The 55,835-nt window shown below is 71.1% G+C and carries 52 protein-coding genes and 2 pseudogenes (2 of these 54 running past the window's edge); 29 read left to right on the top strand and 25 right to left on the bottom strand.

What is annotated here, in order from left to right; all coding sequences use genetic code 11:
• From ABZ725_RS22925 to ABZ725_RS22915, 3 genes are all read left to right on the top strand, one after another.
• Positions 1 to 79 carry the end of a response regulator gene (locus tag ABZ725_RS22925; protein ID WP_358804438.1) on the top strand. 638 nt of this gene lie to the left of the window's left edge, so 79 of the gene's 717 nt are visible here — the last part of the coding sequence; its start codon lies beyond the left edge, outside the window; the stop codon is at positions 77 to 79.
• 81 nt (positions 80 to 160) lie between these two features.
• Positions 161 to 559: an OB-fold nucleic acid binding domain-containing protein gene (locus ABZ725_RS22920; RefSeq protein WP_351909645.1), complete on the top strand. Its 399-nt coding sequence runs from the start codon at positions 161 to 163 to the stop codon at positions 557 to 559.
• A gap of 3 nt (positions 560 to 562) precedes the next feature.
• On the top strand, positions 563 to 1,306 hold the full coding sequence (locus tag ABZ725_RS22915) for a DUF3159 domain-containing protein (RefSeq protein WP_358804437.1): 744 nt from the start codon (positions 563 to 565) through the stop codon (positions 1,304 to 1,306).
• A gap of 100 nt (positions 1,307 to 1,406) precedes the next feature.
• Here the strand turns inward: ABZ725_RS22915 and ABZ725_RS22910 are convergent, their stop codons facing one another.
• The gene (locus ABZ725_RS22910; RefSeq protein WP_351909649.1) at positions 1,407 to 2,075 is read right to left on the bottom strand and encodes a TrkA family potassium uptake protein; all 669 of its coding nucleotides are present in this window, start codon (positions 2,073 to 2,075) and stop codon (positions 1,407 to 1,409) included.
• Entirely contained in the window at positions 2,075 to 2,743 is a 669-nt protein-coding gene (locus ABZ725_RS22905) for a TrkA family potassium uptake protein (RefSeq protein WP_351909651.1), read from the bottom strand. The genes ABZ725_RS22910 and ABZ725_RS22905 overlap by 1 nt, the downstream gene beginning before the upstream one ends.
• A gap of 415 nt (positions 2,744 to 3,158) precedes the next feature.
• Between ABZ725_RS22905 and ABZ725_RS22900 the strand changes: the two genes are divergently transcribed.
• Both ABZ725_RS22900 and ABZ725_RS22895 read left to right on the top strand, forming a co-directional pair.
• Entirely contained in the window at positions 3,159 to 5,219 is a 2,061-nt protein-coding gene (locus tag ABZ725_RS22900; protein ID WP_358804436.1) for an APC family permease, read from the top strand.
• Positions 5,220 to 5,347: 128 nt separating this feature from the next.
• Positions 5,348 to 6,700: a TRAM domain-containing protein gene (locus ABZ725_RS22895; RefSeq protein WP_351909655.1), complete on the top strand. Its 1,353-nt coding sequence runs from the start codon at positions 5,348 to 5,350 to the stop codon at positions 6,698 to 6,700.
• Positions 6,701 to 7,004: 304 nt separating this feature from the next.
• Here ABZ725_RS22895 and ABZ725_RS22890 read toward each other — a convergent pair whose 3' ends face one another.
• The 6 genes and pseudogenes from ABZ725_RS22890 to ABZ725_RS22865 form a co-directional block, all read right to left on the bottom strand.
• Positions 7,005 to 8,591 carry an AMP-binding protein gene (locus ABZ725_RS22890; protein WP_358804435.1) on the bottom strand — a complete coding sequence of 529 codons (1,587 nt, stop codon included), beginning with the start codon at positions 8,589 to 8,591 and terminating at the stop codon, positions 7,005 to 7,007.
• A 63-nt stretch (positions 8,592 to 8,654) separates the two neighbouring features.
• Complete coding sequence (locus tag ABZ725_RS22885) at positions 8,655 to 10,379, bottom strand: aldehyde dehydrogenase family protein (protein ID WP_358804434.1); 1,725 nt, start codon at positions 10,377 to 10,379, stop codon at positions 8,655 to 8,657.
• 128 nt (positions 10,380 to 10,507) lie between these two features.
• Complete coding sequence (locus ABZ725_RS22880) at positions 10,508 to 10,807, bottom strand: EthD family reductase (RefSeq protein WP_358804433.1); 300 nt, start codon at positions 10,805 to 10,807, stop codon at positions 10,508 to 10,510.
• A gap of 38 nt (positions 10,808 to 10,845) precedes the next feature.
• The gene (locus ABZ725_RS22875; RefSeq protein WP_358804432.1) at positions 10,846 to 11,859 is read right to left on the bottom strand and encodes an alcohol dehydrogenase catalytic domain-containing protein; all 1,014 of its coding nucleotides are present in this window, start codon (positions 11,857 to 11,859) and stop codon (positions 10,846 to 10,848) included.
• Between the two features lie 34 nt (positions 11,860 to 11,893).
• A pseudogene (locus ABZ725_RS22870) lies at positions 11,894 to 11,980 on the bottom strand (enoyl-CoA hydratase/isomerase family protein); the annotation flags it as partial.
• Between the two features lie 113 nt (positions 11,981 to 12,093).
• Positions 12,094 to 12,720, bottom strand: coding sequence for a TetR/AcrR family transcriptional regulator (locus ABZ725_RS22865; protein WP_358804431.1), 627 nt, complete (start codon positions 12,718 to 12,720; stop codon positions 12,094 to 12,096).
• 765 nt (positions 12,721 to 13,485) lie between these two features.
• On the opposite strand from ABZ725_RS22865, the gene ABZ725_RS22860 reads away from it, so the two are divergent.
• Complete coding sequence (locus ABZ725_RS22860; protein WP_358804430.1) at positions 13,486 to 14,313, top strand: MBL fold metallo-hydrolase; 828 nt, start codon at positions 13,486 to 13,488, stop codon at positions 14,311 to 14,313.
• Positions 14,314 to 14,417: 104 nt separating this feature from the next.
• On the opposite strand, the gene ABZ725_RS22855 is transcribed toward ABZ725_RS22860, so the two are convergent.
• From ABZ725_RS22855 to nac, 5 genes are all read right to left on the bottom strand, one after another.
• A complete protein-coding gene (locus ABZ725_RS22855) occupies positions 14,418 to 15,305 on the bottom strand; it encodes a glycoside hydrolase family 19 protein (protein WP_358804429.1) in 888 nt (295 codons plus the stop codon).
• 271 nt (positions 15,306 to 15,576) lie between these two features.
• The gene (locus tag ABZ725_RS22850) at positions 15,577 to 16,605 is read right to left on the bottom strand and encodes an L-idonate 5-dehydrogenase (RefSeq protein WP_358804428.1); all 1,029 of its coding nucleotides are present in this window, start codon (positions 16,603 to 16,605) and stop codon (positions 15,577 to 15,579) included.
• A 26-nt stretch (positions 16,606 to 16,631) separates the two neighbouring features.
• Positions 16,632 to 17,402, bottom strand: coding sequence for an SDR family oxidoreductase (locus ABZ725_RS22845; RefSeq protein ID WP_358804427.1), 771 nt, complete (start codon positions 17,400 to 17,402; stop codon positions 16,632 to 16,634).
• Positions 17,399 to 18,436 carry a D-glycerate dehydrogenase gene (locus ABZ725_RS22840; protein WP_358804426.1) on the bottom strand — a complete coding sequence of 346 codons (1,038 nt, stop codon included), beginning with the start codon at positions 18,434 to 18,436 and terminating at the stop codon, positions 17,399 to 17,401. Before ABZ725_RS22840 ends, ABZ725_RS22845 begins: the two co-directional genes overlap by 4 nt.
• 101 nt (positions 18,437 to 18,537) lie before the next feature.
• Positions 18,538 to 19,443, bottom strand: coding sequence for a nitrogen assimilation transcriptional regulator NAC (nac, locus tag ABZ725_RS22835; protein WP_358804425.1), 906 nt, complete (start codon positions 19,441 to 19,443; stop codon positions 18,538 to 18,540).
• A gap of 253 nt (positions 19,444 to 19,696) precedes the next feature.
• Here nac and ABZ725_RS22830 point away from each other — a divergent pair, with 253 nt between their 5' ends.
• From ABZ725_RS22830 to ABZ725_RS22800, 7 genes are all read left to right on the top strand, one after another.
• On the top strand, positions 19,697 to 20,479 hold the full coding sequence (locus ABZ725_RS22830) for a 5-oxoprolinase subunit PxpA (RefSeq protein WP_358804424.1): 783 nt from the start codon (positions 19,697 to 19,699) through the stop codon (positions 20,477 to 20,479).
• A 1-nt stretch (position 20,480) separates the two neighbouring features.
• Positions 20,481 to 21,194, top strand: a complete 714-nt coding sequence (locus ABZ725_RS22825) for an allophanate hydrolase subunit 1 (protein WP_358804423.1) — start codon at positions 20,481 to 20,483, stop codon at positions 21,192 to 21,194.
• Positions 21,187 to 22,173: an allophanate hydrolase gene (locus ABZ725_RS22820; protein WP_358804422.1), complete on the top strand. Its 987-nt coding sequence runs from the start codon at positions 21,187 to 21,189 to the stop codon at positions 22,171 to 22,173. The genes ABZ725_RS22825 and ABZ725_RS22820 overlap by 8 nt, the downstream gene beginning before the upstream one ends.
• A gap of 98 nt (positions 22,174 to 22,271) precedes the next feature.
• Positions 22,272 to 23,582, top strand: a complete 1,311-nt coding sequence (locus ABZ725_RS22815) for an MFS transporter (RefSeq protein ID WP_358804421.1) — start codon at positions 22,272 to 22,274, stop codon at positions 23,580 to 23,582.
• Positions 23,583 to 23,651: 69 nt separating this feature from the next.
• Complete coding sequence (locus tag ABZ725_RS22810) at positions 23,652 to 24,395, top strand: SDR family oxidoreductase (protein ID WP_358804420.1); 744 nt, start codon at positions 23,652 to 23,654, stop codon at positions 24,393 to 24,395.
• Between the two features lie 3 nt (positions 24,396 to 24,398).
• The gene (locus tag ABZ725_RS22805; protein ID WP_358804419.1) at positions 24,399 to 25,634 is read left to right on the top strand and encodes an aspartate transaminase; all 1,236 of its coding nucleotides are present in this window, start codon (positions 24,399 to 24,401) and stop codon (positions 25,632 to 25,634) included.
• Between the two features lie 9 nt (positions 25,635 to 25,643).
• Positions 25,644 to 26,321 (top strand): 4-carboxy-4-hydroxy-2-oxoadipate aldolase/oxaloacetate decarboxylase, encoded by a 678-nt coding sequence (locus tag ABZ725_RS22800; protein WP_358804418.1) that lies wholly within the window; start codon positions 25,644 to 25,646, stop codon positions 26,319 to 26,321.
• 64 nt (positions 26,322 to 26,385) lie between these two features.
• On the opposite strand, the gene ABZ725_RS22795 is transcribed toward ABZ725_RS22800, so the two are convergent.
• Together ABZ725_RS22795 and ABZ725_RS22790 are read right to left on the bottom strand one after the other, a co-directional pair.
• On the bottom strand, positions 26,386 to 27,357 hold the full coding sequence (locus ABZ725_RS22795; protein WP_358804417.1) for an aldo/keto reductase family protein: 972 nt from the start codon (positions 27,355 to 27,357) through the stop codon (positions 26,386 to 26,388).
• A 71-nt stretch (positions 27,358 to 27,428) separates the two neighbouring features.
• Entirely contained in the window at positions 27,429 to 29,045 is a 1,617-nt protein-coding gene (locus tag ABZ725_RS22790; protein WP_358804416.1) for an MFS transporter, read from the bottom strand.
• Between the two features lie 124 nt (positions 29,046 to 29,169).
• On the opposite strand from ABZ725_RS22790, the gene ABZ725_RS22785 reads away from it, so the two are divergent.
• Entirely contained in the window at positions 29,170 to 29,844 is a 675-nt protein-coding gene (locus ABZ725_RS22785; RefSeq protein WP_358804415.1) for a TetR/AcrR family transcriptional regulator, read from the top strand.
• A gap of 96 nt (positions 29,845 to 29,940) precedes the next feature.
• A complete protein-coding gene (locus ABZ725_RS22780) occupies positions 29,941 to 30,762 on the top strand; it encodes a DUF2993 domain-containing protein (RefSeq protein WP_358804414.1) in 822 nt (273 codons plus the stop codon).
• Positions 30,763 to 30,820: 58 nt separating this feature from the next.
• On the opposite strand, the gene ABZ725_RS22775 is transcribed toward ABZ725_RS22780, so the two are convergent.
• A complete protein-coding gene (locus ABZ725_RS22775) occupies positions 30,821 to 31,456 on the bottom strand; it encodes a TetR/AcrR family transcriptional regulator (RefSeq protein ID WP_358804413.1) in 636 nt (211 codons plus the stop codon).
• 134 nt (positions 31,457 to 31,590) lie between these two features.
• Between ABZ725_RS22775 and ABZ725_RS22770 the strand changes: the two genes are divergently transcribed.
• The 4 genes from ABZ725_RS22770 to ABZ725_RS22755 are packed head-to-tail and all read left to right on the top strand — an operon-like array spanning position 31,591 to position 37,295.
• Positions 31,591 to 32,736, top strand: a complete 1,146-nt coding sequence (locus ABZ725_RS22770) for a VOC family protein (protein WP_358804412.1) — start codon at positions 31,591 to 31,593, stop codon at positions 32,734 to 32,736.
• Positions 32,733 to 33,719: a fumarylacetoacetate hydrolase family protein gene (locus ABZ725_RS22765; protein ID WP_358804411.1), complete on the top strand. Its 987-nt coding sequence runs from the start codon at positions 32,733 to 32,735 to the stop codon at positions 33,717 to 33,719. Before ABZ725_RS22770 ends, ABZ725_RS22765 begins: the two co-directional genes overlap by 4 nt.
• Positions 33,720 to 33,726: 7 nt before the next feature.
• Positions 33,727 to 35,331, top strand: a complete 1,605-nt coding sequence (locus ABZ725_RS22760; protein ID WP_358804410.1) for a bifunctional 3-(3-hydroxy-phenyl)propionate/3-hydroxycinnamic acid hydroxylase — start codon at positions 33,727 to 33,729, stop codon at positions 35,329 to 35,331.
• Positions 35,328 to 37,295: an acetoacetate--CoA ligase gene (locus tag ABZ725_RS22755; RefSeq protein WP_358804409.1), complete on the top strand. Its 1,968-nt coding sequence runs from the start codon at positions 35,328 to 35,330 to the stop codon at positions 37,293 to 37,295. The genes ABZ725_RS22760 and ABZ725_RS22755 overlap by 4 nt, the downstream gene beginning before the upstream one ends.
• 20 nt (positions 37,296 to 37,315) lie before the next feature.
• Here ABZ725_RS22755 and ABZ725_RS22750 read toward each other — a convergent pair whose 3' ends face one another.
• From ABZ725_RS22750 to ABZ725_RS22735, 4 genes are read right to left on the bottom strand one after another with little or no spacing between them, the layout of a single operon-like run.
• Positions 37,316 to 37,984 carry a response regulator transcription factor gene (locus ABZ725_RS22750; RefSeq protein WP_358804408.1) on the bottom strand — a complete coding sequence of 223 codons (669 nt, stop codon included), beginning with the start codon at positions 37,982 to 37,984 and terminating at the stop codon, positions 37,316 to 37,318.
• Complete coding sequence (locus tag ABZ725_RS22745; protein ID WP_358804407.1) at positions 37,981 to 39,447, bottom strand: sensor histidine kinase; 1,467 nt, start codon at positions 39,445 to 39,447, stop codon at positions 37,981 to 37,983. Before ABZ725_RS22745 ends, ABZ725_RS22750 begins: the two co-directional genes overlap by 4 nt.
• Before the next feature lie 25 nt (positions 39,448 to 39,472).
• Complete coding sequence (locus tag ABZ725_RS22740; RefSeq protein WP_358804406.1) at positions 39,473 to 40,327, bottom strand: ABC transporter permease; 855 nt, start codon at positions 40,325 to 40,327, stop codon at positions 39,473 to 39,475.
• Positions 40,327 to 41,259, bottom strand: coding sequence for an ATP-binding cassette domain-containing protein (locus tag ABZ725_RS22735; RefSeq protein ID WP_358804405.1), 933 nt, complete (start codon positions 41,257 to 41,259; stop codon positions 40,327 to 40,329). The genes ABZ725_RS22740 and ABZ725_RS22735 overlap by 1 nt, the downstream gene beginning before the upstream one ends.
• A 321-nt stretch (positions 41,260 to 41,580) precedes the next feature.
• Between ABZ725_RS22735 and ABZ725_RS22730 the strand changes: the two genes are divergently transcribed.
• Positions 41,581 to 42,252, top strand: a complete 672-nt coding sequence (locus ABZ725_RS22730) for a TetR family transcriptional regulator (protein WP_358804404.1) — start codon at positions 41,581 to 41,583, stop codon at positions 42,250 to 42,252.
• Between the two features lie 61 nt (positions 42,253 to 42,313).
• Here the strand turns inward: ABZ725_RS22730 and ABZ725_RS22725 are convergent, their stop codons facing one another.
• The 3 genes and pseudogenes from ABZ725_RS22725 to ABZ725_RS22715 all read right to left on the bottom strand — a co-directional run.
• Positions 42,314 to 43,360 (bottom strand): hypothetical protein, encoded by a 1,047-nt coding sequence (locus ABZ725_RS22725; RefSeq protein WP_358804403.1) that lies wholly within the window; start codon positions 43,358 to 43,360, stop codon positions 42,314 to 42,316.
• A complete protein-coding gene (locus ABZ725_RS22720; protein ID WP_351906901.1) occupies positions 43,353 to 43,958 on the bottom strand; it encodes an RNA polymerase sigma factor in 606 nt (201 codons plus the stop codon). The genes ABZ725_RS22725 and ABZ725_RS22720 overlap by 8 nt, the downstream gene beginning before the upstream one ends.
• Positions 43,959 to 44,246: 288 nt before the next feature.
• Positions 44,247 to 44,726 (bottom strand): annotated as a pseudogene (locus ABZ725_RS22715) (MarR family transcriptional regulator); the annotation flags it as partial.
• A 163-nt stretch (positions 44,727 to 44,889) separates the two neighbouring features.
• Here ABZ725_RS22715 and ABZ725_RS22710 point away from each other — a divergent pair.
• On the top strand, positions 44,890 to 45,408 hold the full coding sequence (locus tag ABZ725_RS22710) for a YceI family protein (RefSeq protein WP_358804402.1): 519 nt from the start codon (positions 44,890 to 44,892) through the stop codon (positions 45,406 to 45,408).
• A gap of 73 nt (positions 45,409 to 45,481) precedes the next feature.
• Here the strand turns inward: ABZ725_RS22710 and ABZ725_RS22705 are convergent, their stop codons facing one another.
• Positions 45,482 to 47,212 (bottom strand): hypothetical protein, encoded by a 1,731-nt coding sequence (locus ABZ725_RS22705; RefSeq protein ID WP_358804537.1) that lies wholly within the window; start codon positions 47,210 to 47,212, stop codon positions 45,482 to 45,484.
• Positions 47,213 to 47,452: 240 nt separating this feature from the next.
• Here ABZ725_RS22705 and ABZ725_RS22700 point away from each other — a divergent pair, with 240 nt between their 5' ends.
• From ABZ725_RS22700 to ABZ725_RS22685, 4 genes are all read left to right on the top strand, one after another.
• Positions 47,453 to 47,848, top strand: a complete 396-nt coding sequence (locus tag ABZ725_RS22700; protein WP_358804401.1) for a cell division protein SepF — start codon at positions 47,453 to 47,455, stop codon at positions 47,846 to 47,848.
• 425 nt (positions 47,849 to 48,273) lie between these two features.
• A complete protein-coding gene (locus tag ABZ725_RS22695) occupies positions 48,274 to 49,593 on the top strand; it encodes an ATP-binding protein (protein WP_358804400.1) in 1,320 nt (439 codons plus the stop codon).
• Complete coding sequence (locus ABZ725_RS22690; RefSeq protein ID WP_319343301.1) at positions 49,590 to 49,919, top strand: nucleotide pyrophosphohydrolase; 330 nt, start codon at positions 49,590 to 49,592, stop codon at positions 49,917 to 49,919. Before ABZ725_RS22695 ends, ABZ725_RS22690 begins: the two co-directional genes overlap by 4 nt.
• 233 nt (positions 49,920 to 50,152) lie before the next feature.
• A complete protein-coding gene (locus ABZ725_RS22685) occupies positions 50,153 to 50,632 on the top strand; it encodes a DUF6099 family protein (RefSeq protein ID WP_358804399.1) in 480 nt (159 codons plus the stop codon).
• Between the two features lie 40 nt (positions 50,633 to 50,672).
• Here ABZ725_RS22685 and ABZ725_RS22680 read toward each other — a convergent pair whose 3' ends face one another.
• Positions 50,673 to 50,858, bottom strand: coding sequence for a hypothetical protein (locus tag ABZ725_RS22680; protein ID WP_358804398.1), 186 nt, complete (start codon positions 50,856 to 50,858; stop codon positions 50,673 to 50,675).
• Between the two features lie 251 nt (positions 50,859 to 51,109).
• On the opposite strand from ABZ725_RS22680, the gene ABZ725_RS22675 reads away from it, so the two are divergent.
• The 4 genes from ABZ725_RS22675 to ABZ725_RS22660 all read left to right on the top strand — a co-directional run.
• Positions 51,110 to 52,033, top strand: coding sequence for an LLM class F420-dependent oxidoreductase (locus ABZ725_RS22675; protein ID WP_358804397.1), 924 nt, complete (start codon positions 51,110 to 51,112; stop codon positions 52,031 to 52,033).
• 200 nt (positions 52,034 to 52,233) lie between these two features.
• On the top strand, positions 52,234 to 53,247 hold the full coding sequence (locus tag ABZ725_RS22670; RefSeq protein WP_358804396.1) for a DUF4232 domain-containing protein: 1,014 nt from the start codon (positions 52,234 to 52,236) through the stop codon (positions 53,245 to 53,247).
• Positions 53,248 to 53,429: 182 nt separating this feature from the next.
• Positions 53,430 to 54,953, top strand: a complete 1,524-nt coding sequence (locus ABZ725_RS22665) for a 3' terminal RNA ribose 2'-O-methyltransferase Hen1 (protein WP_358804395.1) — start codon at positions 53,430 to 53,432, stop codon at positions 54,951 to 54,953.
• A protein-coding gene (locus ABZ725_RS22660) for a polynucleotide kinase-phosphatase (protein WP_358804394.1) crosses the window boundary here: on the top strand, positions 54,950 to 55,835 show its 5' portion. Its footprint extends 1,673 nt past the window's final position; the window shows 886 of its 2,559 coding nt (coding positions 1–886); the start codon lies at positions 54,950 to 54,952; its stop codon lies beyond the right edge, outside the window. The genes ABZ725_RS22665 and ABZ725_RS22660 overlap by 4 nt, the downstream gene beginning before the upstream one ends.

The raw sequence follows: 55,835 nt of genomic DNA, 5'->3' as shown, positions 1-55,835 counted from the left end.
ACGGAAGCTCGAGGCGGACCCCTCGCATCCCCAGCACTTCGTCACGGAGCCCGGGATGGGCTACCGGTTCGAGCGCTGATGCCATGGGTTCGGCGGCCGGTCGGACGGAGAGTTCGGCAGCGGCTACGGCTCTGTCGGTGAGCCCCGGTACGCTTCAGACATGAGTGCTGTTCCTCGTTCCGAAAAGCCGGTGGGGCGGTTCCGGCGCATGCTCGACCGGCTCTCCTCGTCGCAGGAGGACCTGGAGTCCGAGGAGCTGCGCGAGGACGCCGAGACGGCCGGTTGCACGCGGATCGGAGACTGCCAGGACCGGCAGATCGTCACGGTTACTGGTACCTTGCGCACGGTCACCCTGCGGCCGCGCGCCGGAGTACCCGCCCTGGAGGCCGAGCTGTTCGACGGCAGCGCCGCGCTGGACGTGGTGTGGCTGGGCAGGCGCTCCATAGTGGGCATAGAGCCGGGGCGCAGGCTCATCGCATCGGGCCGGATCTCCTTGAGCCGGGGCCGCCGGGTGCTGTTCAACCCCAAGTACGAACTGAGACCCCTGGGTAGGGAGTAGCCGGTGACGTCGCTCGACAAGCCGACCGAAGACACGACCGCGGAGGACACCGCCGCGGCCGACGCCCGGGCGGTGACCGAGGCCGCCCTGTTCGAGGCGTTCGGCGGCGTGCGGGGCATGGTCGAGACGGTGGTGCCAGGCCTGCTCTTCGTCACGATCTTCACGATCAACAAGGACCTGCACATGTCCGCGATCGCCGCGCTCGCGGTGTCGCTGGTCCTGGTCGTGGTCCGCCTGGCGATGAGGGACACGGTCAAGCACGCCTTCAGCGGAGTCTTCGGCGTCGCCTTCGGCGTCGTCTTCGCGATGATGACCGGCAACGCCAAGGACTTCTATCTGCCGGGCATGCTCTACACGCTCGGGCTGGCGCTGGCGTACATCATCACCACGCTGTGCGGGGTGCCGCTGATCGGTCTGATCCTCGGCCCGGTCTTCAAGGAGAACCTCTCCTGGCGGACCCGCAACCCGGGGCGCAAGGCGGCGTACGCCAAGGCCAGTTGGGCGTGGGGGCTGATCCTCCTCGCCAAGTGCGCGATCCTCTTCCCGCTGTACTGGTGGGCGAACACCGCGCAGCTGGGCTGGGTGCTGGTGGCCCTGAAGATCCCGCCGTTCCTGCTCGCCGTCTGGCTGACCTGGGTCTTCCTCGCGAAGGCGCCCGCGCCGATCGACGTGTTCGCGGAGATGGAGGCGGAGGAGAAGGCGGAGAAGGCTGCCGCGGAGGCCGGGCGGCACCGCCGGGACAGCTGAGGTGCTGGGGGCTGCCGCCCCCAGACCCCCGCTGTCGGCCCTGAACGGGCCTGGTCCTCAAAGCGCCGGACGGGCTGGGATCGCCCACGCCGGGCTGGAACTACTCAGCCCGGCGCACCGACAGCAGATCCTCCAACTGCTCCTCCCGCGCCTGGGCGGCCACGAAGAGGAGTTCGTCGCCCGGCTCCAGGGAGTCCTCGGCGGACGGGGTCAGGACCCGGTTGCCTCGGATGATGGTGACCAGCGAGGTGTCCTCCGGCCACTCCACGTCGCCGACCTGGGTGCCGGCCAGCGCCGACTCCTCCGGGAGGGTCAGTTCGACGAGATTGGCGTCGCCGTGGCTGAAGCGGAGCAGCCGGACCAGGTCGCCCACGCTCACCGCCTCCTCGACCAGGGCCGACATCAGACGCGGGGTGGAGACGGCCACGTCGACGCCCCAGGACTCGTTGAAGAGCCACTCGTTCTTGGGGTTGTTGACGCGGGCGACGACGCGCGGGACGCCGTACTCCGTCTTGGCCAGCAGCGAGACGACCAGGTTGACCTTGTCGTCGCCGGTCGCGGCGATGACGACGTTGCAGCGCTGCAGGGCCGCCTCGTCCAGTGACGTGATCTCGCAGGCGTCGGCCAGCAGCCACTCCGCCTGCGGGACGCGCTCGACCGAGATGGCGGTCGGCGCCTTGTCGACGAGGAGTACCTCGTGGCCGTTCTCCAGCAGTTCGCCCGCGATCGAGCGGCCGACGGCGCCGGCTCCGGCAATGGCGACCCTCATCAGTGACCGTCCTCCTTCGGGCCCTCGGAGAACGAGGCCTCGACCTTCTCGACCTCGTCGCTGCGCAGCATCACATGGACGAGGTCGCCCTCCTGGAGGACCGTCTGCGAGGTGGGCAGCATGGCCTCGCCGAGGCGGGTCAGGAACGCCACGCGGACGCCCGTCTCCTCCTGCAGCTTGCTGATCTTGTGACCGACCCAGGACGGGGCGGCGTGCACCTCGGCGAGCTGGACGCCCCCGGTGGGGTCGCGCCACAGCGGCTCGGCGCCCGAGGGCAGCAGCCGGCGCAGCATCTGGTCGGCCGTCCAGCGCACGGTGGCGACGGTGGGGATGCCCAGGCGCTGGTAGACCTCGGCGCGCCGGGGGTCGTAGATGCGGGCGGCGACGTTCTCGATGCCGAACATCTCACGGGCGACGCGGGCGGCGATGATGTTGGAGTTGTCGCCGCTGGAGACGGCCGCGAAGGCGCCGGCCTCCTCGATGCCCGCTTCGCGCAGGGTGTCCTGGTCGAAGCCGACTCCGGTCACACGACGGCCGCCGAAACCGGAGCCCAGTCGTCGGAAGGCGGTGGGGTCCTGGTCGATCACGGCGACCGTGTGCCCCTGTTGCTCCAGGGTCTGCGCGAGAGCGGAACCCACTCTGCCGCAGCCCATGATGACGATGTGCACGACCGTCCTTCCGAGGTCAAGAAGTCAAGAGGTCAATAAAAATCTGACGTGGCTCTGAACAGGGTCTCAGACAGTCGACCAAGCTACACACGCGCGGTCGGCGCAGGGCACCCCCGTGCTGCACAGTCTTCGGGATCAGCGTCGGCTGATGCTCCAGAGACTGAGGAAGGTAAGGATGCCGAGGCCGACGAGGGTGCCGATGGCTCCGATGAGTTCCGCGGTCGTGTGCAAGGGGACCCTCCGGGGGCGGCTGCGGGCGGGGATTGTCATATAGACATGGCGATCGGCGCGGTCGCGGAATCAGCGGCACGGGCCCGACCGATTTCACCCGGGAGGCAGACGCGGGAAACCGTCACCCGGCTGAGTCCGGGGGAGGGTGGGCGGTCCCGTGTTCGAAGGCTTACGATCCTCTGTTGTGTCCAAACTGACCGACGTGCCCAAACGAATTCTGATCGGGCGCGCACTGCGCAGTGATCGGCTCGGAGAAACGCTCCTGCCGAAGCGCATCGCCCTACCCGTCTTCGCTTCCGACCCGCTGTCCTCCGTGGCCTACGCGCCCGGGGAGGTGCTGCTGGTCCTGTCCATCGCGGGCGTGTCGGCCTACCACTTCAGCCCGTGGATCGCCCTCGCGGTCGTCGTGCTGATGTTCACGGTGGTCGCCTCCTACCGGCAGAACGTCCACGCCTACCCCAGCGGCGGTGGCGACTACGAGGTGGCTACCACCAACCTCGGCCCCAAGGCCGGTCTGACGGTCGCGAGCGCGCTGCTCGTCGACTACGTCCTCACCGTCGCCGTCTCCATCTCCTCCGGCATCGAGAACCTCGGCTCCGCGATCCCGTTCGTCGTCGAGCACAAGGTGGCCTGTGCGGTCGCCGTGATCGTGCTGCTGACGCTGATGAACCTGCGCGGCGTCAAGGAGTCCGGCAAACTCTTCGCGATCCCGACGTACGTGTTCGTCGCGGGCGTCTTCATCATGATCGCGTGGGGCGCCTTCCGGGGTCTCGTGCTGGACGACCAGATGCGGGCGCCGACCGCCGAGTACACGATCAAGGCCGAGCACCAGGGCCTGGCCGGCTTCGCCCTGGTCTTCCTGCTGCTGCGCGCCTTCTCCTCCGGCTGCGCCGCGCTCACCGGCGTCGAGGCGATCTCCAACGGCGTCCCGGCGTTCCGCAAGCCCAAGTCGAAGAACGCGGCGTCCACGCTCGCGGCGATGGGACTGCTGGCCGTCACCATGTTCTGCGGGATCATCGTCCTGGCCCTGGTGACCAAGGTCCGGATGGCCGAGAACCCGGCCGTCGACCTGCTGAAGGACGGCGCCGCCGTCGGCTCCGGATACGTCCAGAACCCGGTGATCACCCAGGTCGCCGAGGCCGTCTTCGGCAAGGGCAGCTTCTTCTTCCTCGTGCTCGCCGCCGCCACGGCCCTGGTGCTGTTCCTGGCGGCCAACACCGCCTACAACGGCTTCCCGGTGCTCGGCTCGATCCTCGCCCAGGACCGCTACCTCCCCCGCCAGCTGCACACCCGCGGCGACCGCCTCGCGTTCTCCAACGGCATCGTGCTGCTCGCGGGCGCGGCCATGCTGCTGGTCGTCATCTACGGCGCCGACTCCACCCGCCTGATCCAGCTGTACATCGTCGGCGTGTTCGTGTCCTTCACGCTCAGCCAGATCGGCATGGTCCGGCACTGGAACCGCCTCCTGGCCACCGAGACCGACCAGGTCAAACGCCGTCACATGGTCCGCTCGCGCGCCATCAACACCTTCGGCGCCTTCTTCACCGGCCTGGTCCTGGTCGTCGTCCTCGTCACCAAGTTCACGCACGGCGCGTGGGTCGCCCTGCTCGGCATGGTGATCTTCTACGGGACGATGACCGCGATCCGCCGCCACTACGACGGCGTCGCCGCGGAACTCGTGGCCCCCGAGGGCCCCAGCGACGACAGCGTGCGGCCCTCGCGCGTCCACTCGGTGCTGCTGATCTCCAAGATCCACCGCCCGACGCTGCGCGCCCTCGCCTACGCCAAGCTGATGCGCTCCGACACCCTGGAGGCGCTCACCGTCAACGTCGACCCGGCCGAGACGAAGGTGCTGCGCGAGGAGTGGGAACGGCGCGGGATCGACGTACCGCTGAAGGTGCTGGACTCGCCGTACCGCGAGGTCACGCGGCCGGTCATCGAGTACGTCAAGAACCTGCGCCGGGAGTCGCCGCGCGACGCGGTGTCGGTGATCATCCCGGAGTACGTGGTCGGCCACTGGTACGAGCACCTGCTGCACAACCAGAGCGCGCTCCGCCTGAAGGGCCGGCTGCTGTTCACGCCCGGCGTCATGGTCACGTCCGTCCCCTACCAGCTGCAGTCCTCGGAGGCGGCCAAGAAGCGGGCCGGCAAGCGCCAGGAGTGGAACGCCCCGGGTGCGGTGCGGCGCGGCCCCGCGCAGCAGGGACAGCCGAAGGAGCCGTCGGGCACGGACGCCAAGAGCTGACCCGCGCTCCGAGCTCCGCTTGCCGGGCAGCGGGCTCCGGCTTGTGGTGAACGGTCGGACGACAGCCACGTAGACTGGTGGGCTGTTGTCCGGCCGTTCCTCGTTCGACGTTGTGGAGTCACCCCGCCATGCAGGCAGAACCGAAGAAGTCGCAGGCGGAAGCGCAGGCGGTATCGCTGGTGGGCGAGGAGTACGAGGTCGAGATCGGCCCCGTCGCCCATGGCGGCCACTGTGTCGCCCGTACCGAGTCCGGCCAGGTGCTGTTCGTCCGGCATGCGCTGCCCGGCGAGCGGGTGGTGGCCCGGGTGACCGACGGCGAGGAGGGCGCCCGCTTCCTGCGCGCGGACGCGGTGCGTGTGCTGGACGCCTCCAAGGACCGGGTCGAGGCGCCCTGTCCGTACGCCGGGCCCGGCCGCTGCGGAGGCTGCGACTGGCAGCACGCGAAGCCCGGCGCCCAGCGTCGGCTCAAGGGCGAGGTGATCGCCGAGCAGCTGCTGCGGCTCGCGGGCCTCACGCCCGAGCAGGCCGGCTGGGACGGCACCGTGATGCCGGCCGAGGGCGACAAGCTGCCGGCGGGTCAGGTACCGCAGTGGCGCACGCGTGTGCAGTACGCGGTGGACGCCGACGGCAACGCCGGACTGCGCCGCCACCGCTCCCACGAGGTCGAGCCGATCGAGCACTGCATGATCGCCGCGCCCGGCGTCAGCGAACTGGGCATCGAGGAGCGCGACTGGTCCGGCATGGCGTCGGTGGACGCGATCGCCGCGACCGGCTCCCAGGACCGCATGGTGATCCTGGAGCCGAAGCCCGGCGCGCGGCTGCCCCTGGTCGAGCTGAACAGGCCGGTCTCCGTCATGCGCGTCGAGGAGCACGACGGCGGCATCCACCGAGTCCACGGCCGTGGCTTCGTGCGCGAGCGCGCCGACGGCCGGACCTACCGCGTCGGCAGCGGCGGCTTCTGGCAGGTTCACCCGCAGGCCGCCGACACCCTGGTCAAGGCCGTCATGCAGGGCCTGATGCCGCGCAAGGGCGAGATGGCGCTCGACCTGTACTGCGGCGTCGGCCTCTTCGCGGGCGCTCTTGCCGACCGCCTCGGCGACAAGGGCGCGATCCTGGGCATCGAGTCCGGCAAGCGCGCGGTCGAGGACGCTCGGCACAACCTCGCGGCCTTCGACCGGGTCCGCATCGAACAGGGCAAGGTCGAGTCGGTGCTGCCGCGCACCGGCATCACCGAGGTCGACCTCATCGTCCTCGACCCGCCCCGCTCCGGCGCCGGCAAGAAGACGGTCGAGCACCTGTCGTCGCTGGGAGCACGAAGGATCGCCTACGTCGCCTGCGACCCGGCCGCACTGGCCCGGGACCTGGGGTACTTCCGGGACGGGGGGTATCGGGTGCGGACGTTGCGGGCGTTCGATCTGTTTCCCATGACCCATCACGTGGAGTGCGTGGCGATTCTGGAGCCGGCGGCGAAGGGCTCCTGAACCGGGGTTTTGTGCGTGCGCATGGTGTGCCGGCCACCGGCGCCCGAGGAACTCCCTCCATCCCTCGGTGATCCCGCCGAGCATGTCGGGTGGGCCGATCCGCGCCCTCTCCACGGGCAGCCGCAGGCGCACGTACAGGACGGCCGCGATCAGGTAGGTCCCGCGTCCCAGCCGATCGCCCATGCCGGGCAGGCGCCCGCGTCGGTGAGGGCCAGTACGCGCGTTCGGGAGACCTGGTCGGCGACCGCCCCGGTGGTCTCCAAGGGCACCCGACCCTAGGGACCCATGAGGCCGGAGGGGCGTCTCAGGTGGTTGCCGGGCGGCCCTTGAGGTCCTTGCGGAGGATCTTTCCTGACGCCGACTTCGGGATGACGTCGATGAAATCGACGATCCGGACCTTCTTGTGCGGGGCGACCCGTTCGGCGATGTACGACATGATCTCGTTCGCGGTCGGGCCGGAGCCGTCCTGGAGGACGACGAACGCACGGGGAATCTCGCCGCCTTCCTCGTCGGGATGTGCCACGACCGCCGCGTCCGCGATCGAGGGATGGGTCAGCAGCACGGCTTCGAGTTCGGCTGGCGGGACTTGGTAGCCCTTGTACTTGATGAGCTCCTTGAGCCGGTCGACCACGTAGACCTCGCCCTTGGCGCCGATCTCGATGATGTCCCCGGTGTGCAGGAACCCGTCCGGATCGATGGTGGCCGCGGTTGCTTCGGGGTTGCCGAGGTAGCCCTGCATGACGTTCGGGCCGCGCACGAGCATCTCGCCGGCGGAGCTGCGCCGACCCGGTGTCCAGGCGACGTCCTGGCCGGTCGCCGGGTCGACGGCCTTGAACTCGAGGTTGGGGACGGCCACACCGATCGAGCCGACGGACATGTCCGGGTCGTCGAGTGGGGTGAGATGCGAGACGGGGCTGAGTTCGGTCATGCCGAAGCCCTGCATCAGCCGGACGCCCAGTCGGGTCGCGAGGCGGTTGCCGAGTGCCTCGTCCAACGGCGCGGCGCCGCTGACCACCATCCGCAGGCTCGACAGGTCGTACTGATCGACCATCGGGTGCTTGGCCAGGGCGACCGCCACCGGCGGGGCGATGTAGAGGAAGGTGCAGCGGTGCTCCTGGATCCTGGTCAGGAATTCCGCCAGGTCGAACCGGGGCATGGTGACCAGCGTGCCGCGTGCTCTGAGGGTCAGGTTCAGCAGGACGTTCATGCCGTAGATGTGGAAGAACGGCAGCACCGCGAGCACCGTGTCGTGCTCGGTCACCTCCAGCATGGGCTCGCACTGGGCGATGTTGGCGACGAGGTTGGTGTGGGTGAGCATGACGCCCTTGGCCAGGCCGGTCGTGCCCGAGGAGTACGGCAGTACCGCGAGGTGGGTGGTCGGGTCGACGGTGACGTCGGGTGCGGCTGCGTCCTGGCCGAGCAGGTCGGGCAGCGACTCGTAGCCCTCGGTCGGGTCCAGCACGATGAACGCGTCCGGACCTAGACCCGCCTCTTCGGCGCCCGCGAGCGCGCCCGGCAGGAGCGAGGCGACCGTGACGTACGTCGACGCGCCGGAATCGCGCAGCTGGCCCGCGATCTCGTGCGGGGCGTACATCGCGTTGAGCGCCGTCGCGGTGGCCCCGGCGCGCAGGATCCCGTGGAAGGCGATCGCGAAACCGGCACTGTTCGGCGCGTGCAGTGCCACGACGTCGCCCGGCGCGACCCCGCGAGCGGCGAGAGCGCCCGCGAACCGGTCCACCGCCTGTCGGAGCTCGCCGTAGGTCAGTGTGCGGTCACCGTCGACGACCGCCGTCCGACCGAGGTCGGTCTCGCTCAGCGAGCCGAATATGTAGTCGTAGAGGGTGGTCGACGGGATCTCCACGTCGGGATACGTGCTCTTGATGCTGGTCACGGAGTGCTCCTTCGCCGGGTGCGGGGTGCGGGGTGCGGGGTGCGGGGGGCCGGGTGCAGGGAGTCAGCCGCGGAACGCGTCGGCGAAGATTCCGGGCAGCTTGAGCCAGCTGGGCTTCGCCGCGAACGCGGACAACTTGGCTCCGCTGCGGTGGGCCGTCCTGGCCGTCACGAACCACGGCGGTCGCGGGAACAACGAGTTCTCGCCGTGCAGAACCGAGCGCGGGAAGGTGCGGAAGGGGCCGTAGATCACCGAGCGTTCGGTGTTGTCGATGAGGTGAGCGTTGTGCACGACCCCGATGCCGGAGCCCACCTGCTCCAAGGTGTTGCCGGGAAACGCGCCCCAGGTGAAGGGGGCGCCCAGGAATGCCACCGCGCTCCACGCATTGACTCCGATGGAGCCGTAGCGGAGTCCGGCGAGGATGTCGTCGAAGTCCTTGATCGCCCGCTTGTCCTTCGGGGCCACGGCGATGCTCGCGCCGAGGGTGCCGTCCAGTTCGGTGTTGGCGAACTCCACCGCGGCCCGGAAGAACTCCGCGCCCGTTCCGGCGAGAGCGGTGTGGCCGAGCACGGGTGAGAAGTACTCGGTCGCGAAGAGGTCTCTGCTCGTGGCTTCGGACACCTCGATCAGCAGGCGGCCGGAGTGGTCCTCGGCCTGGGGGTAGGAACTGCGGGCGGCGTCCATCTTGCGGTCGGAGCCGGGGTACCACGGCTCGCGTCGGGGCAGGCGGTCGAAGACGCGGCGCAGCTCGGCGAGGAACTCCTCCTTCTGCTTCCACTCCGCGGACAGGATCAGCGTCTGGGTGGCGATGCAGTTGTGGCCGGAGTTCTGCAGTCGCTGGGTGGCGATCTGCTCGGCCTGGAACCTGAGGTCGGCCTTGCTCCATGTGCCGGGGATGATGATCGTCGGCGAGACGCCCCCGAGCTCGGAGCTGATCGGCTTGTCCAGGACCGGGGTGCCGGCTTCGCGGTTCGCCGAGGCGGTGGCGCCGGTACCCCACACGATCGCGTCGTGGGTCACGGCCGAACCGGTGATGTGCACGTGCGCGATGTCGGGGTGCTGGGTGAGATAACCGCCCACCTTCGCCGCGCCGTTGACGATCCGCAGCAGGTTCGCGTCGATCAGCGGCTTGAACGCCGCGCTGTAGGCCTCGGTGAGTCCTGCGAACGTCGGGTTCAGTTTCAGCACTGATGCCCGGTTGAAGGCGACGAGTTCGTAGAGCACGTCCAGCGGCCCGATCGAGGCGATGTTGCCGGCGCCTAGCACCAGCCCGACGCCACCGTTCTCTCCGACGCGCAGCGCGCCGAGACCGGCCTCGGCTCGGGCCTGATCCTCTGTGACGCCCGGCTTGAGCCAGACCTCGCCGGTGAAGCCGTGGAGGAGGGTGTGTTCGAGCAGGTCCGACGGCAACACCTTGAACCGGATACGGCCGCCGGGTGCCGACCGGGCCTTCACACTGCTCAACGGCGACTCGCCCTTCGCCAGCAGGGTCAGGCTGTGTGCGACGCGACCGAAGGCGGCCAACGACGCGTACGGCCCGGAGATCCACTCCTCCCCCTCCATCGGGCCTTCGTGGGTTCCCTTGGCCGCGATCGCTGCCCCGACCCAGTCGTCCGCGTGCCGCGCGATCGACGCCTGTGTTTCCGTGATCAGGATGGCCCGTCGGTCCGGGCCGAGCCTCGACCACGCGTCTGCTCCCACGGCGAGGTCCGCGATCGCCCTGTCGAGGTTCGCCCGGACTTCCTCGGTGATCTCGTCGTCGGCAGGGGGTATCCGGGTTGTGCTCATCTCTGGTTCTCCTTGGTCGCGTTGACGCGGCGGAGTCGACACATCGGGGGCTGGTCGGCGTGGCGACGGCTGTGCCGACAGGCACGTGGTGGTCTGCCCGGACCGCCCACCCCGGCTGTCGGCCGGTTTCAGTGTTGCCGTGGAGCGGCGATGTACAGGGCGGTCGAAGCGACCTCGAACCCTGCCGCGTGCTTTCCGGCCTCCGCCAACTCGGCGGACTGCAGTGCGGTGGCCACGGCGTCCTCGTCGGCGAAGGACATCTCGGCCACCAGATACGGCGTCACGCCGCTGAGCCCGCGTGGGTGGGAGAGGTGGAAGTCGACCAGGCCGGGGATGGCCCTCACCAGTGCGACGTGCTCGTCGCGGTACCGGGCGTCGAAGGCGTCGGGGTCGGCGGGGCCGAAGTACTCGGCGACGATGCGGTTCATGGGCTTCTCCTTGTTCGGTTCAGTAGCCGTAGTTCGGTCTAGTAGCCGTCGCGGACGACGAGGGGCTTGCGCAGACCCTGGGCCAGGGCGGTCGAGGCGTCGTCGAAGCTCACGACGTCGGAGAACACCGGGAGAGGGTCGACGGTGCCGTCGGCGATGAGGGCGAGTACGTCGGGGATGACCGGACCGACGTTGGGCCGGCCCATCGTGAACGTCACGCCCTGCATGTACATCGAGAGCGCGGGCACGGCGACGTCCTGCCAGTAGATGCCGAAGCTGTGACAACTGCCGTTCGGGGCGACCGCGTTGAGGGCTGAGTGAAGCCCGTCGGGACGGCCGGACGCATCGAACGTCACCTGGAACTCGCGGCCACGAGGCACTTCGTCGAGGATCTCGGCGCCCAGTCGGCGGGCGAGTTCGACGCACTCGGGGTCGAAGGCGTCGACGTAGGAGACCGAGGACGCACCGAGTGCCTTGGCGAAGGTGACAGCGAAGACTCCGACCGAGCCGGTTCCTCCGATGACGAGAACGTCGGCGTTCGGCGCATTGCGCAGCGCCTGGGCGACCGCGCCGTAGGTGTCGGAGAGGTTGTCGCCCACCGACGCCGCCGCGCGGGCGCTGACACCCTCGGGCAGCGGCGCCAACGCGTAGCCGGCAAAGGGGATACGGACCGCTTCGGAGAAGAAGCCGCCGTAGTCACCGCCGACGGGCAGGCCGAACATCGCGTTCCGCGGAACGTTCGTACAACCGGTGGGGCGACCGGAGACACACGAGGCGCAGGTGCCGCACGCGACATGCCAGGCGGGGACGACCAGTTGACCGGGCTTCACGTGCGAGACGTTGTCGCCCACCTCAAGGACCTTGGCCACGGTCTCGTGTCCGAGGGCGAACGGGCCCTTGAACGGGGCATGGCCCATGATCATGAAGCGGTCCAGGTCGCAGGTCGTCGAGACGACCGGCTGGACGATCGCGTCGTCGTCGGACTCAAGCACCGGCATCGGTGCGTCGACGTACCGCAGTTCGCCCTTCCTGACGAACTCGAATCTCTGCATGGGTAGCCCTCCTTGGGACTCGGTCAGGTCGTTACATGCCGGGTGTGAAGGGGATGTCGATGTCCACTTCGGGCAGGCACCAGTAACCGCGGTCGGCACGCATCACCCGGAAGTCGTGCGCGCGGAGACGACGTGGTCCTGCCACTGGTCGCCGAGGTCGTCGCCGAGGTCGAGGACGAAGACGTCGTCCTGGCGGTCGACCGTGGGCATGGCGGCTCCTTGAGGCGATACGCGTCAGTGGATGTGCGGCGTACGGCTGGGAGCGGGGTCGGCGTCGGGGCGGTTGCTCAGCGCATGCACCAGCAGGTCGTGGACCTCGGTGGCGACCGCCTCGATCGGGGCGCTGCTCTGCTGGGCCCGGCACATGACCACCGCGCCTTCCTCCGCGGCGACGATGAGGGCGGCAAGCCGACGGCTTCGGTCCTCGGCCAGGCCGTGACGCCGCAGCATGGCCGTCAACGCATCCTGCCAGCCGGCGAAGACCGCGCCTGCGGAGCGGGCGAGGTGGGGGGCTTCGTCGTTGGTCTCCACGGCCACCGCCACGATCGGGCAGCCGGCCCGGAAGCGGCTCTTCACGAGTTGGTCGCGCCACACCGTGAAGAACGTGTCGATGCCCGCTACCGGATCGTCGGCCTGCATGGCGGCCTCGATCACGCCGGCCATGAAGTCGCCGGCCAGCTCCACCGCCTCTTCGACCAGCTGCGTCCGCCCGCCGGGGAAGTGGTGGTAGACCGAGCCGCGCGGGGCGCCGCTGTGGGCCAGCACCCGGTCGATGCTGGTCGCGCTCGCGCCGTACTCGCGCAGCAGGGCCACGGTGCTGCTGACCATCCGCTCGCGGCTGTCGCTCTTACGAGGGCTCACGAAACCACCACCTCAGTACGCCCCGCGTAGCCGGAGATGGGCCCGGCCGCGGAGATCCAACGTTCGTCCATGCTGGTCCGTCTTCCTCGTCGTGGAGATGTGGGGCTGCCCACGTAGGCGGACTCGCTGAACTGAATCTATGGTGTATGACATAGAACATGCAAGAAGCTTGCACGCTCCCGAACCTCGGGGCCGTCGGCTTGAGCGGATCCACTGTCGACAGGTCGGCGGCCGTGGGGCGCAGGCCCGCCTGTGCCGCGATGGCGGCCGCGATGTCCCGGGCAGGGCGTTCGTCCGCGAGCCGACCTGGCCGGTGCCCGGGAAGGGCGGTGTCTTCGGCGCCTGCCACGGTCTGGACGTCCTGCTGCTGTTCGGCGCGTTCGAGGCCGACTTCGGGCACCTGCCGCTCGCCGACGCGGCGGTCACGCCCGAGGCGACGGAGCTGTCGTCCCGCTCCCGTACGGCGTGGACGGCGTTCGCGATGACGGGAGACCGGGGCCGGCCGGCGTACGACACACGACAGCGGCCGGCCGGCGTACGACACGCGACAGCGGCCGGTGCAGGAGCTCGACGCGAAGTCGGAGGTCAGGCAGTACCCGGAAGAGGTGTCGAGGGAATTGCGGCCGGTCCACGGTTTCCCGCCACTACCGCTGCTGGGTCGACGGCCCCGACCACTCCCATCCGCAGATCACCTACGTCCGCATGACCCCATATGACCCTGTATGGACATATATAGATCCGTATGACAGAGAGGAAGCGAGTCACATGCCCGCTCAGCTGAACGTCAACGTCTTCACCGCCCCGGAGAAGCCACTGGTGGCAGAACGGCCCCGGCCCTTCGGAGCGCCGATCGCCTGGGATCCGATGACCTCGACCCTGATCTACGGCGAGCGCGATGCCGTCCTGGTCGACCCGCTCACCACCGTCGCCGAGGCCGAGGCGCTGGCCGACTGGGTCGCCCTGCACCACCGCAACCTGACCACGATCTACATCACCCATGGCCACCTCGACCACTTCGGCGGCCTCGGCGTGCTGCTCAGGCGCTACCCCGAGGCCCGCGCCATCGCGACACCGGGTTCGGTCGCGCTGGCACGAGCGCACGGAAGGGCGCTGCCGGCCTTCCGCAAGTGGTTCCCGGGGCAGATGCCGACCACGCTCACGCTGCCGGAGCCCTACGAGGACGAGACCTTCACCTTGGAGGGCCACGAGCTGCGGATCATCGAGCAGGGCCACACCGACGGCAAGGACAGCACCTCCTTGTACGTCCCGTCGATCGACCTCGTTGTCGGTGGTGACGTCCTGTACAACCAGTGCCACGCGTACGTCGCCGAGACCACCCCCGAGATCCGCGAGAACTGGATCGCCGCGCTGGACCGGCTGGCGGCACTGAACCCGAAGACGGCCGTGGCCGGTCACAAGAAGCCCGGTGCCCCGGACACCTCCGAGTGCATCGAGACGACGAGGCGCTACCTCACCGACTTCGGGCGCCTCCAGGGAAAGGCGTCCACCGACCGTGAGCTGTTCGACGCCATGCACACGCTGTACCCCGACTTCGCCGCCAAGCAGGCGTGGCTGATGTTCGGCCTGGCCTGACCGGCGGTTTCGGCCGACCGAGGCGATGAAGGCCGGCCGGCCGCCCGCCACAGCAGCCGGCCCGCCTCCGGACTGATCCCGTGGGCTTGTGTCGTCGGCCCGTGTCAGCAGTAGAGGTTGCCGCCCGGTGTGGTCCCGAGGATCTGCGTGAAGCGGTTGTAGGCGTCCACGCGGCTCTGCACCTGGGCGGGGTTCTTGCCGTCGCATTCCAGGGAGCCGTTGATGCTGCGGATGGTCTGGCCGAAGCCGGCCTGGTTGACCATGGCGTTGTGCGGGGTCATGGTGCCGGGGCCGTTCTGGGTGTTCCAGTACCAGAGGCCGGTCTTCCAGGCCACGGCGGAGTCGTTCTGCACCAGCCAGGGGTTGTTGAGGAGGTCGATGCCGAGTGCGTCGCCGGCGGCCTTGTAGTTGAAGTTCCACGACAGCTGGATGGGGCCGCGCCCGTAGTAGGCGGCCTGGCCGGCCGGGCAGCCGTACCACTGGCTCCAGTCGCAGTAGGCAGGGTAGTTGGCGGTGTTCTGCTCGACGATGTGGACGAGCCCGCCGGTCTCGTGGTTGACGTTGGCGAGGAAGGCGGCGGCCTCCTGCTTCTTGACCGTGTCGCTGCCGGTGTTCGCGAAGCCCGGGTAGGCGCTCAGCGCGGCGGTGAGACCGCTGTACGTGTAGAAGGAGTTCCGGCTCGGGAACATCTGGTTGAACTGCGCCTCGCTCACCACGAAGTTGCCGACGGGCGTGCCGGAGCCGTCGCAGGCGTACGGCTCCCAGAACCAGGTGCTGATGACGGGGTCGTAGCCCGGGTTGTCGTGCTCGGCGATGTACGCCTTGCCGTCGGTGTAGCGGACGATGTTGCCGGTGACGTACGACTTGCCCGCGACCCAGCTGGGATAGCTGGAACACGCGGCTGCGGACGCGCCTGCGGCCGGAAGGACCACGGGGGTCATGCCTCCGAGGACGATTGCGGTCAGGACTGCGGAGATGCGACGCCTCGACACAGGGTCAACTCCTTTGTGGGGCACGGCCGCACCCCGACGAGGGCAGGGTGAAGCGGGGCCTCGAGCGCGCGGGCCGGTCGGACCGGTCACGGCGTGGGGGGCGGCCGTGGTGGGGGATGTGCTCCTCACTCAACCGCATTGGTATGTACCAGTCAAGGGTATAGACCAGTCAACTCGACGCCGGGGTGGTGCAGTTGAAGATCGGCCCCCGTCGGCCTCCGTCGGCCCCCATCAGTCCCCGTCGGCCCTCCCGCCGCTGCCGAGTCCCTCGTCAGACGCGGGCCAGGTCCAGGAGGACCTTGGAGGCGACGGTCCGGTCGTGGGCGATGTCGAAGGCGGCGCGGGCCTCGGCGAGCGGGAAGGTGTGCGTCACGATCGCGTCGACGGGCAGGCCCTGGGCCAGCAGGGCGATCGCCTCGTCGAACTCGGCGTCGAAGCGGAACGCGCCCCGAAGTTCCAGCTCGCGGGTGACGGCGAGGTTGCCCAGCAGGGGCACTTCGCCGGGCGGCAGCAGACCGAGGAGCACCACGGCGCCCCCGCGGCGCACCCGCTCGACGCAGCTTCGTAGGCCCGCGGGCGCTCCGGACGCCTCTATGGCGAGGTCGAACGGGTCCGTCCACGCGCCGTCACCGGGATCGTCCGCCCGTACCGTGGCGGTGGCTCCGGATGCGGCGGCGATGCCCAGGGGGGTGTCCAGGAGGTCGCTCACGACGATCTCGGCGGCGCCCTTGTGCCGCAGCACGGCGGTGACCAGGCAGCCGATCGGCCCCGCCCCGGTGACCAGCACCCGCTTGCCCGTCACATCGCCGGCCCGGTGCACGGCGTGCAGGGCCACCGACAGGGGCTCGGCCAGGACGGCCCGGCGCAGGCCGAGCTCCGGCGGCAGCGGGCGGATCTGTGCCACGGGCACGGTGACGAGCTGGGCGAAGCCGCCCTGGACATGGGGCGTGCGGGCGGCGCTGCCGAGATAGCGGGCGTCGGCGCAGATGTTGCGACGGCCGACCGCGCAGTCGGGGCAGCGGTCGCACGGTGTGGCGGGGTGGACGGCCACCGGCGTACCGACGGCCGGTCCGTCGGCGTCGGGGCCCACGGCGGCGACATGGCCGACGACCTCGTGGCCGAGCACCATCGGCTCCCGGACCGTGAAGTCGCCGACCCGGCCGTGGCGGTAGTAGTGCAGGTCGGATCCGCAGATGCCGCCGTAGACGACGGCGACCGTCACCTGACCGGGCTCGGGCCGGACGGGGGAGCGCTGCTCGATCCGGAGGCCTCCTGCCGGATGGACGACGCAGGCTTGCATGGTGGGTCCTTTCGTTGCGGCGGCCGTCAGAGGACGGAGAGCATGCCGCCGTCGACGTAGAGCAGCTGGCCGTTGACGAAGTCGGAGGCGGGGGAGGCCAGGAAGATCAGGGCGCCCACGAGGTCCTCGACCGCGCCCCAGCGGCCGGCCGGGGTGCGCTTGCGGACCCAGGCGCTGAACTCCTCGTCGGCCACCAGGGCCGAGGTGAGCTCGGTGGCGAAGTAGCCGGGGCCGATGCCGTTGACCTGGATGCCCAGCGGGCCGAGGTCGGCGCACATGCCCTTGGTGAGCATCTTCAGGCCGCCCTTGGTGGCGGAGTACGCGGCGATGCCGGGCCGGACCGCCTCGCTCTGCAGCGAGCAGATGTTGACGATCTTGCCGTGGCCGCGGGGCACCATGCGCCGTGCCACCTCGCGTCCCACGAGGAAGGCGCCGGTGAGGTTGGCGTCGAGGAGGCGGTGCCAGTCGTCGTCGGTGAACTCCAGGAACGGGCTGCGGTGTTGGACGCCCGTGTTGTTCACCAGGATGTCGATCGGTCCGATCTCGTCCTCGATGCGGGCGACGCCCGTGGTGACGGCCGCCGAGTCCGTCACGTCGAAGGCGGCCGTCCGTACCCGGTCCCCGAAGGAGGCCGCGAGTTCCCCGGCGGTCGTCCGCAGGGCCTCGATGTCGCGTCCGTTGAGGACGACCGTGCAGCCCGCCTCCAGCAGGCCCTTGGCCAGGGCTCTGCCGATGCCTCGGCTGGAGCCGGTGACCAGGGCCGTCCGGCCGGTGATGTCGAACAGGGGGTGGCTCATGCCCGTGCCCCCGTGGCGTCGGCCCGTACCGCCGTCGCGTCGGCCCGTACCGTCGCGACGCCCGGCGTAGCCGGACTGCCGGGGAGGGGGGTTCGGGCGGGGCGTTCGGCGAGGACGTCGAGGATGTTGTCCACCGCCAGGTCGACCATGGCGGCCCGGGTGGCCTCGGTGGCCGACCCGATGTGGGGCAGTGTGACCACGTGCTCCTCCGCCACGAGCGGCGACAGCTCCTTGCCCATCGGCTCCCGCTCGTAGACGTCGAGCCCGGCGGAGTGCAGCCGTCCCTCGCGTACGGCGTGCAGCAGGGCCTCCTCGTCGACGACGCCGCCGCGGGAGGTGCTGACGAGCGTGGCCGTGGGCTTCATCGCGGCCAGCTCGCGGGCCGCGATCAGGTGCCGGGTCTCCGCGGTGAGCGGCACGTGCAGGGACACGACGTCGGACTCGGCCAGCAGCACGGCCAGCCCCACCGAGGTCGACAGGTCGTCGTCGGGGGCGTAGGGGTCGTGGTGGAGCACGCGCATGCCGAATCCATGGGCCCGGCGGGCCACCGCGCGGCCGATCTGGCCGTAGCCGATCAGGCCGAGGGTGGCGCCGTGGACGTCCAGGCCCAGGTAGTCGTGCATCCGGAACAGGTCCCAGGCGCCGTCCGCGAGGCTCGCCGTGGCCGCGCCGAGCCGACGGCGGGCGGCGAGGATCAGCGCGAAGGTGAGGTCGGCGGTGGTCTCGGCGAGCACGGCGGGGGTGTGGGTGACGACGATGCCGCGTTCGGCGGCGGCGGCCCGGTCGACGTTGTCGAATCCCATGCTCGCCAGCGCTATGACGCGCAGGCCGGGGCCCGCCGCGTCCATCAGCGCGCCGTCCACCGGGTCGTTGCCCAGCGCCAGCACGCCGCTCACTCCGGGGGCGAGTGCGGCGAGGTCGGCGGGCCCGGGCTTGCCGGTCCCCGGCCAGGCCACCACGTCCGCCGCCTCGGACAGGCGGTGCAGGCCGCGGCCGGGGAGGCTTTCACGGGTGGTGAGGACACGCTTTTTCATCATTGTCTCCAGTGACGAGCGATGAACAATCGACCGGGCGGCTGGTTCTGGAAAAGCTAGCCGGGGTCGTCACCGGAAACAAATAGCGGATTCATGTGACGCTATTGGCGATCCTTATCCTCGATCAGTTCCAGGAACAGGTCGTGCACCGCCAATGCCGGCTCCGACAGCGGCTGATTGTCCGACGTGACCAGAGACAGCTTGACCTGGATCACCGGCTCCACGATCCGCCGCACGGACAGGGCGCGGACGTCGAGGATGGCGCGCGCCGCCGACCAGGGCAGGACCGTGGCCCCCAGGCCCGCGTCCACGGCGTTGACGAGCGTCAGCGCGGACTCGACCTCGCCCACCACGTTCAGCTGGAGCGACGCCTGCTGGAAGGCGGCGTCCACGACCTGCCGGATCGTGTGGATGCGGCTGGGCAGCAGCAGGGGCACGCTGGTGAGCTCCGCCAGCTTCACCTCGCCCTGTCCCGGCGGGGCCGTCTCGCCGGGCGCGCCGATCAGGAACAGGTCCTCCGTGCGCACGGGCTCGAACTGCACACCCCGCAGCGGGCCGGCCCCGTAGATGAACGCCATGTCCATCCGACCCGTCATGATCGCCTCGCTGATCACCCCGCCGAAGTTCTCGTTGATGTGCAGCAGGATGTCCGGGTAGCGCTCGCGCACGCTCTTGAGCAGCGGCAACGCGAGCGCCGCGCCCAGGCTGTACGGCGCGAGGCCCACCGACACGCTGCCCGCGGGGGCCCGGCCGGAGACCTCGACGGCGGCGTGCGCGAGGTCCACCTGCCGCAGGATCAGCTGAGCGTGCCGATACAGCGCCCGGCCGGCCTCGGTCGGGGCGACCCCACGTTTGCTGCGGATCAGCAGCTGCTGTCCGAACTGCGCCTCCAGCGCCGACAGCTGCTGGCTGAGCGCGGGCTGGGCGATGTGCAGGATGTCGGCCGCGCGCGTGATGCTCCCCGCGTCGATGATCTTGATGAACGAGTACAGGCGCTTGGTGTCCATGCGGGGCCTTCCGTGCCGAGCGGAGCCTCATCGTAGGGAGGGGCCCCTGCGAAGCACAGCCCCGGCGGGGCCCGGGTGTGAGCCGGGTCATAGCCGTTCGCGATAACGCCAGACCGAACGGATATTGGCGATCACGCGACGGGCGGAATAAGTTGAGCGGAACATCCAGGGCATCTCCATTCCGGAATTACCCTCCCCGCATAATTCCCTTTCCCGGATTTCCGCATTCCCGCATTCTCTCCCGGAGGACGTCATGACCCCCATGGTTGATCTCGTCGCCGATCTCGGCGAGGGATTCGGCGCCTACACGATGGGCGACGACGCGGCCCTTCTGGAGATGCTCACCTCCGCCAATGTGGCCTGCGGATTCCACGCCGGCGATCCGCGCATCATGGACGCCACCGTCCGGACGTGCGTGGCGCAGCAGGTGGCCGTGGGCGCCCATCCGAGCTTTCCCGACCTGGTCGGCTTCGGCCGCCGCGCGATGGACCTCACGCCGGAGGAGGTCCGCACCGACATGCTCTACCAGATCGGCGCCCTCCAGGCCTTCGCCGTCGCGCACGGCACCCGGGTCCAGCACATCGCCCCGCACGGACGCCTGGGCAACCTGGTCGCCGTACGCCCCGACTACGCCCGTGCCGTCGTGGACGCCGTGGCCGCCCTGGACGAGTCGCTGATCGTCCTCGCGCAGGACGGCGAGCTCGCCGACGCCGCCCGGGCCCGCGGACTGCGGGTCGGCATCGTCGGCATCGCCGACCGCGCGTACCGCGCCGACGGGACGCTCGTCCCCCGCTCCGAGCCCGGAGCGGTGATCCACGACCCGGACGAGGTCGCCCGGCGGACGCTGCGGATGGTCGCCGAGGGCCTCGTCCGCAGCGTCGACGGCACGGACGTCCCGGTGGCGTGCGACACCGTCCTGCTGCACGGGGACAGCTCCGGAGCGATCGCGCTGGCCGGCCGGATCCGGACGGCACTCCTCGCGTCCGGCGTCGAGATCACCTCCCTCGACAAGGTCCTGAGCGGCAAGGGCGTCTGACATGAACGACAACCTCACGATCGCGGACTGCGGCGACTCCGCGCTGGTCGCCAAGGCCGTGGGCCTGGACGCCGAAGCCGCCTGGCGACTCGTCCACGCCCTGGCCGACGCCCTGGACGCCGTACGCCTGAGCGGTGTCCACGACGTGGTGCCCACCTATGACGCCCTGCTCGTGGAGTTCGACTGCGCCGCCACCGACCACGAGACCGTCCGGCGCGTCCTGGCCCACGAAGCCGCCCGCCTCGGACCGCACCCCGCGCCGACGACTCCGCCCCGCCGGTTCGTCGTCCCCGTCGTCTACGGCGGCGAGTACGGCCCCGATCTCCCGGAGGTGGCCGCGCAACTCGACCTCACCGAGAGCGAGGTCGTCGCCCTGCACTGCGGATCCGACCTCACCGTCCGCTGCCTCGGCGCGCCCGCCGGTGCGCCGATGACCGACGGACCGCCCTTCCCGAAGCCGGTGCCGCGGCTCGCGTCGCCCCGCACCCGCGTCGACCCCGGCTCGGTCGCCGTCGCCGGCCGGCAGGCGGTCATCTGCCCGATGCCCTCGCCCGGCGGCTGGCCGCTCCTCGGCCGCACCCCCGTCCGCGTCCTCGACCTGCACCGCGACCCGATCACCGCCTACCGCCCCGGCGACACCTTCCGCTTCCGCCCCATCACGGCAGGGCAGTGGGACGAGTACGCCGACCTGCCCCTGGCGGACTGCCATGGCTGACACCCTCACGATCCGCACCGCGGGCATCGTCACCGTGCAGGACCTCGGCCGGGTCGGCCGCTCCCGCTACGGGCTGCCCGCCAACGGAGCCGCCGACCAGCACTCGGCGCGCGTCGCCAACGTCCTGTGCGGCAACGACGACCGCGCCCCGCTGCTGGAGATCACGGCCCTCGACTTCGCCTGCGTGACCTCCGGCGACATCCTCGTCGCCGTGACCGGCGCCCCCGCCGACGTCACCGTCGAAGGAGTGGCACGCCCGCAGTGGGAACCGGTTCCCGTACGGGCCGGCGAGACCCTCCGGGTCAGCGGCATCCGGCGCGGACTGCGCGTCTACCTGGCCGTACTCGGCTCCTTCGAGGCCGACCGCCTCCAGGGCAGCTGCGCCCCCGACACCATCCTGGGCTTCGGCCCCGCCCTGCGCGCCGGCGACGCACTCGTCCTGCGCGCCACCTGCCCGCCGCTGGACCACCCCTTCTCACGGATCCCGCTGTTCCGACTGCACGCCCCCGTCCCCGCGTTCCCCGCCGACTGGACCATCGACGTCACCGACGGCCCCGACCGGGCCGAGTTCGGAAACACCGGAAACCGTTTGTTCGACGCGCCCTTCACCGTCAGCCCCCGCAGCAACCACATCGGCCTACGGCTGCAGGGCGAGGTGCCCCGGCGGGTCGCCCGGGGGGAGGTCCTCTCCCGGGGCGTGCCCATCGGCGCCGTCGAAGTGCCGGCCGGGGACGAACTCCTCGTGCTGCACCGCGGCCGCGGTGTCACGGCCGGCTACCCCGTCCTCGCCGTCGTCACCGCCACCGGTCTGTCCGCCCTGGGTCAGGTGCGCCCCGGACAGACCCTCCGCTTCCGCCGTCGCACCCTCGACCAGGCGGTCACCGCCCACCGTTCGCAACGCGACGCCGTCGACGCCCTGCGCACCCGAGTCCGCACGGCCTTCGACACCCTGCGCATCCGCGCCCCCGTCGGCAGCTGAGCTCCCCGCACCGCACCGCCCCGCTCAGCAGCCCCCTTCGCCCGCCCGCACGGAGCCGAAACGTCCCTCTTCCCCCGTCTCCGCCAGACAGGAGAGCCATGAGCACCGTGGCCGCTCAGCCCGTCCCCAACACCGTCGACCCCAGAACAGCCCGCAAGGTCACCCTCGCGGGATGCGTCGGGATCTTCGCCGAGCTCTACGACAACGGCATCTTCGGCTTCATGGCCGGCACGCTCGCCGCCGTCTTCTTCCCCGGCTCCGACAACGCCATCCAGCTCGTCTTCCTCGGCTACGCCGTCTCCTTCTTCTTCCGCCCCCTCGGCGCGGTCATCTGCGGCCACCTCGGCGACCGCATCGGACGCCAGCGGATGCTGGTCTTCGTCATCCTGCTGATCAGCGCCGCCACCGCGGCCATCGGCGTGCTGCCCACCTACGCGAGCATCGGCATCGCCGCGCCCGCCCTGCTGATCCTGCTGCGCGTCGCGCAGGGCTTCTCCGTCGGCGGCGAGGCGTCCGGCGCGATGAGCTTCCTCGCCGAGCACGCCCCGGAGGGCAAGCGCGGCCTCTACACCAGCTACGCGCAGATCGCCTCGTTCCTCTCCCTGCTCACCGGCACGCTGATCGCCGCCGCCATGACCAGCGGCCTGGGCACCGAGCGCATGGAGTCCTGGGGCTGGCGCATCCCGTTCCTGCTCGCCGTCCCGCTCGGCGTCGCCGGCATCTACATCCGCAAGCGCATCAGCGACACGCCCAACTTCACGCGCCTGAAGGAAGAAGACGGCCTGTCGAAGAACCCCCTCAAGGAGGCGTTCGCCTCCGCCGAGCACCGCCGGGCCATGCTGCTGGCCCTGTTCATCCCCCTGATGAACGGCTCCGGCTACTACGTCCTGTTCGGCTACATGCCCACCTTCATGAGCAGCGAGCTGGACTTCGGCAAGGTCCAGGGCCTCCTCGTCACCGCCTCCAGCCTGGTCGCGATCTGCATCGCCATCCCCTACATGGGCCGCCTCTCCGACCGGATCGGGCGCAAGAAGGTCATCGCCGGCGCCGCGATCGGCATGGCCGTCGTCGGCATCCCCTGTTACCTCCTGATCGGCACCGGCAACGTCGCCCTCGCCGTCCTCGGCGCCTGTCTCATGGCCGTAGTGTTCGCCGGGCACACCGGCGTCATCCACATCCTGCTCGTGGAGCTCTTCCCGACCCGGGTGCGCTACTCCGCCTACGGCCTGGGCTACAACGTCTCCTCCGCCCTCTTCGGCGGCACGGCCCCCCTGCTGATGACCTACCTCATCGACCGCACGGGCAATGTCAACATGCCGGCCTTCTACGCCGTCGTCACCGCCCTCGGCACGCTCATCGCCGTGTCCAGGGTCAAGGACCGGGCCCACCTGCCCCTGCGCGACGCCTGACGGACCCCGCCCGCCGCACCCGCACGTCTGTTCTCCCCCCACCCCCAGCACCTCAAGGAGCACATCAGCATGCCCATCTCCGACTACAGGACGGCCCTCGTCACCGGAGCGTCGACCGGCATCGGAGCCGTGGTCGTCGAGCGCCTCGCCAAGCGGGGCCTGGAAGTGCACGCCGTGGCCCGCAACGCCGAACGGCTCGCCGCCCTCGCCGACGCCACCGGCTGCGTCCCGCACGCCGTCGACATCACCGACACCGAGGCGCTCACCGCCGTACTGGGCGGCCTTGAGATCGACGTCCTGGTCAACAACGCGGGCGTCTCCCGCACCGGCAACATCCTGACCGCCGACGAGTTCGCCGTCGACGAGCAGATCGCCGTCAACATCCAGGCCGTCCTGCACCTGGTGCGGCTGCTCATGCCCGGCATGGTGGAGCGCGACCTCGGCCACATCGTCAACATCAGCTCCATCGCCGGCGTCTACAACTTCGGCGGAAACACGATCTACCACGCCACCAAGGCGGCCGTGCACACCCTCTCCCGCCAGCTGCGGGTCGACGGCTACGGCCGCCGGGTCCGCGTCACCGAGATCTGCCCCGGCCGCGTGGAGACGGAGATCTTCGGCCGTCTCCTCGGCGACATGGAGGCCGCCCAGCGCGAGTACTACGACGGCTACGAGTCCCTCAAGCCCGAGGACATCGCCGACTCCATCGAGTTCGCCGTCGACGCGCCCCGGCACGTCAACATCGGCCATGTCGAGATCCTGCCCACGTTCCAGGTCCCCGGCGGCCTGAACTTCGAACGCCGCGAGGGCTGAGCCATGCCGGTGCACACCGCAGCACGCGTCCGCCGCATCAACCCCTCGCCCAGCACGGCGGCGGCGCAGCGCGTCCGCGAACTCAAGAGCCAGGGGCTCACCGTCCTCGACCTGACCGTGGGCGAACCCGACTTCGACACCCCCGCGCACGTGAAGGCCGCGGCGATCGAGGCGATCGAGGCGGGCGAGACCAAGTACACGCCGGTGAACGGCACTTCGAGGCTGCGCGCCGCGATCACGGCGAAGCTCCGCGAGCGCCACGGCCTCGACGTCACCGATGCGCGGATCACCGTCGGCGGCGGGGCCAAGCAGGTCATCTTCCTCGCCCTCATGGCGACCCTGGACGAAGGCGACGAGGTCATCGTCCCCGCCCCGTACTGGGTGTCGTACCCGGACATGGTCCGCGCCAACGACGGCGTCCCGGTCGTCGTCGACTGCCCGGAGGCGGACGGCTTCAAGCTGACCCCACAGCGGCTCGCGGCGGCGATCACCGAACGCACGAGCTGGGTCATCCTCAACACCCCCGGAAACCCGACCGGATCCGCCTACACCACCGACGAACTCCACGCGCTCGCCCAGGTGTTGCTGGCACACCCGCAGGTCCACGTCCTCACCGACGAGATCTACGACGAGATCTGGTACGGCGACCAGGACGCACCGTCCCTGGCCACCGTCGAACCCGGCCTGGCCGACCGGGTGTTCCTCACCAACGGCGTGTCCAAGACGTATGCGATGACGGGTTGGCGCATCGGGTACGGGGTCGGGCCGACGGATCTGGTGACCGCGATCAACACCCTCCAGTCCCAGACCTCCTCCTGCCCCTCCTCGGTGAGCCAGGCCGCCGCTGCCGCCGCGCTCTCGGGACCGCAGGACTTCGTCCGGGACACCGTCCGCGTCTACCGCGCCCGCCGCGACGCGACGGTGAAGCTCGTCAACGACATCCCCGGGCTCGGCTGCACCGTCCCGGACGGAGGCTTCTACCTCCTGGTCAACTGCCGAGAAGTCATAGGGCAGTTCACACCTGCGGGAGTCCGGATCGAGAACGACGAGGACTTCACCCGCTATCTGCTCGACAGCCGGCAGGTCGCGGTGATCCACGGAACCGCGTACGGCGCACCCGGCTACTTCCGCATCTCGTTCGCCACGTCGACGGACGTCCTCACGGAGGCCTGCGAGCGCCTGGCGAGCGCCTGCGCCGCACTGTCGGCCGCGCCTGCCGCCTCCGCTCCCTCTGCCTGAAAGGTCGTCATGATCCGCGTCAGCACCAAGTTCGAGCGGCCGGAGCCCGCCCTGGTCGAGCGGCTGAGCGCCTTCTCCTCGGCGACCATCCACGAGGCGCAGGGCCGACTCGGCGCGCTGGACTCGGCCATCAAGCCGGTCGACCACCGCATGTCCCTGTGCGGCCCCGCCTTCACCGTCCAGTGCGCCCCCCGCGACAACCTCATGCTGCAGACCGCCATCGCCTACGCCCGCCCCGGGGACGTCGTGGTCGTGTCCGCCGGCGCCTACGAGGAGGCGGGCTCCTTCGGCGACGTCCTCGCCAACGCCTGCCAGGCCAAGGGCCTCGCCGGCCTGATCACCGACACCGGCGTCCGCGACACCGAGGACCTGCGCGCCCTGGGCTTCCCCGTCTTCTCCCGCAGCGTGTCCATCAAGGGCACGGTCAAGGAGACCGTCGGCCCGATGTGCGAGCCGATCACCATCGGCGGCGTACTCGTCCGCCCCGGCGACGTCCTGCGCGCCGACGCGGACGGCGCGGTCGTCGTCCCCCGCGAGAACGCCGCGGAGGCGGCCGCGGCCTCCCAGGAGCGGGTGGACGCGGAGGCGGGGTACATCGCCGCGTACCGGGCGGGCAGGACGGTCGTCGAGATGTGCGGTCTTGGGCCGCTGCTCGCGGCCAAGGGGTTGGTGATCGAGGACGAGTAGCGGGCCGCTCCGGCTGGAGCGGCCCCTGTTTCGCGGAGTCCGAGGGACGTCGGACGCGGCCCGCCTAACCGGCGTCGCGCACCACGACCGGGTCGAGGACCGTGTCGATGGCCTGCATGAGGTCGGCCTCCAGCTTGACCCCTGCCGCCTTGACGTTCTCGGTGACCTGCTCGGGCCGGGAGGCGCCGATGATGGCGGCGGAGACGTTGGAGTTCTGCAGCACCCAGGCCACGGCCAGCTGGGCCAGGGACAGCCCGGCCTGCTCGGCGAGCGGCTTGAGCTGCTGGACCCGCTCCAGGACGTCGTCCCGCAGGAACCGGCCGACGAAGGTCGCGCCGCCCTTCTCGTCGGTGGCACGGCTGCCGGCCGGCAGCGGCGCGCCCGGCGCGTACTTGCCGGTCAGGACACCCTGGGCGATGGGCGACCAGACGATCTGCCCGAGCCCCAGCTCCTCGCAGGTCGGCACGACCTCGTCCTCGATCACCCGCCAGAGCATCGAGTACTGCGGCTGGCTGGAGACCAGCGGGATGCGCAGCTCCCGGGCGAGCGCGTGGGCGCTGCGGATCTGGTCGGCGGTCCACTCGGAGATGCCGATGTAGTGGGCCTTGCCGGAGTGGACCACGTCGGCGAACGCCTCCATGGTCTCCTCCAGCGGCACCGACGGGTCGTAGCGGTGCGCCTGGTACAGGTCGACGTACTCGGTCTGCAGCCGCCGGAGCGAGTTGTCGATCGACTCCATGATGTGCTTGCGGCCCAGGCCCTGGTCGTTGGGTCCCGGGCCCGTCGGGAAGAAGACCTTGGTGAAGATCTCCAGGCCCTCCCGCCGCTCGTCCTTCAGCGCCCGGCCGAGAACGGACTCGGCCCGGGTCTGCGCGTAGACGTCGGCGGTGTCGAAGGTGGTGATCCCCGCGTCGAGGGCGGCGCGCACACAGGCGAGCGCCGCGTCCTCCTCGACCTGGGAACCGTGGGTGAGCCAGTTGCCGTACGCGATCTCACTGATCGTCAGACCGCTGCGGCCGAGTTTGCGGAATTCCATGGTGCGACCCTACTTACGGTCCTGCTGTTGCGGCGATCGCCGGCTGAGAGCGATCCTCCGGGGCTGCGGGCTCAGACCGCGCCCACGGTCTCCGTCTTCTCCGAGGTCTGCGCCGTCTCCTCCTCGTCGTCGTGCTTGCCGGTGGCCTTGCGGCCGGGCAGCACGGCGATGACGATCACGGTTCCGACGGCCATGATGATCGCGCCGATCAGGCTGGTGTGGGCGATGGCGTGGGCGAAGGACTCCTGGACGGCGTCGACCAGGCTCTGGGCCTGCTGGGGGCCGCCGTTCGGATCCTTCGCGACCTGCTCGGCGACCGCCAGGCCGCCGCCCACCGAGTCCTTCGCGGTGTCCAGCGCGGCGGCCGGGAGGTGGCCGCCGACCAGGTCGGTCAGCTTGTCCTTGTAGGACGTGGCGAGAAGCGAACCGAGGATCGCGATGCCGAGGGAGGCGCCGAGTTCCAGCGCGGTGTCATTGGCGCCGCCGCCCACGCCCAGCTCGGACTCGGGGAAGGAGCCCATGATGGTGTCGGTGGCGGGGGCCAGGCTCAGGCCGATCGCGAAGCCGAGCATCAGCAGCGATGCGAGGAAGTCCGTGTACGTCGAGCCGGACTCGATCTGCGTGAGCAGGAACACGCCCGCCGTGCCGATCACCATGCCCGCGCCCACCACCGGCTTGACGCCCAGCTTCGGGGCCAGCCGCCCGGTCACCGCCGCGCCGACGAAGACCGCTCCGGCCAGCGGCAGCAGCCGTACGCCGGTCTCCAGGGCGTCGTAGCCGAGGACGAACTGCAGGAACTGGGTGGAGTAGTAGATCGAGCCGAAGGTGCCGAAGAAGAAGAACAGCACCGCGAGCATCGAGCCGCTGAAGGCGCGCTCGGTGAACTTGCGCACGTTCAGCATCGGGTTCGGGTGCTTCAACTCCCAGGCCACGAAGGCCAGCAGGCCCACGCCGGCGATCACGGCGGCGGTGATCGGGCCGGCGCCCCAGCCGAAGTGCGGGCCCTCGATGGTCGCGTAGACCAGGGAGCCGACCGAGACGATCGACAGCAGACCGCCGACGTAGTCGATGCGGCCCATGCCCTCGGCCTTGGAGGGCGGTACCAGCAGCAGCGCGCCGAGCACGCCGAGGACCGCGATGGGGGCGTTCATCAGGAAGGTGGAGCCCCAGGCGTGGTCCTGAAGCAGCCAGCCGGCGGCCAGCGGGCCGACGGCGATGGCGAGGCCGGAGGTGGCGCTCCAGGCGGTGATGGCCTTGGCGCGCTCGCCCTTCGGGAACATCGCCACCAGCAGAGACAGGGTGGCCGGCATGACCACCGCCGCGCCGACGCCCATGACCGCGCGGGCCGTGATGACCAGGGCGGTCTCGTCGACCAGGCCGCCCATCACCGAGCCGCCCGCGAAGATCAGCAGGCCCAGGACGAGCGCGCCGCGGCGGCTGTACTTGTCGCCGATCGAGCCCAGCACCAGCATCAGCGCGGCGTACGGGACGGTGTAGCCGTCGATGACCCACTGCAGGTCGCTGCTGGACAGACCCAGGTCCCGGGTCATGTCCGGCGCCGCCACGATCAGTGACGTGTTCGCCATGACGACGATCAGCAGGCTCAGGCAGAGCACCAGCAGGGCCCACCAGCGTCGCGGGTACGGCTCCGTCATCTTCTCGGCGGGTGTGTTCACAACGAGCGGCATCGCAGGACTCCTCAGGCCACGGCACTGCGGGCAGTTATTTGCCCACCGATGTGCAGGCTAGTTTATTGCCCGTCCGTGTGCAACTATCGAGCGATCCTCCCGCCCGTCGACCGGAGGCCCCGACATGACCAGCGCATACGTCACAGAAACCGCAGAAACCGCAGAGACTGCAGAGACCGCAGAGACCGCAGGACGCAGCCGGACCCGCCGCACGCGGGCCCGCATCATCGAGGCGGCCAGGCGGCAACTCGGCCGCGACCCCGACAGCAGCCTCACCGACATCGCCGAAGCCGCCGGCGTGGTGCGTCGCACTGTCTACGGCCACTTCAGCGGCAGGGCCGCGCTCGTGGAGGGGCTGGTGGAGGATGCCGCGCGGGCGCTGCGGCAAGCGGTCGCGGCCCGGGAGGATCCCGTGTCGGACGCCGTCACGGCGCTGGCGCGCTTCGTCCTCGCCGTGTGGCCCGTCGGTGATCGCTACCGCATGCTGCTCCGGCTCGCCCCTCAGGACCTGGGGCCCGAGCGGGTCGCCGAGATCCTCGCCCCCGCGCGCGACACGGCGGCGGCGATCATCGCGCAGGGGCAGCGGCAGGGCGTCTTCCAGACCGGCGTTCCGCCCGGCCCGCTGAGCCGGGCACTGGAGGGGCATCTGCTGGGGCTCCTGGAGTGCCTGAACGCCGGAACCTGGACCGACGACGGCACGCGCACCGCGACCGCCGCCCTGATCGCGATGGGCGTGGACGGCGACCTCGCCGTCACCTGTGTCCGAACGCTCGGCCGGCCCGAGCGCTTCGGCACCTAGATCTCAGACCCGCATCCCGACCCGCATCCCGACCCGCATCCCGAGCGCATCCCGAGCCCCCGAGAACGTCCCGAGCGCTTCCCGAAGAGAGCACCCATGTACGAGTCCCGGTCCCAGTCCCCGTCCTGGCCGCAGTCGTGGCCCCAGTCCGATGGCGAACTCCCCGACGAGCCGTACTACAGCGATGCCGTCCATGTGAGCCCGTCGGCCCCGAGGAGGCGGCGCCGGGTCATCGCCGCCGTGTCCCTCGCGGTGTTGCTGATCGGCGGCGGCGTCGTCGTCGACCGGGTCGCCGCGGCCCGTGCGGAAAGCCGTACGGCCGAGGCGTTCCAGGAGGGCATGGGAACCGTCGAGCGGCCTTCGGTGCACGTCAGCGGCTTCCCCGTGCTGACCCAGCTGGCCGACGGCACCCTGCGGCACGTCGACCTCACCGCCCATGACATTCCCGCCGACGGATCGACACGGCCCCTGCCGGTGACGAAGCTGACCGTCGGCCTCGACGATCTGAACACCTCGGGGAGCGCCGACGAGGCCCACGCCCGCAGCGTCGAGGCGACCGCGTTCCTTTCCTATGAGGACGTGTCCGCCGCGCTCGGCGTGGAGGTGTCGCAGGGCGACGAGCCGGGGCGGATCAATGCGACGGCCACTCTGCCGCTCGTCGGCGACGTGACCGTGAGTGCGGCCCTCTCCGCGGCGAGCGGCAACCGCATCGCCTTCGAGGGCGTCCGTGCCGTCCAGGGAGAGCTCATCCCTCCCCTGAAGGCGTTGCTGGACAAGGCTCTGGACGAGCCCGTCCCGCTGCGGAACATGCCCGAGGGGCTGGGTCTGAAGTCGGTCACGACCACGGGGGACGGGATCGACGCCGTCTTCGTCGGCCACTCGGTCACCTTCCGTCCGAGCACGCCGTCCACCGTGTAAGGGCGTGCGTCCCCGGAGGCCGGGGCTAGGCCGGGGCTAGGCCGGAGGTCAGGCGAGGTCAGGCGAGGTCGGGCAGGGGGCGCCGGGCGACCCCGTGGGCGTCGTCCGGCGGGACGCCCAGCATGCGCAGGACCATCTCGGCGAGGTTCACCGCGGCCTCGTCGCCGTCCAGGTCCGGGCGGGCGAACCGCAGTTCCACCAGGGACAGCAGGGTTCCGCCCAGGGCGGAGAGGGCGACGACCGGCTCGACGTCGGTGAAGCGGCCGGAGGCGATGCCGACCTGAAGATCGCGCAGCGCGCGGGTCGCCAGGCCGTTGTCCGAGTAGAGGTGGCCGAGGCCGCGCCGACGCAGCACCTGCATGAGCTCCGGGTGGGAGTCGGCCATGCGAGCGCTGAGCCGGAAGCCGGCCGCGACGAGTTCCGCGGGGTCGTCGATCCCGCTCAGCCGCTCGTCGAAGGTCTGGCCGAACTCCTCCAGGGCGTCCACCACCGCCGCCTCGAACAGCTCCGTCTTCGACTCGAAGTGGTTGTAGAAGGAGCCGAAGCCGACGTCGGCGCGCTCGGCGATGGCCTGGATGCTGGCGCCCGTGTCGCCGGTCTCGGCGAGGATCTGCCGGGCCGCGCGGACGAGCGCCCCGCGAGTCTCGGCGCGACGCCGTTCGAACCGGTTGCCGGGCAGGGCTGACGTAGGCATGCGCAGAGTGTAACCGCGTGACGATGGCGATAGCAGTCCTGATGAATTCATCATTTCCTGCCGCGAACATCTTGACGACGGAACTATCACACTTGATGATTCCCTCATTACGGCGATGTTGCTCGGAGGGCACCATGTCTGAAACCCGCGTCGACGGGGCCGATCCCAAGACGGCCCACCAGGACCTCCACAGCGAGCAGGGCGCCCTGCGCGGCGAGCATCCGGGCCGGTCCCGGAATCCCGTGATCAAGGTGGCGGACCTGGCCTGGCTGGAGTTCGAGAAGCCCGACCTGGACCGGGCCGAGGTCTTCGCCCGGGACTTCGGCTTCCAGATCGCCGCGCGCACCGAGCGGGAACTCTGGCTGCGGGGCACTTTCGCGGGCTCGCCGTGCATGGTGATCCGGCGCGGTCGTACGTCCCGTTTCATCGGCCCGGCGTTTCGCGCGGTCGAGCGGGCCGACCTGGACCGGCTGGCCCGCTCCACCGGTACCGACGTGCGGGACGCGGACGTGCCGGGCGGCGGCCGGGCGGTCGACCTGCTCGACCCGTCCGGCTTCCCGGTGCGCGTGGTGCACTGCGCCGCGACCCTGCCCGAACTGCCCGGACAGCGGCCGCTGCTGCTCAACTCCGGCGCCGATCACCGTCGTACGAATGCCGCCCAGCGCCCGCCCCGCGAGCCGTCCCGCATCCAGCGACTGGGTCATGTGGTGCTGGAGACACGGGTGTTCGCCCGCGCCCTGGACTGGTACCTGGACACCCTCGGGATGATCGTGTCCGACTTCCTGTTCCTCGACGGGCAGCGCGGTCGTGGTCCGACGATGGCCTTCGTCCGCTGCGACCTGGGCGGTGTGCCGGCCGACCACCACACGCTGGCCATGCACCTGGGGCCGGGCAACGGCTATGTCCACTCCGCGTACCAGGTCACCGACCTCGACTCGATCGCCGCCGGCGGCGAGTACCTGAACGAGCGCGGCTACCGGCGCAGTTGGGGCATCGGCCGGCACATCCAGGGCAGTCAGCTCTTCGACTACTGGCGCGACCCCGACCACTTCATGCTGGAGCACTTCGCCGACGGCGACCTGTTCTCCTGCGACGTCGAACCCGGCTGGGCGCCCATGTCGACCAGCGGCCTCGCCCAGTGGGGCCCGCCGGCCACCCGCGACTTCCTCGGCGCCACGCCTTCCCCCGCCCGACTCCGCGAGGTGCTGCACGCCCTGCGCGGCGACAACGAACTCGACCCCGCCCGTCTGCTGGGCCTGCTGAAAGCCGTGAACTCATGAGCATCAACGTCCTGCGCACCGGTGGGGGCACCTCCCGCTCGAGCGAAGCCGAGAGTGGGGGAGGTTGGTGGGTGGTGCGCGACGCGCGCGCCGTCCGTATAGACACCAAGGCCGTCACCACCGCCGAGCTGCTGGCCGACCGGGCCGCTGTCGGCGAGGCCGCCGGCTCCGGCGAGGCAGGCACCCCCGTCGCTGACTTGGCTGCCGTCTCCCCGGTCACCACGCCCTGCCGCGTGGTCGCCCAGATGGTCAACTACCGTAGCCACGCCCGTGATTCGGGCTTCACCGGCGACATCCCGCCCGCCTTCTTCCGCAAGGCGTCCGGCTCGGTCAGCGGCCCGGCGGAGGCCGTCGTCCGTCCCTCCCATGTGACGTTCCTCGACTACGAGATCGAGCTCGGTCTGGTCATGGGCGCGTCCCTGCCGATCGGCACCGTGGTCGAGGAGCGGGACCTGCCCTCGTACGTGGCCGGGCTGGTGATCACCAATGACGTCAGCGCCCGCGACGTCCAGCTGACGAAGACGCAGTTCTACGAGAGCAAGTCGTACCCGACCTTCACGCCCACCGGCCCGTATCTCACCCTGCTGGAGCCGGAGGAGTTCACCCGTCTCCTCGACCTGCGGCTGAAGTTGAGCGTCAACGGCGAACTGCGCCAGGACCGCACCCTCGCCGACATGATCGTCCGACCGGCCGAGGCGCTGACCCTGCTGGCCCGCTTCCAGACCCTCGCCCCCGGCGACCTGCTGCTCACCGGCACCCCGGGTGGCACGGCCCTCAAGGCCCCGCCCAAGCCGGTGGAGAAGATCGGCGCGCTGCTGCCGCCCGCCGTGAAGTGGAAGGCGTTCTTCAAGAGCCAGGCCCGCAACCCGCACTATCTGCACGCGGGAGACATGATCACGGCGACGATCTCGACCCCGGACGGTCGGATCGACCTCGGCGAGCAGTGCACACCCGTCGCGGACGCGAAGCAGGACCCGAGGTGAGCCGCACATGACCGCCGAACAGCACTCGTCGAACACATCCGAGGTACCGGTCATACCCGTCGTGATCATCGGCGCCGGGCCGGTGGGCGTGACCGCTGCCCTCCTCCTCGCCCGACGTGGAGTCCGCAGCCTCGTCCTGGAACGCCATCACGACGTCTATCCGCTCCCGCGCGCCCTCGTCGCCGACGACGAGGCGCGCAGGATCCTCCAGGCCGTCGGCGTCGGCGAGGAGTTCGCAGCGATGGCCCGCCCGGGCAACGGGCTGCGGCTGCTGGATGCCCGGCACCGGGTGATGGCCGAGTTCCGGCGCTCCGAGCACGGCCCGCACGGCTACCCGCAGACCAGCATGTTCGAGCAGCCCGCACTGGAGCGTGTGCTGCGCGACGCGCTGGCCCGGCGCCCGGAGTGCGAACTGCGCGGCGGGGCGGAGGTCACCGGCATCGAGCCGGACACCGAGGGCCCGGTGCGCGTGACCTACCGCGACGACGCCGGTGAGCATCACCTCCGGGCCGACGCGGTCCTCGGCTGCGACGGAGCGAACAGCCTCACCCGCGAGGCCATCGGAGCCGCCTGGGAGGACCTGCGCTTCGAGGAGCGCTGGACCGTCGTCGACGTGCGCACGACAGCCGACGTCCGCTGCTGGGAGGGGGTCGACCAGGTCTGCGACCCGGACCGGCCGGCGACGTTCATGCGCGTCGGAGCGGACAGCTACCGCTGGGAGTTCCGGCTGCGCGACGGGCAGGAGCAGCCGGTCCGCGAGCTGGTCGCGCCATGGCTGCCACGCTCGTACGACGGGGACTTCGAGGTCGTCCGCGAGTCGGCGTACACCTTCCGGGCGCGTATCGCCGACCGATGGCGCAGCGGACGGGTCTTCCTCCTCGGCGACGCCGCCCATCTCACCCCGCCGTTCATCGGCCAGGGGCTGTGCACCGGGCTGCGCGACGCCTACAACCTCACCTGGAAACTCGCCCGCGTACTCCGACAGGGCGGCGACGAACGGCTGTTGGACACCTACGAGAGCGAGCGCAAGCCGCACGCCCGGCATGTGATCCGGCTCGCGGTCGCCATGGGCTGGGCCATGACCGGCGGCCAGGACGGCGCCGCCGCACTGCGCCGCAGACTCCTGGCCGTGGCCTGCCGCATACCCGGACTGACCACGGCGGCCGGCGGAAACCTCAGCCCGCCCCTGACGGCAGGGCCGCTCGTACGGCGCGGTATCCGCCGCGGTCTCGTGGGCACCCACTGTCCGCAACCCTGGGTCGACGCCGACGGACGGCCCACCCGCCTCGACGAACTGCTCGGCGACGCCTTCACCGTCCTGACCGCCGCCGAACCCTCGCCCTCGCTGCGCGCGCTCGCCCACGGGCTCGGCGTCCGGGCGGTCTCCGTGAGCGGACTCGGCGACGACGGCACGCTCGCCGCCTGGCTGCGCGCCGGCCGGGCGGCCGCCGTACTGCTGCGCCCCGACCGCGTGGTCATGGACCTGGTCCCCGCCGGGGGCCGTGACTTCACGGACACCGCGGCCTGGGCGGCCCTTCTGCACACCGCGCGCAGCCCCTTTCCTTCCCCACCGACAGTCGAGAAGAGCCCGCTGAGGAGCGCCGCACGATGACGAGGCCGGACCCCTTCACGATGCCCGACGCACAGGCCGTCGAAGGCAGCCGCATCATGGACTTCGCCCGCCGTGCCGGGCTCGACGGCACCGACTACGCCGCCCTGCACCGCTGGTCGGTCACCGACCTGGAGGGCTTCTGGAGCGCGGTGTGGGAGTACTTCGGCGTCGACGCGGACGCCCCGTACGAGCGGGTGCTGGAGGAGGAACGGATGCTGGGCGCCCGGTGGTTCCCCGGCGCCACCCTCAACTACGCCCACCACGCCCTGCGGAACCTCGCGGACGACGACGCGGCGATCGTCGCCCTCGACGAGACGGGCTCCGGGTACGAGGTGACCGGGCGGCGGCTGCGCTCCCAGGTCGCCTCCGTCGCCGCCACCCTGCGCGACCTGGGCGTCGGCGAGGGCGACCGGGTCGTCGGGTACCTGCCCAACACCCCGCACGCCGTCGTCGCGTTCCTGGCCGCCGCGAGCCTGGGCGCCGTCTGGTCGGTGTGCGGGCAGGACTACGCGCCCAGGGCGGCCGCCGACCGGTTCGCCCAGCTCGAGCCGACCGTCCTGGTCGCCGCCGACGGCTACCTCTTCAACGGCGCCGCCCACGACCGCCGTGCCGCCGCCCTCGAACTGGCCCATGCGCTGCCCACCCTGAAGGCGACGCTGCTGGTCGGCCACGTGGGGCTGCCCTGGCCGTCGCGGGCGTACCCGTCGCCGGCCGTCCCCTGGGAGGACGCGGCCGGCCGCACCGAGGAACTCGTCTGCACACCGGTGCCGTTCGACCACCCCCTGTGGGTCGTCTTCTCCTCCGGGACCACCGGCCTGCCCAAAGGCATCGTCCACGGCCACGGCGGAGTCGTGCTGGAGCACCTCAAGACCCTGGGCCTGCACTCGGACCTGGGCCCCGGCGATCGTCTCCTCTGGTACACCACCACGCACTGGATGATGTGGAACCTGGTCGCCTCCACGCTGCTGACCGGCGCGACCACCTGCACCTACGACGGCAGCCCGGCGCCCCTCGCCCGCCCCGGCATCCTCTGGGAACTGGCGGCCCGCCACCGCGTCACCGTCTTCGGCACCAGCCCCCAATACCTGCTCGGCATGGCCAAGTTCGACATCGACCCGTCCGTGCACGACCTGTCGTCCGTCCGCGTCGTCGGCTGCACCGGCTCCGCCCTGCCCGCCTCCGCCTACCCCTGGGTCCGCGACCATGTCGGCGACCGCGTCCTGCTCGCCTCCATCAGCGGCGGCACCGACATCGTCTCGGGCTTCGCGGGCAGTGCGCCCAACACCCCTGTCTGGGCCGGTGAGTTGTCGGCGCCCCACCTGGGGGTGGCGCTCGCCGCGTACGACCCCGAGGGGCGCCCGGTGGTGGACAGGGTGGGCGAGCTGGTCGTCACCCGCCCCATGCCCTCCATGCCGCTGCGCTTCTGGAACGACCCCGACGGCAGCCGCTACCGCGACGCCTACTTCTCCTCCTACCCCGGCATCTGGCGCCACGGCGACTGGATCACCGTCACGGGACACGGCTCGGTCGTCGTCCACGGCCGCTCCGACAGCACGCTGAACCGCAACGGCGTCCGCCTCGGCAGCGCCGACGTCCACGAGGTCGTCGAACGCCTCCCGGAGATCGCCGAGGCCCTGGTCATCGGCGCGGAGGAGCCCGACGGCGGCTACTGGATGCCCCTGTTCGTCGTCCCCGCGGCCGGGGTGGCCCTGGACGACGCTCTCCGGGAGAAGATCCGCGACGCCGTCCGGACCGGCGCCTCGCCCCGCCACGTCCCGGACGAGATCCTCGAAGTGCCGGGGATCCCGCACACCCGCACCGGCAAGAAGCTGGAGGTCCCGGTCAAACGCCTGCTCCAGGGCGCCCCGGTCGACCAGGTCGTCGACCCGGCCGCCGTGGACGCTCCCGAGCTCGTCGACCACTACGCCCGCCTGGGCGCCGAACGCCGGGCCGGCTCGGCATGACCACCGCACAGATCACCCTGCTACTGCTTGGCCCTCACCAGCCCGGCGTCGTACGCCATGATCACCGCCTGGACGCGGTCGCGCGCCCCGATCTTGGCGAGGACCCGTCCGACGTGCTTCTTCACCGTGGACTCGGTGAGGACGAGCCGTTCGGCGATCTCCGTGTTCGTCCAGCCCTGGCCGACGGCCACCAGGACCTCGCGCTCGCGGTCGCTGAGGGCCCGCAGCCGGGGATCCTCCGGGGCGGGGGCGCCGGCCGGCGCCAGTACCTGGTGGGCGTAGGCGTCCAGCAGACGGCGGGTCAGCCGGGGGGCGACGACGGCGTCGCCGGTCGCGACCGCGTGGATGCCGGCCACGAGCTCCTCCGGACGGGCGTCCTTGAGCAGGAAGCCGCTGGCTCCGGCCCGCAGGCCGTCGTACGCGTACTCGTCCAGATCGAACGTGGTCACGATGAGCACGCGGGTGCGGCCCCCGGCGGCGATGATGCGACGGGTGGCCTCGATGCCGTCCATGCCGGGCATCCGGATGTCCATGAGGACGACGTCGGGACGCAGTTGCGCGGCCAGCCGGACGGCCTCGGCGCCGTGCTCGGCCTCGCCCACCGCCTCCAGTCCGGGCGTGCCCTCGATGAGCATGCGGACGCCCATGCGCTGCAGGGGCTGGTCGTCGGCGATCAGCACGGTGGTCATGGCAGCTGGTCTCGCTGTTCTCCCGGCGCCGACGGGGACGACGCGGTCGGGGCGGCGGGCGTGGAAGGGCCGGACGGGGCGGAGGGCGTGGCAGGGCCGGACGGGGCGAAGGGGGCGGAGGGTGCGTCGAGTGCGACGTCCACGAGCCAGCCGTGGCCGGTGTCGCGCGGGCCGACGACGACGGTGCCGCCGTACATGGCGGCGCGCTGGCGGATGCCGACGAGGCCGTGGCCGGGGCCGTCGTCGTGGTCGTCGTCGCGGTCGTCCTGCGTCGTCGGCGTCGCGCGCGAGGGCGCTCCCGGCGGGGCGCCGCTGTCGGCGACCCGGATCCGCACCTGCCCGGCCTCGACGGCGATCACGACCTCGGCGGTCGTGCCGGTCCCCGCGTGCTTGAGCGTGTTGGTCAGCGACTCCTGGACGATGCGGTACACGGTGAGCTGCACGCCGTCGCTCAGCGCGTCCAGGTCGCCCACGGTCCGGTAGGTCACCGGCAGTCCCGCCGCCCGCACCCGCGCCACCAGGGGATCCAGATCGCGGATCCCCGGCTGGGGGCTGAGCAGCCGTTCGTCCTCCGGTTCCTCGCGCAGGACGCCCAGCACCCGGCGCAGTTCGCTCATCGCCTGGCGGCCGGTGTCGCCGAGGATGCGCAGGGCCTCCGCGGACCGCTCGCCCCGGTGGGCGGCGAGGGTCGCGGCGCCGTCGGCGACGCTCACCATGACGGAGAGGTTGTGGCCGACGATGTCGTGCATCTCGCGCGCGACCCGGGACCGCTCGGCGGCGGCGGTGAGCCGGACCCGCTGCTCCTGCTCGATCTCCAGCCGCCTGGCCCGGTCCTCCAGGGCCGCCAGGTACATCCCGCGGATGCGGAGGGTCAGACCGAGGGTGACGGCCGCCGTCGCCGTGCCCAGCATGAAGAAGCTGCCGAGCAGCGGACGCTCGATCGGGACCAGGACGAACACGGCCAGCAGCAGTTCGACGGCGGTCAGCGCGGCGGCCCAGCCCAGCACCCGGAGCGAACCCTTCCGGGCCAGCGTGTACAGGGCGATGAGGGCCGAGAGACCGGTCGGCAGCCAGATGCCCAGCGACCACTGGACGACCGACACCAGCGCGATCACGAAGTACGTGACGGCCGGCGCCCTGCGCCGCCACCACAGCGGAACGACGAGCGCGGCGACGAACGCGTACAGGACGCCGGCCGGCACCTGGGCACGGGCGTCCGCGTCCCTGAAGGGAGAGTCGCCGTCGCCCCAGATCAGGTTGGGCACGGTGACGGCGACGACGAACAGCACCACCGCCGTGTCGAGCAGCCACGGATGCCGGCGGTCCAGCCGCTGCCGACGGCTCCGGTCGCGCAGCAGACGTCCCAGCAGCGGGTGCGCCCACGCGGCGTCGAACGCGGGGGACGGCCGGTCGGCCGTCCCCCGGCCGGTGTCCGCCGGGGCTCCCGCACGGTGCGCAATCATGGACGCCATTGTCCTCGCGCCCAGGTCAGACGTCGGTCCGGACGAGCCGGAAGGCCGCCCCCGCGAGGGTCAGCGCCACCCAGCCGGCGAAGACCGCCAGGCCGGCCCCGGGGGAGAGGGCGTCCGAGGACTGGTGGAGGGCGTAGACGGCCGACCCCGCGTTGCTGGGGAAATAGGGGCTGAGCGTGTCGTACCAGGAGTCCGGCAGCAGCGAGGCCAGGCCGGGGAGGATGAGCAGGACGCCGACCAGGGCCGCGATGGCTCCCGCGGAGGAGCGGATCAGCACGCCCAGGGCCACGCCGAACACCGCCACCAGACCGAGGTAGACACCGGCGCCGGCCAGGCTGCGCAGCACACCGTCGTCGCCCAGGGAGAGCGAGATGCTCTCGCCGTCCAGGCCCGGAGCGCCCAGCAGGAAGGCGGCCAGCGCGCCGACGGTGGTCAGGACCAGGGCGATGGGACCGATCACGGCGGCCTTGGACCACAGGACGGGCAGTCGGCGCGGCACCGCGGCGAGGGTGGAGCGGATCATGCCGGTGGTGTACTCGCCCGCGGACAGCAGCACCCCGAGGACGCCGATGGCCAGCGAGGCGAAGGTCACGCCGGTCAGGGCCAGACTGACGGCGTCGCTGTCGCCGCCGCCTCCCGGGCCGGGCGGCCCGTTCGTGCCGACGGCGTCGGGGCTGTAGGTGTAGCTGGCGATCGCCCCGAAGAGGATCAGCAGGACGACGGCGACACCCAGCGTGATCCAACTGGAGCGCAGCGACCAGAACTTGGCCCACTCCGAGCGCAGCACCCGGACGCCGGTCACCTTGTAGGGCGTAGTGCGGGCAGGAGCGGTGTCGGGGGCAGGGACGGGGGCAAGGCCGGTGACGGTCATCAGGCTGCCTTTCGCTCGGTGCTGTCGGCCGGAGCGCTCTGGTACTCGACGGCGTCGCGGGTGAGGTCCATGAACGCCTCCTCCAGGGAGACGGACTGCGGGGTGAGCTCGTACAGCGCCACTCCGTGCTGGGCGGCGATCGCGCCGATCTCCCGGGCGTCCCGTCCGCTGACCAGCAGTTCCTCGGCGGAGGAGGAACTGATCGCGACGCCCGGGCCGGCCAGCAGCGCACGCAGTCTCACGGCCTCGGCGGTGGCGACCTTCACGCCCCCGCCGCCGGCCTCCCGGGTGAAGTCGTCGACGGTGGTGTCCGCGAGCAGTCGGCCGCGTCCGATGATCACCAGATGGTCGGCGATCAGCGCGGTCTCGCTCATCAGGTGCGAGGAGAGCATCACAGCCCGGCCCTCGTCGGCCAGCCCGCGCAGCAGGTTGCGCACCCACAGCACGCCTTCCGGGTCAAGGCCGTTGACCGGTTCGTCGAGCATGACGATCGCCGGATCGCCGAGCAGCGCCGAGGCGATGCCGAGCCGCTGCCCCATGCCGAGCGAGAAGGCGCCGACGCGCTTGCCGGCCACGCTGGTCAGCCCGGCCAGCTCGATGACCTCGTCCACCCGGCGCCGCGGAATGCCGTGCGTGTACGCGAGCCCCATCAGATGGCTGAACGCGCTGCGCCCGGGGTGCACGGACTTGGCCTCCAGCAGGGTGCCGATCTCGTGCAGCGGCGCGGAGTGCCGGGCGTAGGAGCGCCCGTTGACGGTGACCGAGCCCTTGGTGGGGGAGTCCAGCCCGACGATCATCCGCATGGTCGTGGACTTGCCCGCACCGTTGGGCCCGAGGAAGCCGGTCACCTCACCGGGCTTGACGGTGAAGCTCAGCTTGTCGACGACCGTCTTGTCGCCGTACCGCTTCGTCAGCTCACGCGCTTCGATCATGGGAGGGCCTGGCCTTTCCTGCCTGGGACTCGGCCGCGGAGTGCGCCGCGGTGCCTGCCCTCGAAACTACGAGCGCCGGGGGCCCGGGCCCTGGGACCGGAGGGGAATCTTCGCCGCCCGGGTGGTACCGCGGTACCACTCGCGTCCGTGGTCGCGTCATCCTCGGGTCGCACAGAGATCGCACAGAGATCGAACGGACCTGCAGACAGGTCGGATGCAGGTCGCATCCGGGTGGCTTCCGCGGGGCCCTGGGTCGCCCTCGTGGCGAAGATCCGCCAGAATGGACGCCCGTTCGTCCGTACCGAACCACCGAGGTTTTCCGTGACCCACTCCGTGGCCCGCGAGCCGCAGCGGCGCAATTCGCGGTCCAACCGGGCTCGCATCCTGGCCACGGCACGTCAGGAGCTCGGCCGGAATCCGGACGTCACCCTGGAGGAGATCGCACGGGCCTCCGGCGTCGTACGGCGCACCCTCTTCGGTCACTTTCCCGGACGGGCGGCGCTGTTGGAGGCGCTCGCGGAGGAGGCGTCCGAGGCGCTGCGCGCCGTGCTGGCGGTCGCGGCGCGTCCCGAGGACCCGGCCGAGCGGGCGCTCGCGCACTTCGTGTACTCGATATGGCCCGTGGGGGACCGCTACCGGCTGCTGCTCGCCCTCGCCCAGCGCGACCTCGGCATCGAGCGGGTGGCCGACATCCTCGCCCCCGCCCGCGACGAGGTCACGGCCATCCTGGCGCGGGGCCAGCGCACCGGCGTCTTCCACACCCAGCTGCCGCCCGCCGTGCTGAGCGCCGGGCTGGAGGGCATGCACATCGCGCTGCTGGAGGAGGTCAACACCGGCGCGCTGGAGGACGACGGGACGCGGACGGCCGTCGCCACGCTCGTGGCGGCGGGTGTGCCGGAGGGACGAGCCCGGGCCGTGGTCGACGACGTCCTGTCGGCGGCGGGTGTGGGGCAGGACGCCGGTGCCGAGGCCGGCGCGGGCACAGAAGACTGAGGCGACCGAGCGGCCCGGGTAACCGGGCTGCCCGATCGCGTCCATCCCGCACGGGGAGCGCTCAGCCGCGTTCGCCCGACGCGTCGACGATCTCCGTGGAGACGCGGGTCGCCGTGCCGATCACCGTGCCCTTCGCGACGAACGGTCCGCCGGAGGCCTTGCCGCCCACGTAGTAGTCCAGACCGGCCACCCACCGGACGCCCCGATAGGCGTAGGTGTCCGGATCCAGCAGGACCTGGATGGCGTTGGCTGCGAAGGATTCGTCGCGGAAGTTGCCGTCGATGCCGATGGCGAGGACGGTCCGGCCGTCGCTGTCCGTCACCTCGACCGGCTCGGTCACCCCGTCCAGGCCCATGATGATCCGGTAGATCGTGTGCGCCTTGTCGGGCGGCAGGACGGTGCTTGCGGAGAGGATCTCCAGGATCTCGTTGAAGTCGCGCTGTGCCTGGGTCAGCCGCGAGGCGTCGACCACCCGGGTGGGGATGGACTTCTTCAGGATCATCCGCAGGGCGGCGTCGGGGTCGTCGGGGAGCGCGGCCACGAGGGTGTCCGTGTCCTGGGGTGAGAGCATCTCGGCGCTGCCACCGACGGCGATATGCCGTGGGGCGTCGGGGCCGGTCTGTTTCGAACTCGGAAGCGTGAATTTTTCGCCGTCGTAGCGGATCCACCGTGTGGTGTCCAATTGCCTCGTCGGCGTGGGGGCGCACGGGTTCCCGGGGTTGGGTGACAGGGCGAGGAAGCCGACCTCGCTGTACATGTCGCCGCTGCTGACGGACAGGCACGACCAAGCGTCGAACTGGACGTTCTGATACACCCACTGGTTCGGCCGGGTCGAGGAGGCGGACCCAGGCGTCGTCGGCGAAGAGTGGTCCGGTCGCAGGGGCAGCGTGGACAGTGACACCGCGGCCACCACCGCGGCGACCGCGCCCAGGGTCCTGAGCCGTCGGCCGGTGCGGGATCCGGCGCGCAAGCCGATGCGGAAGCCGAAGAGGGAGCGCCGGGGCTCGGCGATCTCGTCCAGCAGCCGCTGCCGGGCGGGGGTGAGCCGGGCGTGGTCGGGTACGGGAGCGTCGGCCCGCAGGGACCGCACCGCTGTCATCTCATCCATGGCCGATCATCTCCGCGACGTCGTGTACGAGGGTGGGGTCGACTCCGCCGAGGGCGTGGCGGACCTTCTTGCGGGCCCGGTTCAGGCGCGAGCGCACCGTGCCCACCGGGATGGACAGCGCCTCGGCGACCTCCTGGTAGCCGAGGTCGGCCCAGGCGATCAGCAGCAGGACGTCCCGGTCGCCCCGGGACAGCCCGGCGAGCGCCCCGGCCAGCGGGCCCTGCACCGCGTGGGCGGTGACCCGGCTGTCGCTCCGGTCGGTCCAGGAGGCCGCCACCGGGTCGAGACCGGTGCGGGCGAGCGCCCTGAGGGCCCGGACCTCGGCACGGCGCTGCTTGCCGATGAGGTTCGCGGCGATGCCGTACAGCCAGGGACGGGCGTCGGGCCGGTCGAGGTCGTAGTGCTTGCGTATGCGGAACGCGCTCAGGAACGTGTCGGCGGTGATGTCCTCGGCCGCCTCATCGCCCAGCCGGCGGGCCGCGTACCGGTGGATCACGGCCGCGTGACGCCGGTAGAGCTCGCCGAAGAGCTCCGGTCGGTCCAGGGAGTCGGCGATGAGGCAGGCGTCGTCATCGGGTCTGGCGGGTGGGCTGTTCACACGGTCTCCGTGTCTGCCGTCGATGGGTGTCACCTCGTCGACGGGGTGACACCCCTCATTACCCGCAGCCGCCGAAAGGGTTCACGGGCGGGCGGGACGGGCCAGGGAGACGGCCGGTCAGTCGAAGGCGGCGGGCTGCGGCTGCGGCGGTGTCAGCGGCTCGCGCTGCGGCTCGGCCGCCGCGTCCGGTTCGGCTCCTGCGCCCGGTTCGGCTCCTGCGCCCGGCTCGGGCTCCGCGCTCGGTTCGGCCTCCGCGCCCGGTCCGGGCTCCGCTTCCGTGGTCGCGCCCGGCAGCAGACCGCTCAGGGCGGCGCACTGCTCGGGGCCCATGACGTGGGCCAGCGCCTCGGTGACCGTCTCGGCGAGCGCGCCGGACGCCTCCCGCAGCAGACGGCGGGCCTTGTCCGTGAGGGCGACCTCGACGCCGCGCTTGTCGCCGCAGACCGCCTTACGAGTGACGAGACCGGCGTGCTGAAGGCAGGCGATCTGGTAGGTCAGACGGGTCTTGGGGCGGCCCAGCAGCTCCGCGACGCGGGTCATGCGCAGGCCCTCCCGGGGCTGCTCCGCCAGCAGGCACAGGATCAGGAACTCGTCGTGCGAGACGTCCAGCCGCTCCTTGACCACCGAACGCAGCCGCTGCTCCACCGCCCCCGTCGCGGCCAGCAGCAGCATCCAGCCGCGCAGCTCGGGTGGCAGCAGGCCGGTGCCCGCACTCTGCGCGGACGGGCAAGGGGGCAGCTCGACGGGGGTGTCTGCGGGGTCTGCCATAGCTCCGAGTGTATCCGTAGTCCAAATTTGCATGACCTTGCGAGATTTGGTTGTTCAGATTTGGATTACCGGCTAGCGTGGTCCTTCAGCAGTGTCATCCAAATTTGGACCATTGATCGCATCACTGATCGCATCACTGATCGCACCACCAAGGAGAACCGCCATGACCGTCGCCGTCGAAACCGGACTGTGGAAGCTCGACGCGGGCGCCTCGACCGTCGCCCTGAAGCACAAGACGATGTGGGGCCTGGTCACCGTCAAGGGCGTGTTCACCGGCGTCGGCGGCGCGGGCGAGGTGGGAGCCGACGGGGCCGCCACCGGCACGCTGACCCTGGACGCGGCCTCCCTCGACACGAAGAACGCCAAGCGGGACACGCATCTGCGCGGCGCGGACTTCTTCGACGCCGACAACCACCCCGAGATCACCTTCGCGGTGCGCACCGCCGAGCTCGGCGCCGACAGGGCCGTGAAGGTGTCCGGTCAGCTGACCGTGCGCGGCATCAGCCGACCGCAGTCCTTCACCGCGCGACTGACCCAGGCGGACTCCGACGCGGTCACCCTGGACGCCGAATTCACCGTGGACCGCGACCAGTTCGGCCTGGGCTGGAACCAGATGGGCATGATCCGCGGTCTGACCACCGTCACCACCACGCTCCGCTTCACGCGCGCCACGACTGCCTGACGGCCGGTCACTTCGTATGCGGTGACTGTTACTTGACGCAGACGCACAGTCAGCCAGTCAGCCAGTCAGCCAGTCAGCGAGACGGCGTACGTGACGCCGCGCGCAGCGCAGGCCCCACGTCCGCACTCGACAGCGTCTGCGGCGTCGCCGTGAAGGCCCGCAGCCTGATCCGCACACCCGGGCGAGGCAGGCGGAACACCCCTGCGGGCGGCCGGAGTTCATAGACGGCCGTGGTGTGGGCGGAGAGGATGCGGGGGCCCTTCGCGATCGTCCAGTACGAGTCCATGCCCTGGCCGGTGGTGAGCGTGAAGTGGGGCGCGAGGTCGCTGTCACCGGTGTTCTCCACCCGAAGTGTCATCGACGCCACGGCAGTTGACGCGGTGGTCGTCGCGGTGGTCTGTGCGGTGGGCGACGTGGCATGCCGGACCGACGTGATGCGCATGTCCAGCGGGGGTGTCCCCGTCGCCGCCGCCGTCGCGCTCGCCAGGGCCGGGACGACGACCAGCACGGCCGCGGCGATCCGCGCCGGACGCCGACGCGCGCCCGCCGACCACCGAGGGCGCGGCTGCCAGGCCCCGGCGAACTCCGACAGGGGCGCGGTGACCGCGGCCGCCAGCCACAGCGGCGTCATCATCAGGTAGTAACCGTCCTGCGAGCGTGTCGCCAGGAAGAAGGCACACCAGGGCAGCACGGCGGCCGCCGGACCGAGCCGCCGCACGAACAGCACGAACAGCGCCAGCAGCCCCGCCGCGAGCAGCATGCTCGCGTGGCCGTACCAGTCGAGCCGGTCGCTGCCGTCCGTGAGGTACAGCGAGATGCCCACCAGGCCCTGGCCATGGATCACCGCGCCCTGGGTGAGCGGCAGCGCGATCCCGCCGAGCCAGGTCCCGGGCTCCCGCACGATGAAGTACGTGTTGATCAGCAGCCATACGGTGCCGGCGACCCCGGCGAGGCGCAGGAGCACGCCCGCCGCGCCCCGTGGGCCCAGCTCACCGCGGCGCACCGCGTAGAGCCCTGCCAGCAGGAACGGCGTCACGAACCAGGGAAGCTGCTGTGCGGCGCACGCCGCGCCCAGGCACGCGGCCCGCGCGATCCCGGCCCCGCCGAGCCGCCCGCCCCGCCCGATCCGAGGCCAGCGCACCGTCACGGGGATCAGCAGCGCCAGCGCCAGGATCGCCGGGTAGCCCTGCCGTCCGTACATCGGCAGGAACGAGAAGCCGAGGCACGCCATCGTCGCCGCCGGCCGCCACGGCGTCGGCAGCATCCGCCACAGCACCACGGCGCCGACGACGAGCGCGCCGGTGGCCATCGCCGTCGCCGGGGCGCCGCCGTGCCCGATCCACAGCAGCGGCGCGGTCAGCAGCGGGGCCAGCGGGGGATAGCCGTACGTGTAGTCGTAGCCGCCGTCCATCGTCGGGGTGAGCGCGATGCCGTGGCCGAAGAGCCAGGGCCAGGGCTGTCCGTAGACGGGGTCGCCCGCGACGAGCGCCCGGGCGGCCTGGGTGGTGAGGACCGCTTCGTCGCCGCCCTTGTGGTTCATCGCCCACGCGCACAGCACGAGCGTCACACCGGTCGCCAGCACACACAGGTCGACGCGGGCCAGTGCGCGACCCCGCCGGACCACCAGGGCGAGCACACCGCAGACGAGGATCGACGCGTAACAGACCGATATGACCGCGGCCACGGCGAGGCGGTGACCGGCCGCCTGCGACCAGATCGTGCGGGTGCCGATGAAGAGGCTGACGGCGGCGAGCAGCGTCAGGACGCGATGCCACTGCTCGGGAGGTCCGTCGCCGGCGGACACCGCCGGGGCCGGCTTTCGGTCGGGTGTCACCAGCGGTGCTTCTGCCAAGTACACGGTTTCGCAACGTAATCGGGGCTGGTGAACGAGGTGCGCTCGGACGTGAAGATTCCGGTGTGGCGGGGGTAAGAGACGACTGCGCGACATCCGAAGCGGTGGCGGTCCGTGTCGCTGTTGGGCCGAACGGGTGACTTGGCGTAAGAATTGGCTGGTGCAGGCATTGAAGGCGAGTCAGTTCGGGGGGTGCCGGTGAACCGTTACGACGTCACCGATGAACAGTGGGAAGGGCTCGCTCAGGTAGTTCCGTTGCGCGGCCGGGACGCGTGGCCGTCGGCGGTGGACCATCGCTCGCTGCCCGCCGACGAGACGGAGAGTCGGCGCCGCTTCGTCGTGCTGCGGGTCAACGTCTTCGCGGACGCCCGCGAGGTCGCCGAGACACTGATGGCGGGCATCCCGGTGCTGCTCGACCTGACGGGCGCGGAGACCGACACCGCCAAGCGAGTCCTGGACTTCTCCACCGGAGTCGTCTTCGGCCTGGCCAGCGGTATGCACCGGGTCGACCGCAACGTCTTCCTGCTGACCCCACCGGGCACAGAGGTGAGCGGGATCATGGAGGGGGCGGGGGCTCCGAGGGTCTGAGGCAGCGGGGCGGCGGGGCTGCGGGCGACGTTCCCGGCCGGACTGCCGCCGGGCCGGCGTCGGTGCGTCATCGGGCCGGCATCGGGCCGGCACAGGACGGGCGTCGGACCGCCGCTGGGCAGGCAGCGCGACCGGCTCGGCGCGCCGGGTACGCCGGGACCGGCCGACTGGCGCGGTCGGTTCGCCGGGACCGGCTGGCGTGCGAGATCGCCGCGCGTCGCCGCGGTGGGCGGCCGCCGTGACCGGTTCGCTGAGGCGGGCTCGTCGTGGGCCGGCTCGTCGGGGCCGACCCGTCCTGGTCCGTTCGTCGCGGACGGCTCTCCGCGACCCGTTGGCCAAGGGACCGGCTCGTCCTGGTCGCCCGATCGTAGGAAGCTTGCCCGGGCGGAACGGTTCGGCTGGCGGCGGAGTCCTACGGTCCGGATATGCCCTCGCCGTTCGCCTCTTCCGCGCCCTTACCCCAACCCCCCACCACGCCCGACGGCGCGCCGCCCGGGGACGCCTCGCCCACCGTGCCCGCCTCGCCCACCGTGCCCGCCCAGGCGGCCTCCGTGGAGGAACAACGGGCCTCGCCCGCGGCCGGCGTGCCCCGCGCGACGCCCGCGCAGCTGCGGTACGTCCGGCCCTGCGTCACCGAACTGCGGCTCTCCGCCTTCGCGGCGCACCTGCGTGCCCGGTTCTCCCTGGGCGCCGTCACGCTGTTCGTCGGTGCCAGCGGGAGCGGCAAGAGCAGCGCGCTGCGGGCGTACGAGGCGTTGGCGCGGCTCGGGGGCGGGGCCCCGCTCGGTGAGGTGTTCGCCGATCCGGTCGCCTGTGTGCCTCAGGGCGCGCGGCCCGACGCCCAGCGCCGCCGGGGGTTCCGTATCGGGTGCACGGCGGACGGACCCGGCGGGCCGGTCCGGCTCGACGTCGCCGTACAGGCCGAACCCGAGCTGCGCATCGTGGGGGAGCGGCTGAGCGCGGGAGGCGTCGTGCTGCTGGAGACGGCCCTGCGCGATCCCGGACGGCGCTCGGTGCAGGCCGCCTGGCACACGGGCGGCCCCTCCCCGGTGACCCGCGCTCCGCTGCCCGACGACCGGCTCGGCACCGCGCTGCTGCCGCTGCGCGTGGCCGGCAAGACCGACGGACAGCGGCAGGTGCTCGCCGCCGCCGAACAGATGGTGGTCGCCCTGCGGTCCGTGTTCGCCTGCGATCCGCAGCCCGACTGGATGGGTGCCCCAGTCCCCACCGGCACCGGCCGACTGCTCGCCGGCTGCGACAACCTCGCCGACGTGCTCTGGCGCACCCGCGAGGAGTGCGGACGGCGGCACGCGCAACTGGTGGCCGCGCTGGCCGCCGGCTCCGGCGGATCCGCCCGGCCCGCCGGCCCGGTCGTGGACCTGCGCGCCGAGCCGCTGACCGACGGCACGGTCCGCGCGCTGCTCCACCGGGCCGACGGCACCGGCACGGAACTCGCCCGGCTGGGATACGGCGAACTGCGCTACGTGGCCCTCGCGCTGGTGCTGCTCACCGGCCCGGGCGTCCTCGACGTGGACCCGGCCGGCGAGGTGCCCGCCGCGATGCAGACCCTCACCCTGCTCGCCGACGGCCTCGACCGGGGCCTCGACGCGACGCAGCACGCCGAACTGCTGCGACTGGCGGTCCGGATGGCCGAGCGCGGGCACATCCGCTGCGTCGGCGCGGTCAGCGACGGCTCGTTCGCCGCCCGGACGGACGGAGTGACGGTGGTACACCTGGGGTCGTGACAGAACAACACCTCGACGTGGCGAAGCTGCAGCGCAGGCTGGCCGAGTTCGCGGCCGCGCGGAACTGGCAGCCCTTCCACACGCCCAAGAACCTCGTCGCCGCGCTGAGCGTGGAGGCGTCCGAACTGGTCGAGATCTTCCAGTGGTTGACGCCGGAGGAGTCGGCCCGGGTGATGGACGACCCCGACACCGCCCACCGGGTGACGGACGAGGTCGCCGACGTGCTCGCCTATCTGCTGCAACTGTGCGAGGTGCTCGGGATCGATCCGCTGGCGGCGCTGGACGCGAAGATCGACCGCAACGAGCGCAGATTCCCGGCGCCGTAGCGGCACATCGTTCAGGAGCCATGGTTCAGGAGCCGTCGTTCAGGAGCCGTCGTTCAGGAGTCGGACGATCCGTTTTCACTCTCCGGAGTCAATAGGCGGACCGAAATCGATTTGTTGTCCACAGATTTCGGTCTTCCTCTGGCTTTTCGCCCCACAGACCCTCACTCTGGGTAGTGGACAAGGGTGTTCGGGCGGACGTGCGAGCAGCACGTCGGGACAGACGGGGGCGGCGCATGGACGCGGTGCGGCTCATCCTGACGAGCAGGCGCGCGCTCGCGGGCAGCAGCCAGGCGACGGAGATACTCACGGAGGTGTGGCAGGCGCAGGCCCTGGCGCAGGCGATCGGCAGTCGTCTCGCCGTCTCGGGCCCGCCCGAACTGCGCGGCGAGGCACTGGGACTGACCGAGCTGGCGGGCCGAGGCTGCGGTGTGCTGGGCGCGCCGGACCTCGACCCCACGGACCTGCTCGCGGCCCGACTCACCGAGCTGGACGACGCCCGCCGGGCCCTCATCGACCTGGGCGGTCTGCTGGGCGAGGTAGGCATCGCCCTGGTCGGCCTGGCCAGCTCGGCGGACGACCAGGGCACGTACTGGAAGTGCATGGAGGCCATCGACGCGGCCGACGAATCCAGAGACCGAGTCCTGGAAATGCTGCGCAAACTGACCGCGAGAGAGGAACGAGAACAGAGAGAGGCCGCCGTACCGGAGAGATGAGGCGAGCCGACGCCGGAGCGCTGAGGGTGTCCGCTTGCGGTCAGATTGCGGTGCCCTCGTCTCTTGGCGTCCGCTGAGGAACGCCGGTCCCGGTCGACTGGAAATCCGCGTCCAGCGCCGACAGATCCGCGTTCAACGCCGCCATCAGCTCCTCCATCTGCTGCAACAACCCCTTCGGCTGGGCTGCGTAGGCCCCGCCCTGCTGCGGCACGGTCTCTTCGGACATGACGGCCTCCTCGGCCCTGGCCCCCCGTGAGGAGGGCCGATGCGGGTGAGTCCCGGCGCTGACCGGCCGGGCACGGGCGCCGGGCGGTCCGGCTCCGCCCCGGCCAACGATCACCGCGAGGGCGGGTCACTGGCCCGGGCAACCCCCCACGCACGGCATGCGCCTTTTTCACCCGCCCGGGGAGGCGCGGGAGCCGGGGGACCGGTGGGGTTGACGGGGCGGCCGGAGTGGACGGCATGCAGGATGGAGGCATGGATCTTCGTATCTTCACCGAGCCCCAGCAGGGGGCGACCTACGACACCCTCCTCACCGTGGCCAAGGCCACCGAGGACCTCGGGTTCGACGCCTTCTTCCGGTCCGACCACTATCTGAAGATGGGCGATGTCAGCGGGCTCCCGGGCCCCACCGACGCCTGGATCACACTCGCCGGCCTCGCCCGCGAGACCAAGCGCATACGCCTCGGCACACTGATGACGGCCGGCACCTTCCGGCTGCCCGGCGTCCTCGCCATCCAGGTCGCGCAGGTGGACCAGATGTCCGGCGGACGCGTCGAACTCGGCCTGGGCGCGGGCTGGTTCGAGGAGGAGCACACGGCGTACGGCATCCCCTTCCCCAAGGAGAAGATCGGCCGCCTGGAGGAGCAGCTGGAGATCGTCACGGGCCTGTGGGCCACGGAGCTCGGCAAGACCTTCGACTTCCACGGGTCGTACTACGACCTCACCGACTCGCCCGCGCTGCCCAAGCCCGCGCAGGCGAAGATCCCGGTGCTGATCGGCGGCAACGGCGCGACCCGCACGCCGCGACTGGCCGCCCGGTTCGCCGACGAGTTCAACATGCCCTTCGGCTCGGTCGAGGACAGTGAACGCCAGTTCGGCCGGGTGCGGGCCGCCGCGGAGGAGATCGGCCGTGAAGCCGACGCGATCACTCTCTCCAACGCCCTCGTCGTCTGCGTCGGCAAGGACGACCAGGAGCTCGCCCGGCGCGCCGCCACGATCGGCCGCGAGGTCGACGAGCTGAAGACCAACGGGCTGGCCGGCTCCCCCGCCGAGGTCGTCGACAAGATCGGCCGCTACGCCGAGGTCGGCTCCCGGCGGATCTACCTCCAGCTCCTCGACCTGCACGACCTGGACCACCTGGAACTGATCTCCGCCCAGGTGCAGACGCAACTGTCCTGAGACGAGGCCGGCGTCTTGAGGCGAGTTCGACGTCTTGAGACGAGGTCGGCCGGCGTCCCTGAGACGAGTTCGGTTGAACATCCCGGTCCAGACATCGTTGCCCTCACCGCGACGCGCCGCCGATCATCTGTGACACGGCTGTGACCGGAGGTATGGCTTCCGTCACAGTCGGCCCGTCCGGGCCCTGATGAGCTGGCCGGATGCGCAGACCCCGTGGTTTCGGCCCTGCTCGCCCCGTCCTCCCTGCCGTCGCCGCCGTGCTGCTCCTCGCCTCGGCGGCGACGGCCTGCGGAACGGAACGCGCGGACACGACCGGTGGAGTCGGCGCGGCGACCGCGGCGCCCAGGACCTCGGTCACCGACCCACCGGTGGACGGCGTACGGATCACCTCGGTCACCATCCCCACCGCCTCCCAGACCCGCGACTCCACCCCCACCCCCACCCCCACCCCGTCCCGGTCCCTGGGTCTCGTCCACGCGGACCCCCTTCCCACGGGCTCGGGCGATTCCGCCGGCCCAGGCGACTCCGGCATCTCCGCCGTCTACGAGATCACCAACGACGGCTCGGAGTCGCTGACGTACACCGTGCTCTTCACCTTCACGACCAGCCGCGGCGAGGTCATGAGCAGCAAGCGCGAGACCGTGCGAGCGGTCGGAGCGGGCAGGACCGTGCGGGGAACCGTCGAACTGGGCGTGCTCGTGCCGGGCGCCTCCCCGGTGACGACGGCGAAGGTCGCCGAGGTGACCAAGGTCCCCGCGGCCGAGGCCCCGGCCGACGCGGACGTCTGCCCGTCCTCCGGGATTCGCCTCACGGCCGACGAGGGCGACGCGGCGATGGGCCTGCGCGTCGTCGGACTGCATCTGGAGAACTGCGGCAAGAAGGACTACTCCCTCGACGGCTACCCACAACTGAGCCTCCTGGACGAGGACCGCCGCCCGGTCGAAGGCGTGCAGATCCTCCAGGGCGGCGACAGTATTTCCACCGGAACCGGTTACGACGACCCGCCCAGCCCGCTCACCCTGAAACCCGGTGAAACCGCTGTATCCGGCCTGATCTGGCGTAACACCACCGAAGCCGGTCTCGACGCCGTGACCGTCCCGTACGTCCGCGTCCGCGCGAAATCCGGCGCCGCACCCGTCATCGTCACTCCCCACCTCGACCTCGGCACCACCGGGAAACTGGGTGTAGGCGCCTGGAAACGGGCGGATCGGTAGCCGCCGTAGCGCTACGGCAGCCGCATGGAAGCGGCACGGCAGCGGCACGGCGGCCGTACGGCGGCCGTACGGCAGTCAGGAAAAAATCCGCGTCCCCGCGCACCGTTTCTCGGTACGTTGGAGAGGCGCGCGAGCGCACGACCAGCGCTTTCGCTCCTTCCGAACCCTTCGAGGCAACCACCGTGTTCCTGACGATCAGCACCACAGGCACCCCCGAACGCCCCGCGACCGACCTGGGCTTCCTGCTGCACAAGCATCCCGACAAATCGCAGGCGTTCTCCACCTCATACGGCCGGGCGCACGTCGTCTACCCAGAGGCCGATGCGGAGCGCTGCACGGCGGCGCTGCTCCTGGAGGTGGATGCCGTGGCGCTCGTCCGGCGCGGCAAGGGCAAGGGCCGCGGCGGCGCTCCCGACGCCGCCCTCGCCCAGTACGTCAACGACCGCCCGTACGCGGCTTCCTCGCTGCTCGCGGTCGCGCTCAGCGCCGTGTTCTCCAGCGCGATGCGAGGGGTGTGCACCGCGAAGCCCGAACTCCCCGCACAGGCGCGGCCGTTGCGCGTAGAGGTGCCCGCACTGCCCGCCCGCGGCGGCCCCGACCTCGTACGCTCCCTCTTCGAGCCGCTCGGCTGGACGGTGAGCGCCGAACCGGTGGCCCTGGACACGGAGTTCCCCCAGTGGGGCGACTCGCGGTACGTGAGCCTGGTCCTGGAGTCGCAGACCCTCACTCTCGCCGAGGCTCTGCGTCACCTGTACGTCCTGCTGCCCGTCCTCGACGACGCCAAGCACTACTGGGTCTCCTCCGACGAGGTCGACAAGCTGCTGCGCGCCGGTGAGGGCTGGCTGCCCGACCACCCCCAGCAGAAACTGATCACAAGCCGTTACCTGTCCCGCCGCTGGTCACTGACCCGGGAGGCGATGGAGCGGCTGGAGCTGGTCCGGCTCGCCGAGGCCGACGACAGCGAGGTCGAGGAGATCGACAACGCGGTCGCGGCGGAGGCCGAGACGGAGGAGCGCCCGACCCCGCTGGCCGTGCTGCGCCGTGAGGCGATCGTCACGGCGCTGACCGAGTCCGGGGCCGCCCGCGTCCTGGACCTCGGCTGCGGCCAGGGCCAGTTGGTGCAGGCGCTGCTGAAGGACCCGCGCTTCACCGAGATCGTCGGCGTCGACGTCTCGATGCGCGCCCTCACCATCGCCTCCCGCCGCCTGAAGCTGGACCGCATGGGGGAGCGACAGGCCTCCCGCGTCCAGCTCCTCCAGGGCTCGCTTGCCTACACCGACACCCGACTCAAGGGCTACGACGCCGCCGTCCTCAGCGAGGTCGTCGAACACGTCGACCTGCCGCGGCTGCCCGCCCTGGAGTACACGGTGTTCGGCTCGGCCCGTCCGAGGACCGTCCTCGTGACGACCCCGAACGTCGAGTACAACGTGCGCTGGGAGAGCCTCCCGGCCGGCCACGTCCGGCACGGCGACCACCGCTTCGAGTGGACCCGAGAGGAGTTCCGCGGCTGGGCGTCCGACGTGGCCGAACGGTACGGCTACGACGTCGAGTTCGTCCCCGTGGGCCTCGACGACCCGGAGGTCGGTCCGCCCACCCAGATGGCCGTGTTCCAGATGCAGCCCCCGAACTCCACGAAGTCCGCTCGTCCCACCCCGTCCACGAATTCCGCGAAGTCCACGAACGAGAAGGAGGCGAAGGCAGCATGACCGAGAATCAGGTTTCCATGAAGCAGGGCCGCGTGCTGCCCGTCACCGACCTCTCCCTCGTCGTGCTCATCGGCGCGTCCGGATCCGGCAAGTCCACCTTCGCTCGCCGGCACTTCAAGCCCACCGAGGTCATCTCCTCCGACTTCTGCCGAGGTCTGGTCTCCGACGACGAGAACGACCAGAGCGCGACCCGGGACGCCTTCGACGTCCTGCACTACATCGCGGGCAAGCGGCTCGCGGCCGGTCGGCGCACGGTGGTCGACGCGACCAGCGTGCAGCAGGACGCCCGCCGCCAACTCGTCGACCTGGCGAAGAGCCACGACGTGCTGCCCATCGCCATCGTGCTGGACGTGCCGGAGGAGGTGTGCGCCGAACGCAACGCGGGCCGCAGCGACCGCGCCGACATGCCCCGCCGGGTCATCCAGCGCCACACCCGCGAACTCCGTCGATCCCTGCGCCACTTGGAGCGCGAAGGCTTCCGCAAGGTGCACGTCCTGCGGGGCGTCGAGGACGTCGAGAACGCCTCGATCGTCACCGAGAAGCGCTTCAACGACCTGACCCACCTCACCGGCCCCTTCGACATCATCGGCGACATCCACGGCTGCGCCGTCGAACTGGAGTCCCTGCTGGGCAAGTTGGGCTATGTCGACGGCGCGCACCCGGAGGGCCGCCAGGCCGTCTTCGTCGGCGACCTGGTCGACCGGGGCCCGGACAGCCCGGGCGTCCTGCGCCGCGTGATGTCGATGGTCCGGTCCGGCAACGCCCTCTGCGTCCCCGGCAACCACGAGAACAAGTACGGCCGTCACCTCAAGGGCCGCAAGGTCCAGCACACCCACGGCCTCGCCGAGACCATCGAGCAGATGGAGACGCAGACCGATGAGT

The organism is Streptomyces sp. NPDC006872 (genome assembly GCF_040635845.1).
Classification (GTDB): domain Bacteria; phylum Actinomycetota; class Actinomycetes; order Streptomycetales; family Streptomycetaceae; genus Streptomyces.
The sequence above is the reverse complement of the archived record's forward strand: the minus strand, read 5'-3'. Positions and strand labels throughout refer to the sequence as shown.

What these genes read in the sequence shown, in the direction of transcription:
- ABZ725_RS22920 (WP_351909645.1), top strand. Translation starts at nt 161, where the DNA reads ATGAGTGCTGTTCCTCGTTCCGAAAAGCCGGTGGGGCGGTTCCGGCGC.
- ABZ725_RS22910 (WP_351909649.1), bottom strand. Translation starts at nt 2,075, where the DNA reads ATGAGGGTCGCCATTGCCGGAGCCGGCGCCGTCGGCCGCTCGATCGCG.
- ABZ725_RS22895 (WP_351909655.1), top strand. Translation starts at nt 5,348, where the DNA reads ATGCAGGCAGAACCGAAGAAGTCGCAGGCGGAAGCGCAGGCGGTATCG.
- ABZ725_RS22885 (WP_358804434.1), bottom strand. Translation starts at nt 10,379, where the DNA reads ATGAGCACAACCCGGATACCCCCTGCCGACGACGAGATCACCGAGGAA.
- ABZ725_RS22880 (WP_358804433.1), bottom strand. Translation starts at nt 10,807, where the DNA reads ATGAACCGCATCGTCGCCGAGTACTTCGGCCCCGCCGACCCCGACGCC.
- ABZ725_RS22875 (WP_358804432.1), bottom strand. Translation starts at nt 11,859, where the DNA reads ATGCAGAGATTCGAGTTCGTCAGGAAGGGCGAACTGCGGTACGTCGAC.
- ABZ725_RS22860 (WP_358804430.1), top strand. Translation starts at nt 13,486, where the DNA reads ATGCCCGCTCAGCTGAACGTCAACGTCTTCACCGCCCCGGAGAAGCCA.
- ABZ725_RS22850 (WP_358804428.1), bottom strand. Translation starts at nt 16,605, where the DNA reads ATGCAAGCCTGCGTCGTCCATCCGGCAGGAGGCCTCCGGATCGAGCAG.
- ABZ725_RS22845 (WP_358804427.1), bottom strand. Translation starts at nt 17,402, where the DNA reads ATGAGCCACCCCCTGTTCGACATCACCGGCCGGACGGCCCTGGTCACC.
- ABZ725_RS22840 (WP_358804426.1), bottom strand. Translation starts at nt 18,436, where the DNA reads ATGAAAAAGCGTGTCCTCACCACCCGTGAAAGCCTCCCCGGCCGCGGC.
- nac (WP_358804425.1), bottom strand. Translation starts at nt 19,443, where the DNA reads ATGGACACCAAGCGCCTGTACTCGTTCATCAAGATCATCGACGCGGGG.
- ABZ725_RS22830 (WP_358804424.1), top strand. Translation starts at nt 19,697, where the DNA reads ATGACCCCCATGGTTGATCTCGTCGCCGATCTCGGCGAGGGATTCGGC.
- ABZ725_RS22825 (WP_358804423.1), top strand. Translation starts at nt 20,481, where the DNA reads ATGAACGACAACCTCACGATCGCGGACTGCGGCGACTCCGCGCTGGTC.
- ABZ725_RS22820 (WP_358804422.1), top strand. Translation starts at nt 21,187, where the DNA reads ATGGCTGACACCCTCACGATCCGCACCGCGGGCATCGTCACCGTGCAG.
- ABZ725_RS22815 (WP_358804421.1), top strand. Translation starts at nt 22,272, where the DNA reads ATGAGCACCGTGGCCGCTCAGCCCGTCCCCAACACCGTCGACCCCAGA.
- ABZ725_RS22810 (WP_358804420.1), top strand. Translation starts at nt 23,652, where the DNA reads ATGCCCATCTCCGACTACAGGACGGCCCTCGTCACCGGAGCGTCGACC.
- ABZ725_RS22805 (WP_358804419.1), top strand. Translation starts at nt 24,399, where the DNA reads ATGCCGGTGCACACCGCAGCACGCGTCCGCCGCATCAACCCCTCGCCC.
- ABZ725_RS22800 (WP_358804418.1), top strand. Translation starts at nt 25,644, where the DNA reads ATGATCCGCGTCAGCACCAAGTTCGAGCGGCCGGAGCCCGCCCTGGTC.
- ABZ725_RS22795 (WP_358804417.1), bottom strand. Translation starts at nt 27,357, where the DNA reads ATGGAATTCCGCAAACTCGGCCGCAGCGGTCTGACGATCAGTGAGATC.
- ABZ725_RS22790 (WP_358804416.1), bottom strand. Translation starts at nt 29,045, where the DNA reads ATGCCGCTCGTTGTGAACACACCCGCCGAGAAGATGACGGAGCCGTAC.
- ABZ725_RS22785 (WP_358804415.1), top strand. Translation starts at nt 29,170, where the DNA reads ATGACCAGCGCATACGTCACAGAAACCGCAGAAACCGCAGAGACTGCA.
- ABZ725_RS22780 (WP_358804414.1), top strand. Translation starts at nt 29,941, where the DNA reads ATGTACGAGTCCCGGTCCCAGTCCCCGTCCTGGCCGCAGTCGTGGCCC.
- ABZ725_RS22775 (WP_358804413.1), bottom strand. Translation starts at nt 31,456, where the DNA reads ATGCCTACGTCAGCCCTGCCCGGCAACCGGTTCGAACGGCGTCGCGCC.
- ABZ725_RS22770 (WP_358804412.1), top strand. Translation starts at nt 31,591, where the DNA reads ATGTCTGAAACCCGCGTCGACGGGGCCGATCCCAAGACGGCCCACCAG.
- ABZ725_RS22765 (WP_358804411.1), top strand. Translation starts at nt 32,733, where the DNA reads ATGAGCATCAACGTCCTGCGCACCGGTGGGGGCACCTCCCGCTCGAGC.
- ABZ725_RS22760 (WP_358804410.1), top strand. Translation starts at nt 33,727, where the DNA reads ATGACCGCCGAACAGCACTCGTCGAACACATCCGAGGTACCGGTCATA.
- ABZ725_RS22755 (WP_358804409.1), top strand. Translation starts at nt 35,328, where the DNA reads ATGACGAGGCCGGACCCCTTCACGATGCCCGACGCACAGGCCGTCGAA.
- ABZ725_RS22750 (WP_358804408.1), bottom strand. Translation starts at nt 37,984, where the DNA reads ATGACCACCGTGCTGATCGCCGACGACCAGCCCCTGCAGCGCATGGGC.
- ABZ725_RS22745 (WP_358804407.1), bottom strand. Translation starts at nt 39,447, where the DNA reads ATGATTGCGCACCGTGCGGGAGCCCCGGCGGACACCGGCCGGGGGACG.
- ABZ725_RS22740 (WP_358804406.1), bottom strand. Translation starts at nt 40,327, where the DNA reads ATGACCGTCACCGGCCTTGCCCCCGTCCCTGCCCCCGACACCGCTCCT.
- ABZ725_RS22735 (WP_358804405.1), bottom strand. Translation starts at nt 41,259, where the DNA reads ATGATCGAAGCGCGTGAGCTGACGAAGCGGTACGGCGACAAGACGGTC.
- ABZ725_RS22725 (WP_358804403.1), bottom strand. Translation starts at nt 43,360, where the DNA reads ATGGATGAGATGACAGCGGTGCGGTCCCTGCGGGCCGACGCTCCCGTA.
- ABZ725_RS22710 (WP_358804402.1), top strand. Translation starts at nt 44,890, where the DNA reads ATGACCGTCGCCGTCGAAACCGGACTGTGGAAGCTCGACGCGGGCGCC.
- ABZ725_RS22695 (WP_358804400.1), top strand. Translation starts at nt 48,274, where the DNA reads ATGCCCTCGCCGTTCGCCTCTTCCGCGCCCTTACCCCAACCCCCCACC.
- ABZ725_RS22685 (WP_358804399.1), top strand. Translation starts at nt 50,153, where the DNA reads ATGGACGCGGTGCGGCTCATCCTGACGAGCAGGCGCGCGCTCGCGGGC.
- ABZ725_RS22680 (WP_358804398.1), bottom strand. Translation starts at nt 50,858, where the DNA reads ATGTCCGAAGAGACCGTGCCGCAGCAGGGCGGGGCCTACGCAGCCCAG.
- ABZ725_RS22675 (WP_358804397.1), top strand. Translation starts at nt 51,110, where the DNA reads ATGGATCTTCGTATCTTCACCGAGCCCCAGCAGGGGGCGACCTACGAC.
- ABZ725_RS22670 (WP_358804396.1), top strand. Translation starts at nt 52,234, where the DNA reads ATGCGCAGACCCCGTGGTTTCGGCCCTGCTCGCCCCGTCCTCCCTGCC.